Source organism: Desulfonispora thiosulfatigenes DSM 11270 (genome assembly GCF_900176035.1).
Taxonomy (GTDB): domain Bacteria; phylum Bacillota; class Peptococcia; order Peptococcales; family Desulfonisporaceae; genus Desulfonispora; species Desulfonispora thiosulfatigenes.
The window spans coordinates 115,343-173,013 of record NZ_FWWT01000022.1; the positions used below are offsets into that span (position 1 = coordinate 115,343).

A 57,671-nucleotide genomic window follows, 5' to 3' on the forward strand; every position below is an offset into this window, starting at 1 on the left:
AATTCATTAGTATAAATTGAGGTGATTTGAGTGAGTAAAACATTGGTAATTGTAGAATCACCGGCTAAAGCAAAAACTATTGGAAAGTTTTTAGGGAAAAACTACATAGTTAAAGCATCCCTAGGTCATATTCGTGATTTGCCTAAAAGCCAATTTGGGGTTGATGTTGAAAATGACTTTGAGGTGAAATATATAACAATAAGGGGTAAAGGTGAGATATTACAGGAACTGAGAAGTGCTACAAAAAAGGCAAGTAAAATTTTATTAGCTCCTGACCCTGATAGAGAGGGAGAAGCTATTGCCTGGCATTTATTACATAGTTTAAAGTTAGAACAAAATGAAAAGTGTAGGATTCAGTTTAATGAAATTACAAAAGATGCAATTAAAGAGGCGGTAAAAAAACCACGCCAAATTGAGATGAGTAGGGTAGAATCACAGCAAGCCCGTAGAGTCTTAGATCGTCTAGTTGGTTATAATTTAAGTCCTTTGTTATGGAGAAAAGTAAAAAAAGGTTTAAGTGCAGGTCGCGTGCAATCAGTTGCAGTAAGATTAATTTGTGAGCGGGAAGAAGAAATTACTGATTTTGTGCCTGAAGAATATTGGTCCTTAGAAGCATATTTTAACATAACAAAAGATAATACTATAAAAGCTAAGCTTAGTAAAAAACTAGGTAAAAAAATTGAAATAAAAAATGAAGAAGAAATGAATATCATTTTGAAAGAAATAAAAGACTCTAAATATATTGTTGAAGACGTTAAAAAGAAATTAAAAAATAGAAAACCAGTACCTCCTTTTATCACGAGTAATTTACAACAAGAAGCTTATCGTAAACTTAATTTCACAGCTAAAAAGACAATGCGGGTAGCCCAAGAATTATATGAAGGTATTGAAGTAGGAAAAGAAGGGGCTGTAGGTTTAATTACCTATCTTAGATCTGACTCAGTTAGAGTTTCAGAAAGTGCTCAAAAAGAAGCAGCTGAGTATATAGAACAAAAGTACGGACCCAAATATACACCAGAAAAGCCACCTATTTACAAAACTAAAAGTAAAGCTCAAGATGCCCATGAGGCTATTAGGCCTACTTCTGTTTTAAGAGAACCTAGTGAAATAAAAGGCTTTTTAAGTAGAGATCAGTTTAAACTTTATGACTTGATATGGAAGCGTTTTATTGCCAGTCAAATGACGGAGGCTCTAATAGAACAAACTTCAGTAATTATTAATGCTGATCAGTACGAATTCCGGGCTTCAGGATCAGTAATTGTTTTTAAAGGGTTTATGGAAATATATATTGAATCCGAAGATGAAAAACAGGAAAAGGAAGAGCCTTTAGCATCAATTGATACTGGACAACAATTAAAACTACATCAACTTGATCCAAAACAACATTTTACACAACCAGTTGCTAGATTTTCAGAAGCTACATTAATTAAGACTTTAGAGGAAAAAGGAATTGGTAGACCTAGTACTTATGCGCCAATATTAAGCACTATTCTTTCACGGGGGTATGTTGTAAAGGAAGAAAAACAATTTTATCCTACTGAGTTAGGTATAGTTGTAATTAACCTTTTAAAAGAATATTTTAAAGATATAATAAACACAGAATTCACAGCTAATTTAGAGGAAAATTTAGATAAAGTAGAAGAAGGTAATATTTATTGGAAAGATGTATTGAGGGATTTTTACGAACCCTTTAGCAAACGTTTAGAAGTAGCTGAAAATGCAATTAGTAAGATTGAAATCAGAGATGAAGTTTCAGAAGAAGTTTGTGATAAATGTGGTAGTAATTTTGTAATCAAGTTTGGAAGATATGGAAAGTTTTTAGCATGCCCAAGTTTTCCTGATTGTAGAAATACTAAACCTTTACTTGAAGAAATCGGAACTATTTGCCCTCTTTGTAAAAAAGGACAGGTTGTAATTAGGAGAAGTAAAAAAGGAAGAAAGTTTTTTGGGTGTAGTGATTATCCTGAATGTGAATTTATTAGCTGGGACAAACCAACAGAAGATATTTGTCCAAACTGTAACAATTATTTAGTGGAAAGAGAAAATAAACAAGGTAAGAGAAGGCTATGCAGTAATAAAGAGTGCAACTATGAGCATAAAATAAATAAGGAGGAGCAAAATTAATGGACAAAGGCATAAATGTAATCGGGGCAGGCCTTGCTGGATGTGAGGCTGCATGGCAAATTGCACAAAGGGGCATAAAGGTAAATTTATATGAAATGCGTCCTAATAAAACAACAGCCGCTCATAAAACACCATATTTTGCTGAATTGATTTGTAGTAACTCGTTAAGAGGTGCAGGACTAGAAAATGCCGTGGGCTTGTTAAAAGAAGAACTGAGGCAGTGTGATTCTGTTTTTATGCAGTGTGCTGACCTACATCGGATACCTGCAGGAGGAGCATTAGCTGTAGATAGAGAAGGTTTTGCAAAATGTATGACTGAAAAACTCTCTAGTCACCCCTTAGTAACTATAATTCATGAGGAAATAACAAAAATTGATAGTAATAGGGTAAATATCATTGCTACAGGTCCTCTTACAGAGGGTCTTTTAGTAGAAACTATAAAAGAAATTACAGGAGAAGATTATTTTTATTTTTATGATGCAGCTGCACCAATTTTAACCACTGAATCAATAGATACTACTAAAGCATTTTGGGCTTCTAGATATGATAAGGGAGAAGCTGATTATTTAAATTGTCCTATGAATGAAGATGAATATAGAAATTTTTACAAAGCATTAGTTAGTGCAGAAGTTCATCCTATTAAAAAGTTTGAAAAGGAAGTTTTTTTTGAAGGATGTATGCCTGTAGAGGTAATGGCAAAAAGAGGAGAAAAGACACTTTTATTTGGACCTTTAAAACCAGTAGGGCTAACAGATCCAAGGACAGGCAAACAGCCTTATGCTGTGGTGCAATTAAGAAAGGATAACAAAGATGGAAGTCTTCTTAATATAGTAGGTTTTCAAACTCACTTAAAATGGGGAGAACAAAAACAAGTATTAAGTTTGATTCCCGGATTAGAAAATGCAGAAATTGTTCGTTATGGGGTTATGCATCGAAATACTTTTATTAATTCCCCTAAAACTTTAGATGAAACTGGACAAGTTAAAAAAAGCCAAAACATTTATTTTGCAGGTCAAATTACTGGTGTGGAAGGGTATGTTGAATCAGCTACCTCCGGTTTAGTTGCAGGAATAAATGCTTGCAGAATGATGGAAAACAAAGCAAAGTTAATTTTCCCAAAAGATACAGCAATTGGGGGCTTAATGAGTTATATTGTAAATGCAAATAGCAAAAACTTTCAACCTATGAATATTAATTTTGGCCTACTACCTCCTTTAGAGAAAAAAATTAAAAATAAAAAAGAAAAGAATGTATTAATATCAAGTAGAGCATTAGAATCATTACATAATTTTAAAATAGAAGAATTTTAAAATAAGTCGAAAAAATGAAAGCTAACTTGATTAAGGAGGATATTTATGATTCATGCTACAACCATAGTCGCTATTAAAAAAGATGGAAAAGTTGCAATTGCTGGAGATGGACAAGTAACCTTTGGACAAAATACTATTATGAAACATCAAGCCAAAAAGGTTAGAAAATTGTACAATGGTAAAATACTAGCTGGTTTTGCAGGTTCTGTTGCTGATGCATTTACCTTATTCGAAAAGTTTGAGGGAAAACTTCAAGAAAATAGTGGAAAACTTGTAAAAGCATCCGTAGAACTAGCTAAAGAATGGCGTTCTGATAGGGTGCTAAAAAAATTAGAAGCAATGTTAATTGTTGCAGATAACGATAATATGTTAGTATTATCTGGTAATGGTGAAGTAATAGAACCTGATGATGGTGTTATTGCGATAGGGTCAGGTGGATCGTTTGCTTTATCGGCAGCTAAAGCATTAAAAGATAATACAGATCTTTCAGTAGAAGAAATAGCTAAAAAATCCATGGAAATTGCTGCAAATATTTGTGTCTATACTAACCATAATATAACTGTAGAAACTTTATAAGGAGGAATTGACTTGAATAATCTTACTCCTAGACAAATTACAGAAGAATTAGATAAATATATAGTAGGTCAAGGTGAAGCTAAAAAATGTGTTGCTATAGCTTTAAGAAATAGGTATAGACGTATGAATTTACCTGAAGAAATTAAAGATGAAATAAGACCTAAAAATATAATCATGATAGGCCCAACAGGTGTTGGTAAAACAGAGATAGCCAGGAGACTAGCTAAATTAGTAAACGCCCCATTTATTAAGGTAGAGGCGACAAAGTTTACAGAGGTTGGATATGTAGGTCGTGATGTAGAATCCATGGTTAGAGACTTAGTAGAAGAGTCTATGAGAATTGTTAAACAAGAAAAATTTACGAGTGTGGCAGAAGAAGCTAAAAAATTAGCAGAAGAGAGAATAATAGACATATTAGCCCCAAAGGCAAAAAAACAATCTAAAATTACTAATCCACTAGAAGCCTTTTTTGGAAAAGGATTTAATGAAGAGGATACTGAAAAAGAACCAGAAGAAAAGAATTTGCAAGAAGAAAAAAGATTGATAATAAAAGAAAAACTTCGTAGATTTGAATTAGAAGATGATATCATAGAGATAGAAGTAGAAGAAAACAATTCAACGATGTTAGATATGTTTTCAAATCTGGGTATGGAAGAATCAGGAGTTAATTTTGGTGATATGCTTTCAGGAGTATTGCCTACTAAAACGAAAAAAAGAAAGGTTAAGATTAGCCAAGCACGAAATATTTTAGCTCAAGTTGAAGCCCAAAATTTAATTGATATAGAGGAAGTAAAGCAAATTGCAATAGAAAGAGCAGAACAATCAGGAATAATATTTTTAGATGAAATAGATAAAATTGCGACCACTGATAAAAACTCAGGTGCAGATGTATCAAGAGGTGGAGTTCAGAGGGATATTCTTCCGATAGTGGAGGGGAGCACTGTTACCACAAAGAATGGAATTATAAAAACCGACCACATTCTATTTATTGCAGCTGGTGCTTTCCATTTAGTGAAGCCGTCAGATTTAATTCCTGAACTTCAAGGTAGATTTCCAATTAGAGTAGAACTTCAAAGTTTAACTCGTACTGATTTTGAAAGAATACTTAAAGAGCCAAAGCAATCTTTATTAAAACAATATCAAAGATTATTGGAAACAGAAGGACTAAACTTAGAATTTACTGAAAATGCTATTGCTGAAATCGCTGATATTGCTTATACTGTAAACGATAATACTGATAATATCGGAGCAAGAAGGCTTTATACCATACTTGAAAAGATATTAGAAGAAATATCCTTTTTAGCACCTGAAATGGATACAAAAGATTTAATTATTGATAAAGATTATGTACAAGATAAACTAAGAAATATTGTAGAAAATAGAGACTTAAGTCGGTACATACTTTAATAAAACATATTTGAAAGGAGGATCAGGTATGAAAACACTCCTAGAAAAAACCCGTTCCTTAAATAGGTTATTACAGAAAACAGCTACAAACCCAGTTAACTTTAATGAAATATCTAGAGTTTTAAGTAATATGATAGAGTGCAACACATATATCGTAGGAAGAAAAGGTAGAATACTAGGTTATTCATTTGCTGGAGAAGGAGATTTTCAATGTGAAACTGTTGAGGAAATAATCAACGAAAACGAAAGATTTCCTGAAGATTACAATGAAAATTTACTTAAGGTTACGCAAACTGAAGCAAATATAAAAAATGAAAAAAACAATTGTGTCTTTACTGAATCTATGGCTTGTCATTTCGGTGGAAAAATTTCTACTATTGTTCCAATCATGGGTGGAGGAGAAAGACAAGGTACACTTCTTTTGGCTAAATTTAACATTGAATTTAATGAATCTGATTTAATTTTAGCTGAATATGGCGCTACAGTTGTAGGGATGGAAATCTTAAGAGCAAAAACTGAGAAAATTGAAGAAGAAGCAAGAAAAAAAGCAGCGGTTCAAATTGCAATAGGTACACTTTCATATTCAGAACTTGAGGCTATTGAACATATATTTGAAGAATTAGATGGATCAGAAGGTTTATTAGTCGCTAGTAAAATTGCTGATCGAGTAGGAATTACTCGCTCTGTAATAGTTAACGCATTAAGAAAGTTTGAAAGTGCAGGGGTTATTGAATCTAAGTCCTTGGGTATGAAAGGAACTTATATTAGAGTATTAAACGAAAATCTACTAGACGAATTAGAAAAATTAAAAAACTAAAAATTTGTAGAGATAATAAAATATTTTCTTAAAGAAATGAAATATTTTGCTATAAAATGTTGATTAATTTTTATTCATGTGCTAAAATAACAAATGGTGTAATACACACGTCGTTGGACTTGCTTTACGGTGCCTAATGTAGGTGTAAAGTAGGATTGAAAATGACGGAGGAAAATAACCGAAAAGGAAGGAGGTGCTGAATATGCCAGTTGTTTCTATGAAACAATTACTTGAAGCAGGTGTGCATTTTGGGCATCAAACTAGACGTTGGAATCCTAAAATGGCTCCATATATTTTTACGGAGCGTAATGGTATCTACATAATTGATTTACAAAAAACTGTAAAGAAAGTTGTAGAAGCTTATGAATTCGTAAGAGAAGTAGCACTAGAAGGAAAACCAGTTCTTTTTGTTGGTACTAAAAAACAAGCTCAAGAAACTGTAAAAGAAGAGGCAATTAGATGTAATCAATATTTCGTAAATGAAAGATGGTTAGGTGGTATGCTTACTAACTATCAAACAATTAAGAAAAGAATTGATCGTCTTTTTCAACTTGAAAAAATGCAAGAGGATGGCACAATGGCTGTGTTACCTAAAAAAGAGGTATCACAATTATTAGCTGAACAAGATCGTCTTGAAAGATTTTTAGGTGGAATTAAAAATATGCCTGGAGTTCCTGGAGCAATGTTTGTTATTGACCCAAGAAAAGAAAGAATTGCTATACAAGAGGCAAAAAAACTTGGTATACCTGTTGTAGCTATAGTTGATACTAACTGTGATCCTGATGAAGTTGATTATGTTATCCCTGGTAACGATGATGCTATCAGAGCGGTTAAACTATTAACTTCTGTTGTTGCAAACGCAGTTTTAGAAGCTAATCAAGGTGATACTACTTCTGAAGAATAATAATAAATTAACAAATAGGGGGTAGCCAGTTGGGAAGTAGGTTCCCATATTGGTTATCCTTTTTTAATTTAAATGAATTTTAAGTTGATTTTTTGGAATAACTAGACATATAAATATATGGGAGGTTTATTAATGACTATTAGTGCTGCAATGGTTAAAGAATTAAGAGAAAAATCTGGTGCAGGAATGATGGATTGCAAAAAGGCTCTTATAGAAACAAATGGAGATATTGAAAAAGCTGGCGAATATTTAAGAGAAAAAGGATTAGCTGCTGCTGCAAAAAAATCAGGTAGAATTGCTGCAGAAGGAGCAGTTACATCATATATACATATGGGTGGGAAAATTGGAGTTCTTTTAGAAGTAAACTGTGAAACAGATTTTGTTGCTAAAACAGAGAAGTTCCAAGACTTCACTAAGAACATAGCTATGCAAATAGCAGCAACTAAGCCTGAGTATATAGCAAAAGAAGAAGTTCCAGAAGAAGTTATTACAAAAGAAAAAGAAATTTTAAAAGCGCAAGCTATCAATGAAGGTAAAAATGAAAAATTTGTAGAAAAAATCGTTGAAGGTAGAGTAGAAAAAATATATAAAGATCTTTGTTTATTAGAGCAACCATATATTAAAGATACAGATAAAACTATAGCTCAATTCCTATCTACAACTGTTGCTGAAATAGGCGAAAATATTGTTTTACGTCGTTTTGTGCGTTTTGAATTAGGAGAAGGAATTGAAAAGAAACAAGAAGACTTTGCTTCTGAGGTTATGGCTGAAATTAATAAAAATTAATTAAGGAGAACACGGTGTGTTCTCTTTTTTAAAAAGAAATGATACATTATTAAGAGGATTTAATTAAATTTTGTAGAAATTATAAGGATTGGGGGAATAAGTTTTGTCACAACAACCCAAATATAAAAGAGTAATTGTAAAATTAAGCGGTGAGGCTTTAGCTGGAGATTTAGGTTCTGGAATTGACCAAGGAGTATTAAATAGTCTTGCTTCTCAAATTGCTGAAGTTATAAGTATTGGAGTAGAAGTTGCTGTCGTAGTAGGTGGAGGTAATATCTGGAGAGGTGTAGCAGGAAGCTCTAAAGGTATGGACAGAACAACTGCTGACTATATGGGGATGCTTGCAACCGTTATAAATTCATTAGCATTACAAGATGCTTTAGAAGATAAAAACATCGATACTAGAGTGCAAACCGCTATTGAAATGCGTCAAATAGCAGAGCCTTACATACGTAGAAGAGCAGTACGCCATTTAGAAAAAGGTAGAGTTGTTATATTTGCTGCAGGAACGGGTAATCCGTATTTTTCCACTGATACAACTGCTGCTTTAAGGGCTGCTGAAATTGAAGCAGAAGTTATATTAATGGCAAAAAAAGTAGATGGGGTTTATGATGCAGACCCAGTAGTAAATCCAAAAGCTCAACGATACACTGATTTAAGTTATATTGATGTACTGAATAAAAGATTGGGTGTAATGGATTCCACAGCTACTTCTTTGTGTATGGATAACAATATACCATTAATAGTTTTTACTTTAAATGAGCCAAGTAATATTAAAAAGGTAGTTTTAGGTGAAACCATCGGTACTTATGTGGGGAGGAAAAAAGATGATTAATGAATTAATTAAAGATGCCGAGCAAAGAATGGTTAAAACTAATGATGTTTTAAAAAAGGATTATGCAAGTTTGCGTGCAGGTAGAGCTACTCCATCTCTATTAGATAATGTCCAAGTAGAGTATTATGGTTCTATGACTCCATTAAACCAAGTTGCAAATATCCAAACCCCAGAGGCGAGACTTTTAATTATCCAGCCTTGGGATAAAACTATTATTGCTGATATTGAAAAAGCTATTATGAAGTCAGAATTAGGTCTAACTCCTAATAACGATGGTATTGTTATTAGACTACCTATTCCTCAACTTACTCAGGAAAGAAGACTTGAAATAGTAAAACAAGTTAAGAAAAAGGCTGAAGAAGCTAAAGTTGGTATAAGAAATATTAGAAGAGATGTTAATGATCAAATTAAAGCTTTAGAAAAAGATAAAGAAGTATCTGAAGATGAAGCAAAAAAATCACAAGATAATGTTCAAAAAATTACAGATAAATTTATTAAAGATATAGATGAAATAGCAAGTATTAAAGAAAAAGAAATAGTAGAATTATAAAATATGATTGAGACAGCTGTTTTAGCTTTAACATTTAAAGAAGCGCAGGAAATAATTAATCATAATGGGTATAAAATAGGAAAAATATCTTATTTAAACGAACCTTCTGAAGTAATGAGAGTTATTAGAGTGAAAAAGGTAGATGCAAAAATTCTGGATATCCTTATTGCATATCATTAAATGAGTAAAATTATGAACATAAACCCCCACTACACATTAGGGGGTTTTCTTACTACATGAAGGCATGGAGGTAGTTATGAGATTTTTTGGATTCGGTAGTGATACAAAAAAGGAACAAATATTGGAAAAGGAAATACCACAGCATATAGCTATTATTATGGATGGGAATGGCAGATGGGCTAGAAATAAAGGATTACCGAGATCTGCAGGCCATAGAGCAGGAGTAGAGGCATTAAAAGGTATTGTGAGATTCTGTTTAGATATAAATGTTAAATATTTAACTGTATATGCTTTTTCGACAGAAAATTGGAAAAGACCACAAGACGAAATAAAAGCATTAATGAATTTAATTATTGAGTATATTAAAAATGAAATCAAAACCTTGAAAAAAAATGGTGTTAAAATAAATCCCATAGGAGATATTAGTGGATTAGAGTCGAAAATTCAAGAAAGCATCCAATACGCATTTGATGAGACTAAAGAAAATGATAAGTTAATTCTAAATGTAGCATTAAATTACGGTGGTAGAGCAGAAATAACGAAAGTAATTAAAGAAATAGCGCTTGATGTTAAAAATGATGATTTATTAGTAAATGATATAGATGAAAAGTTAATAGAGCAATATTTATATACTAAAAATCAACCAGATCCTGACCTTATTATCAGACCTTCTGGTGAAATGAGAATAAGTAACTTTTTACTATGGCAATTAGCTTATTCTGAAATATGGGTTACAAATATTATGTGGCCTGATTTTAAACCTAAGGATTTAACGCAGGCAATTAATGATTATCAAAATAGAACTAGACGATATGGAGCAGTAAAATAAAAAAGTGTGGTGTAAAATTTGCTAATAAGAATAGGTAGCGCATTAATAGGTATTCCTGTTTTTATCATGTTTTTATATTTGGGTAATATTTATCTTGCAGGTTTCATTTTTGCTTTAATTATTTTAGGATCTTTTGAATTTAAACGTTTAATAGGGAATAGTTGTAATACTCTAGATATTTCGTCAGTACTTATAGGTGAGCTGATTTTTATACTTGGGATTTTATACAATTGGCAAAATTGGTTATCCTTAGGTATAGGGGTAACCTTTTTAAGCAGCTTATTAATAATGCTTAAGAATTATCCTAAGGTTAAAATTAATGTTATTTCATTAAACTTGTTAAACTTATTATATGTTGGTTGGACTTTAGTACATATTTTACTGATAAGAAATTTACATCAAGGTTTTTTATTATTACTTCTATTATTTATAATAATCTGGGCTACAGACACCGGGGCTTATTTTACAGGTCGTTTTTTAGGCAAAAACAAGTTAGCTCCTCAAATAAGTCCTAAGAAAACTATTGAAGGCGCTATAGGTGGTTTAATTTCAAGTGTTATTTGTGCTATTATATTTGTGAGTTTTTATAAAATTATTCCGGTACCATTTGTTATTTTAATAGCAATAATTATCTCTACTATGGGACAAATAGGAGACTTAATTGAAAGTTCCTTTAAACGGTTTGTAGGTATAAAGGACTCAGGAAACATAATACCGGGTCATGGTGGTATATTAGATAGATTTGATAGTACTATTACTACTGCACCTATATTATATTATATATTAATATTACTACATAATTGGGGTGGGTATTTTGGATAATGACATTACAAGATATCTAAAGATACTCTTGCCAATTACAATTGGTGTCATTGGACTATTAGGATTTTACTTAATTATTTATTATATATTTCCAGTAGCTGTTGATATTGTTTATGTAATTTTGGGAGCTCTAAGCCCTTTTATTTTGGCTGTTATTTTAGCTATATTAGTCGATCCTATTGTGAAGTTTTTTGTGCTTAAAATTAAATTGCCTAGAAGTTTGTCAGTGATTATATCATTAATGCTGATCTTTGGAATAATAATATTGTTATTAATCATGCTTTCATCACATTTAATAATTGAATTGAAAGAGTTATCTGATGTACTATCCAATTTAAGTAATGATTTCATGAATTTAGGATGGAAAATTGTTCAAGATGTAAGAGCTTTTATATCCAATAATCCCTTACCTGTTGATGTCAGAAAGGCAATTGAAGAAAATATTTCTGGGATTATTGAATCTGTAAAGAGCTTTTTAGGGGCAAGCTCTGAATGGTTGATTAGTTTTTTAGCTAAATTACCGATAATTATTACTATTGCACTAGTTTCATTTGTAGCAACTTATTTTATTAGTAAGGATAAAGATAATATATATAATTTTTTTATCAAAATGATACCCATAGAATGGATTAAACCTTTAAATAAAATTATAGGAACAATGACTTCAGCTTTATTTGGTTTTCTACGTGCACAGGCCATTTTAATTTCGGTTACTACTATTTTGACAATAATAGGATTATCCATTCTAGGTTTAGATTATTCATTTAGTGTGGGAGTGCTTACAGGTATTTTTGATTTAATTCCAATTTTAGGACCAGGAGCTATTTTTATACCGTGGGCGATTTGGAATCTTATCGTAGGTAAGACTAAATTTGCGATAGCATTAATAATTTTGTATGCCATCATAGTTATCATAAGGCAAATGATTGAACCTAAAGTTTTATCTCATAGTATAGGATTACACCCTCTTGCTACTTTAATGGCAATTTTTATTGGTTTAAGACTATTAGGGGTAATCGGCCTCTTTGTTGGACCTATTATCTTACTATTAATAAAGACATTTATAGAGATTAATCAAAAAGGAGAAATATAAGTGGTTAAAAATATTGCTTTATTAGGGAGTACTGGTTCTATTGGAGTTCAAACTTTAGAAGTAATAGATGAACATAAAGATGACTTTATAGTTAAAATTATTTCAGGTCATAAAAATGTGCAAAGACTATTAGAACAAGCCCTTAAATATAAGCCGGAATACGTAATAGTAACGCATGAAAAAAGTTATGAAATCTTAAAAAAAGAATTATCTACCTTTCCTATAAAGGTTATATTAGGAGAAAAGGAAATCGCAAAAGTTTATCAAGAAGTTAATTTAGATTTAGTAATAGGAGCAATTTCTGGTGCAGCAGGAATTCCTTCAGTGTTGGCTGCACTTGAACTAGGTATAGATGTTGCGTTAGCTAATAAAGAAACAATTGTCGTAGCTGGAAATATTGTTAAAAGGATACAAAAGAAAACCGGAGCTAAAATTATCCCTGTTGATAGTGAACATTCTGCTATTTTTCAATGTTTGACAGGGCATGAGAAGGCTGTTAGTGGCTTATTAATTACTGCTTCTGGAGGTCCATTTAGGAATTTATCTCCAGATGAATTACATAAAGTAACTCCAGAAATGGCTTTAAATCATCCTACGTGGAGTATGGGAAACAAGATAACCATTGATTCTGCTACTTTAATGAATAAAGGATTAGAAATAATTGAAGCGCATTTTTTATTTAATGTAGCATATGAAAATATTAATGCTATAATTCACCCACAAAGCATAGTTCATTCTATGGTTCTATATGGTGATGGATCGGTATTGGCTCATTTGGGTCTACCAGATATGAGGGTTCCTATTCAATATGCGTTAACCTATCCAGAACGTAAGAATAATTCTTTTCCAAAATTAGATTTATTAAAGATAAAAGAATTAGAATTTCTAAAACCAGATACAGAAAAATTTCCTTGTTTAAATTTAGCATATAGAGCAGGTAAAATAGGCTATACTATGCCTGCAGTGTTAAATGCAGCAAATGAAATAGCCGTAGAATTATTTATGCAAAAAGATATTGGATTTATGGATATTCCAAAGTTGGTAGAAGAAGTAATGCAAAAACATGAAATAGTCAAAGAATTTGATTTTAAAGATTTATTAGAAGTTGATAAATGGGCTAGAATAGAATGCAAAAAAATTAAAGATAGGATGTGATATTTTGCAAACAGCGATTTATGCTATTTTGATTTTTAGTTTACTTATCTTTATTCATGAGTTTGGTCATTTCTTTGTAGCTAAACTTGTTGGAGTAAGGGTAGAAGAATTTAGTATAGGAATGGGACCTAAAGCTCTTGCTTTTAAAAAAGGTGATACACAGTATTCTGTACGTCTACTTCCAATAGGTGGATATGTGAAAATGACTGGTGAAACAGGTGAAGATGAGGAGAGCGATTTAAGTCCTGAAGATCCCAGAAGATTTAATAATAAAACTGTATTACAAAGAGCAGCGGTAATTATTGCTGGGCCACTAATGAATTTCTTGTTGGCTATTTTGATATTTACATTTATTTTTAGCTCGATAGGGATGCCTTTTTATAGTTCACAAGTAGATGATGTTGTAGCAAATAGTCCAGCAGCAAAAGCAGGATTATTAAAAGGTGATAAAATTATTTCTGTTGATGGAAAAGAAGTAAATGAATTAAATGAAGTTATTCAATTAATTCATGGAAGATCAGGAGAAAATATTAACTTTAAAATTGAGAGAGATGGTAAGCAACATAATATTGTCATAGCACCACAGTATGATCCTGAACAAAAAGCAGATTTGATTGGAATTATGGCTACAGACCCTGAGTGGAAAACTTATAGCTTTTCACAAAGTATAGGTAAAAGTGCTGAACAAACATATCAAGTAATTAGCTTAACTCTTTCCGAAATTTCTAAAATGATCACTGGTAAAGTAGGAACTGAAGGGGTAACAGGTCCAGTTGGAATTGTAAAAATCATTGGTGATTCTGCAAAAGTAGGAATACTTCCGATATTAAACCTAACTGCTTTAATATCTATTAGTTTAGGCCTTATGAATTTATTACCAATTCCTGCTTTAGATGGTAGTAGATTAATATTCTTACTTATCGAAGGTTTACGAGGTAAGCCAATTGACGCAAAAAAAGAAAATTTAGTTCATTTTGTGGGCTTTGCATTATTAATGATGCTTATGATTTTTATTACTTATAAAGATATTATGGGATTAGGCAATATAGGATAAGGTGATTAATATGATTAAAAGAAGAGACACATTAAATTTTAAAATAGGTTCAGTTGGTATAGGATCAAAGTATCCTATATCAATTCAATCTATGACTAATACGGATACAAGAAATGCTGAAAAAACACTAGCACAAATAAAAGAACTTTCATCTAATGGGTGCGAAATCATAAGAGTAGCTGTTCCAGATGATATAGCAGCCACTAGTCTTAAAAAAATATGCATGGAAAGCCCAATACCTGTAATAGCTGATATTCATTTTGATTATAAATTAGCGCTAAAAGCTATGGAAAATGGTGTTCACGCTCTTAGAATAAATCCAGGAAATATTGGTAGTGAGCTAAAGGTAAAAGAAGTAGTAGAGTCTGCCAAGTATTATGATATACCTATTAGAATTGGTGTAAACGCTGGGTCTTTAGAAAAAGGTTTATTAGAAAAGTATGGAGTTACGCCTGAAGCTATGATTGAAAGTGCGTTATATCATATAAATTTATTAGAAAGACAAAACTTTAATAAGATAAAAATTTCATTGAAGTCTTCTAATGTTCCTTTAATGATAGATACTTATAAAAAAATAGCAAATCAAATACCTTATCCTTTACATATTGGAGTAACAGAGGCAGGAACTATGAAAGGTGGCACAATAAAGTCTTCTATCGGAATTGGAGCTTTATTATCAGATGGTATAGGAGATACTATAAGAGTATCATTAACTGGAAACCCTCTTTTAGAGTTACCTGTAGCAAAACAAATACTAGTTTCATTAGGTCTTAAAAAACAAGGTGTAGAAATTATATCCTGTCCTACTTGTGGGCGAACTGAAATAGATCTTGAGTATTTAGCAAATGAAGTAGAAAAATACACTGCTAATATGAAGGAAAACCTAAAGATTGCTGTCATGGGCTGTGTCGTGAATGGACCTGGAGAAGCTAAAGAAGCTGATTTAGGAATAGCAGGGGGAAAAGGACAAGGTTTAATTTTTAAAAAAGGCGAAATAATTGCTAAAGTAAAAGAAGATGAACTTTTAAGTACATTATATAAAGAGATTGAAGATATGAGGAGATGTTTTAAAAATGAGAATGAGTAATGCTTTAATACCAACTCTAAGATCAACACCAGCTGAAGCTGAAATAATTAGTCATCAATTACTTTTAAAAGCTGGTTTTATAAGAAGAGGAGCAGCAGGTATTTATACATATATGCCTTTAGCATATCGAGTGCTTAAAAAGATAGAAGGTATAATTAGGGGGGAAATGGATAATGCAGGAGGTCAAGAAGTTTTACTACCAATTATTCAGCCTGCAGAGCTTTGGATAGAATCAGGAAGATGGCAAGTATATGGAGACGAAATGTTTAGGGTAAAGGATAGACACAATCGCGACTTTTGTCTGGGACCTACGCATGAAGAGATAATTACAGACTTAGTGCGTGGAGAAGTTAGTTCTTATCGTCAATTACCACTATATTTATATCAAATCCAAAATAAATATAGAGATGAAAGAAGACCTCGTTTTGGCTTAATGCGTGGAAGAGAATTTATCATGAAAGACTTATATTCTTTTGATCTTAATGATGAAAATTTAGATAAAAGTTATAAAATAATGTATAAAGCCTATGAAAATATATTTACAAAATGTGGTTTAAATTTTAGACCAGTTGAAGCTGATTCAGGTGCTATTGGTGGAAGTACAACGCATGAATTTATGGTTTTAGCTGATAGTGGTGAAGCAGAGATAGTTTATTGTAGTAGCTGTGATTATGCTGCTAATACAGAAATCGCAGCTTGTACCCCTGAAAAACCTAAAGATAGTGAAGAATTAAAAGAAATTCAAAAAGTAGAAACTCCAGATCAAAAAACAATTAATGAAATTTCTGATTTTCTTCAAATATCGCCTTCAAAATGTATTAAAACATTATTCTTTACAGCTGATGAAGAAGTAATTGCAATTTTAATACGTGGAGATCGTACTATTAACGAAATCAAGGTGCAAAAGATTCATCCATGCAATAACTTAGGACTAGCCTCTGAGGAAGAAGTACAATCTATTACTAACAGTTCACCTGGATTTGTGGGTCCAGTGGGGCTAAAAAATGTAAAAATATATGCTGACTTAGAAGTAGAGCATATTATAAATGGCGTATGTGGTGCAAATGAAGACGGCTATCATTTAATCAATGTAAACTTAAATAAAGATTATAAAGTTGAATGCTTTGCTGACCTACGCTTAATAGAAGAGGGAGAATTATGCCCAAAATGTCAGGAAAGTTTAAACTTCGCTCGTGGTATTGAAGTTGGACAAGTATTTAAACTTGGAACTAGATACAGTGAAGCTTTAAATGCTACGTATTTAGACTCAAACGGAAAAAAACAAATAATTCATATGGGTTGTTACGGAATTGGGGTTTCTAGAACTTTAGCAGCTACTGTAGAACAAAATAATGATGAAAATGGAATCATTTGGCCGAAAACAATTGCACCTTACCAAGTAATTATAATACCTGTTTCAGTAAAGGACGAGGAACAAGTAAGATTAGCTGAAGAGTTATATAAACAGTTACAAGAAAAAGGTGTGGAAGTTATTTTAGATGATCGTAATGAAAGAGCAGGAGTTAAATTTAAAGATGCAGATTTAATAGGAATTCCTGTAAAAATAACTATTGGTAAAAAAACTGCAGAAAATAATATGATAGAATATAAATTACGAACTGAACCAGAATTTATAGAAGTGAATTATGAAGAAGTGGTACAAAAAACCTTAGCATATCTAAACGATTGATTTGGAGGCCTATTATGAAAGTTAGTATAATAATTCCTGCTTATAATGAAGAAAAAAATATAGACAAGGTTTTAAGCGTAGTGACAAAGGTTGTTGAACCACAAAAGATAATTGTAGTTAATGATGGGTCAACAGATAATACGCTAAAAGTTGCTCAGTCTTACCCGGTGAAAGTTATTAATTTAACAAATAACCAAGGTAAAGGCGGAGCAATGATGGCCGGAGTTAATTATACTAATGATGATTATGTGCTTTTTTTAGATGCGGACTTAATAGGTTTAACTAATGAACATATAGAATTATTAATAAAAACAGTACAAGATGAATATATTGATATGGTAGTAGGTATATTTGAAAGCGGAAGAAAAAGCACTGATTTAGCACAAGTAGTAGCACCTTTTTTATCAGGGCAAAGGTTAATTAAAAAAGAACATCTATATAATATAGAAAACTTAAATACAGCAAGGTTTGGCGTAGAAGTTGCTTTAACTAAATATGCCCATAAAAATAATTTAAAAGTTAAGGAAATTGTGTTAAAAAATTTAACACATGTCATGAAAGAAGAAAAATTAGGATTTACACGAGGATTTGCATATCGACTAAAAATGTATTGGGAAATAGCTAAAAAGGTAACTCACTAGGAGTGATTTAATGACCTGGGAACTTGAGATAACAATTAGATTATTATTAGCTGCCTTATTAGGTGGGTTAATTGGGATAGAAAGAGAAACACTTAATAAATCTGCAGGTTTTAGAACTCACACACTTGTATCAGTAGGGTCTTGCTTAATAATGATTGTCTCAATTTCTATGTATTTAAATTACCCTCCTGACATTAACTCCCCAAGGGGAAGCGACCCTGCGAGAATGGCTGCTCAAGTAGTAAGTGGAATTGGTTTTCTAGGTGCAGGAACTATTTTGCGCTCGGGAACTGGTGTTAAAGGACTTACTACTGCAGCTACACTTTGGGTAGTATCAGGACTAGGTCTTGCGGTTGGATCAGGACTTTATTTTCCGGCTATTATTACCACCATAATTGTCTTTATTTCTTTAGTTTATTTTGCTAAACTAGAAGATATTGTTGCTGAGAAAAAGAGACTATTTTATGTTACAATTGACATTGATGATAGTCCAGGACAAATTGGATTATTAACGACTATTTTGGGTAATTTAAATATTAAAATAAAAAAGATTGAGTTAAAACAAAATTTTAGTTCGGGTGTTGCTGAGTTAGAATTATTAGTCATACTACCTGCTACTATGTCTACTAAGCAAGTTAGTACTATTTTAGAAAACATGGATGGAATTCATAAAATTTCATTTCAATAGTGAGTATGAATTATATGATTAGTGGTGATGGTAATGCATGTTTGTAGTTTTCCACAGGAGTTTTATAAAGTACCGAAAATACCAGAAGAAGTACAAACTTTTCTGGCAAACATGAAAATATGTAAAGTCTCTGTTTCCCAAGTAAAAAGTACTTGGGAAATAACTTTTTTATGTAGCAAAATTCCAAATATATATATTTTAAATGAGTGTAAAAAATGTTTAAGATATATATTTCCTGGAGTTATGAATTTTATTTTAAGTCCTAAACTTGAAAAGAACTTAAGTGCAAGAGAATTTATTATTAGTAATTGGGATAGTTTGCTAGAAATATTAGGTGATAAATTCCCAAGCACTAAAGGCTGGCTTGGAACTAGTAATTATGATTTAAAAGCAGAGAATACAATTGATATAAGATTTAATTCGTTATTAGCTATTAAATATTTGCAAAAGAATGGATGCAAAGTATATTTGGAAAATTTTTTAGCTAATTTAATTGAAGAAAAATTCACAATTAATTTTAAATACGATCCTAGTTTAAAAAATGAACAAAGTGAAACTCAAAATATTGATGAATTAGTTGCAAAATCAGTAGAAGTAAATCATATAGAAATAAAACCCAATATTTCAACTAGACAAGGAAAAATAAACAATACAACAAAACCAACATCTAAAGCAGTAATTATGGGTAAAGAGATAAGACAATTAGAACGTAATATCCAAGAAGTAACTGAAGAAGAACCTAATATCGTAATTGCTGGGAGACCATTTGCGATAGAAGTAAAGGAATTAAAAACAGGTAGAGCCATTTTAAGTTTTAGTGTTACTGACTTATCTGATTCATTAACATGTAAGGTAATCCAAGATGGTAAACTAATAGCTGAAATTCAGGAAAAATTAGCTAACTCTAAAAAGGTGAAAGTTAAAGGAACAGCGCAAATTGATCGTTATTCCCAGGAGTTAGTGATAATGGCCAGGGATATTAATACTCTAAAGCTAGATGAAAGGGAAGATTTAGCTAGTGAAAAGAGAATAGAATTACATCTTCACACAAAATTCAGTTCAATGGATGGAATTTCTTCGGCTAAGGATTTAATTAAGCAAGCTGCCAAATGGGGGCATGAGGCAATTGCCATCACAGACCATGGCGTAGTACAAGCCTTTCCAGAAGCCCATGATGTAGGAAAAGCTAATAATATTAAAGTAATATATGGTATGGAAGGATATATATTTGATGATATTAATCCCAATAACGCTAATAATCAGAAGAAGCAAAATTATCATTGTATTATTTTAGTTAAAACAATGGAAGGCTTGAAAAATTTATATAAATTAGTAACAGAGTCTCATTTAAATTATTTTAAAAGAGTACCTAGAATTCCTAAAAGTTTGCTAAATGAGATGCGTACGGGTTTGATTATTGGTAGCGCGTGTGAGGCTGGAGAATTAATTCAAAGTTATTTAAAAGATGACGATCCAGAAAGGCTCATAAATATTGCTCAGTTTTATGACTTTATCGAAATTCAACCTAGAGGAAATAATTACTTTCTTCTTAGAAATGGACAATTAGAAGATAAAGAGCAATTAACAAAATTAAATACTGATTTATATAATTTAGGTAAAAAACTTGATATACCTGTTGTGGCAACAGGTGATGTACACTTTTTGCATCCTGAAGATGAAACATTTAGAAAAATTATCATGACCGGCAAAGGTTTCTCTGATGCTGATGATCAGCCACCTTTGTATCTTAAAACTACTGAAGAAATGTTGGCAGAATTTTCATATCTTGGAGAAACTGAATCAAAAGAAGTAGTAATAGATAATCCTAAAAATATTTCAGATCAAATTGAAGAGATCATCCCAATTCCAGATGAATTCTATCCCCCAGAAATTGAGGGAGCTGAAGATGATATTTATGAAATGGTTTATAAAAAAGCACATGAATGGTACGGAGAAGAATTGCCCTCTATTGTAGAGGCAAGAATAAAAAAAGAAGCCACAGCAATTATTGATAATGGTTTTGCTGTACTTTATTTAACCGCTCACAAACTTGTTAAAAAGTCAAATGAAGATGGATATCTAGTAGGATCAAGGGGCTCAGTAGGGTCATCCTTTGTAGCAACACTATGTGGCATAACTGAAGTTAATCCACTAGAACCACATTATAGATGTCCTGAATGTAAATATACAGAATTTATTACAGATGGCTCAGTTGATTCTGGGGCAGATTTGCCTGAAAACAAATGTCCAAAATGTAGTAGTGACTTTATAAAGGATGGTCATAACATACCATTTGAAGTCTTTATGGGTTTTAAAGGAGATAAAGTACCAGATATTGATTTAAACTTTTCAGGAGAATATCAAGCAAGAGCACAAAAGTATACAGAAGAGCTATTTGGAAAGGATAATGTATTCAGGGCGGGAACAATATCTACGATTGCAAGTCGTACAGCATTTGGATTTGTGAAAAACTATTTGGACGATAAAAATATAGTATCGCGTACTGCTGAAATCGGTAGGTTAGTAGATGGTTGTACGGGTATTAAAAGAACCACTGGCCAACATCCAGGGGGATTAATGGTTATTCCTAAAAGTGTAGATGTTCATATGTTTACACCACTTCAACGACCTGCAGACGATGTTAAATCTGATATTATTACTACACATTTTGATTATCATTCTATTAGTAGTCGTTTAGTAAAGTTAGATAATCTAGGACATGATGATCCGACAGTTATAAAAATATTGGAGGACTTAACTGGAGTAAATGCAAAAACCATTTCTTTAAGTGAGCCTAAAACAATGAGTTTATTTTGTTCTACAAAAGCCTTAGGGATAACCGAGGAAGAACTAGGATCCCCTGTAGGTACTTATGGGATACCTGAATTTGGTACAAAGTTTGTCAGACAAATGTTGGTTGATACAAAACCTACTACATTTTCTGAACTTGTACGGATAAGTGGATTTTCTCATGGAACAGATGTATGGATAAATAATGCTCAAGATTTAATTAAAAGTGGTACGGCACAGTTATCTGAAGCAATTTCAGCTCGTGATGACATCATGATTTATTTAATTCAAAGAGGAGTAGAATCCAGTACAGCATTTAAAATAATGGAGGATGTCCGTAAAGGAAGAGGAGTATCACCAGAATTTGAGCAAGTATTATTAGAAAATAACATACCTAAGTGGTATATAGAATCTTGTAAAAGGATAAAGTATATGTTCCCAAAAGCCCATGCAGTGGCATATGTCATGATGGCCTTTCGTATTGCATATTTTAAAGTGTATTATCCATTAGCCTTTTATACCGCCTTTTTCACAGTACGTGCAGATGAATTTGATGCAGAGCTAATTTGTAAAGGTGTTAATAGTATAAGAAATGAAATAAAAAACTTAACTGATAAGGGACACTCGGTCTCTCAAAAAGAAAGTAAACTTCTAACTATAATGGAGATAGCTCTCGAAATGTATTTAAGAGGTTTTGATTTTCAAATAGTATCACTTAAAAAGTCAGATTCTAAAAATTTTCAGATTGAAGGAAATACTATAATTCCACCTTTTGCAGGATTACAGGGGGTCGGAGTACAAGCATCTTTAAATATTGCTAATGCACGAGCAGAAAAATACTTCACTTCAATTGAAGATTTAAGAATAAGAGCTAAACTAAGTAAGACTGTTATTGATAATTTAAGGGAACATGGATGTTTAAATGAATTGCCGGAAACAGACCAATTGTCATTATTTAGTTGATGTTGCCAATGTTTGAGCAGTATGATATAATACAGTAAGATTATTTGATATTTAATGGAAGAATGGTTTTTGAGAAAGAGTGGGTGTTTTTGCCCACTCTTTATATTTTATATTAATTTTTTTGGAAGGAGTGGTTTTTTTGGCAAAGGTTGAGGAAATAATATATGATATGGCTGATCCAGTTATAAGTGAACTAGGTTTAGAATTAGTAGCTGTCGAGTATCTTAAAGAAGGATCCGAGTGGTTCTTAAGAATATATATCGACAAAGAAGAAGGTATAGAATTAGATGACTGCGAAAAAGTAAGCCATTTAATAAGTGATAAATTAGATAACTATGACCCTATTACTCAGGCATATCATTTGGAGGTATCTTCTCCTGGCATAGAACGTCCTCTCAAAAAGACTAAAGACTTTTTAAGGTTTTTAGATCATCTAGTGCAAATAAAAACGTACGCAGCAATAGAAAACAAGAAAACATTTACAGGAATACTTAATTTTGCAGATGAAGATCAAATAATATTAATAGAAAATGATGTTAAAATAACTATTCCTCGAGAAAAAATAGCTAAGGCTAATTTAGTTTGGGAAGGATGAGTTAATTGAGCAGGAGGTTTATAAAGTGAATTTAGAGTTTATAGATGCTTTAAGTGAGTTAGGAAAAGAAAAAGGGATAGAAAGCGACATAATTATTGAAGCTATAGAAGCAGCATTAATTTCTGCTTATAAGAAAAACTTTGGGTCACTACAAAATGTAAGGGTACATATAGATAGACTTAGTGGAGAAATTAAAGTTTTCGCTAGAAAAAACATAGTAGAAGAAGTTTTTGATGATAGAGCAGAGATTTCATTAGAAGATGCACTGAAAATAAAGCCTAATTATGAATTAGACGATATAGTAGAAGAAGAAGTAACCCCTAGGGATTTTGGAAGAATAGCAGCTCAAACTGCAAAACAAGTCGTAATACAACGAATAAGAGAAGCTGAAAGAAATATCATTTATGATGAATTTTGTAATCGTGAAACCGATATTTTAAATGGAACTGTTCAAAGAGTAGAGCAAAAGAATGTATTCATTGATTTGGGAAAAATTGAAGCAGTGCTGTCACCAACAGAACAAATGCCGGGAGAAGCTTATAAAATCAATGATCGCCTAAAAACGTACATAGTGGAAGTAAAAAAGACACCTAAAGGACCCCAAGTTTTAGTGTCAAGAACACACCCAGGATTATTAAGAAGATTATTTGAATTGGAAGTTCCAGAGATTCACGATGGAATAGTAGAAATAAAGTCTATTTCAAGAGAAGCTGGTTCGCGTTCAAAGCTTGCTGTACACTCTCATAATGAAGAGGTTGATTCTGTCGGTGCTTGTGTGGGACCTAAAGGAATGAGAGTACAAACCATAGTTACAGAACTAAAAGGTGAAAAAATTGATATAGTTAAGTGGAGTCCAGATATAGCTGTATTTATTTCTAATTCACTTAGTCCTGCAAAAGTTGTTAGCGTAAATGTAAATGAAGAGGAAAAAAAAGCATTAGTTATAGTTCCTGATTATCAATTATCTTTGGCAATCGGTAAGGAAGGACAAAATGCGCGTTTAGCAGCCAAGCTAACAGGCTGGAAAGTTGATATAAAAAGTGAAACACAAGCAGAAGAATTAGGATTAACTATTGCTAATAATAGTGAAAATCTGGAGGGATAATCTTGCAAAAAAAAATTCCTCAACGTATGTGTATTGGTTGTCAAACCATGTTCGAAAAAAAACAGTTGCTACGAATTGTAAAAACTCCTGAAGGAGATATAATCATAGATCCTACAGGTAAAAAATCAGGACGTGGTGCATATATCTGTTCTAAAAAAGAATGTTTAAATACATCCTTAAAGTCTAAAAGACTAGAAAAAGCATTTAAATCTAAAATTCCTGAAGATTTATATAATACACTAGAGGAGTATTTTAATGAACGTTAAAAATAGCATTTTAACCTTACTAGGATTTGCTCAAAAATCTAATAATATTATTTCAGGAGAAGCGGCAGTAAAAGCAGTTATTGTTCAGGGTAAAATTAATTTATTAATTTTAGCTGAAGATTTATCTGAAAACAGAAAAAAACATTGGAGATATTTAGCGGAAGATTCTAATGTTCCCTGTATTGATGTTGGAACAAAACTACAACTAGGAATTGCAATGGGTGTTTCACCACGTTCAGTCGTTGGAGTAACGGATGAAAAGATGGCAAAGGCAATTAAGGCTAAGATGTAGTTATATCTTGGAGGTGGTTTAATGAGCAAAATAAGAGTTCATGAATTAGCTAAAGAACTAGAAGTAAGCAGTAAAGATCTTCTTGCAAAAATAGAAGATATCGGTATAAATGTGAAAAATCATATGAGTACTTTACCTGCAAATGAAGCAGAGAGGATAAAAGAGTCTATGAAAAAAACTGAAAATAATGATATAACTAAATCTGTAAAACCAGAGACGGATAATGAGGCTATACCTAAGGTAAAAAGTGAGCCCCAAGGCTTTAAAGAAAATAAAGGTAACTTTAATAAAAACAATAAAAATAATAACAATAACAGAAATAATAAAAATAAATTTATGGGTAAAGGCAAAAATAAAGGGAAACATAAACATATATCTCAACCAAAAGAAGTAATGCCTGAAGTGAAAAGACACGTAGTAATTGAAGAGTCTATAAGCGTTCAAGATTTGGCTCATCAACTAGGTAAAAAGGCAACTGAAGTAATTAAGAAGTTAATGGTTTTAGGATATATGGCAACAATTAACCAGGAACTAGATATTGAAACGGTTATGATAATAGCAGAAGAATTTGGCGCAACTGTTGAAGTAAAAACAAGCAAAGAAGATGAGTTATTTGCTGAAATAGAAGAAAGCCCAGAAAACTTACAAAATAGGCCACCAGTAGTAACTATAATGGGTCATGTTGACCATGGAAAAACATCATTATTAGATAAAATAAGAGAAGCAAATGTTACGGCGACAGAAGCAGGTGGAATAACTCAACATATAGGTGCATATCAAGTTGAGTCTAATGGTCAAAAAATAACCTTTTTAGATACACCAGGTCACGAAGCCTTTACAGCAATGCGTGCGAGGGGTGCAGAAGTTACTGATATCGCAATTTTAGTTGTTGCGGCTGATGATGGAGTTATGCCTCAAACAGTTGAAGCTATTCACCATGCAAAAGCAGCAGAAGTACCTATTATAATTGCAATAAACAAAATGGATAAACCAGATTCAAATGCTGACAGAATTAAACAAGAGTTGACTGAATATAATCTTATCTCCGAGGAATGGGGAGGAGATACTATTATGGTTCCAGTTTCAGCTTTAACTGGAGATGGGATAGGTACATTATTAGAAATGATTCTTTTAGTTTCTGAAGTTCAAGAGCTAAAAGCTAACCCTGACAGAAATGCACGTGGAATTGTAATAGAAGCTGAATTAGACAAAGGCAGAGGACCAGTCGCTACTTTACTAGTTCAAAGTGGAACAATGAAAATTGGAGATTTTCTAGTTGTTGGAACTACTCAAGGTAGAATTAGAGCTATGCTTGATTATAAGGGCAGAAATATTAAAACAGCTGGACCATCAGCTCCTGTAGAAATATTAGGATTATCAGATGTTCCAAGTGCTGGAGATGACTTCATAGTAGCAGATAATGAAAAATTAGCTAAACAAGTAGCTGAGAGAAGACAAAATGAAAGACATCATAAAGAAATTACTAGTCGTAACAAAATTTCATTAGATGATATATTTGCACGAATTAAAGATGGAGAAATTAAAGACCTTAATATAGTCCTTAAGGCAGATGTTCAAGGAACTATTGAAGCCTTAAAACAGTCTTTAGATAAATTAAGTAATGATGAGGTTAGGGTTAATATTATTCATGCTGGAGTTGGAGGCATAAAAGAAACGGATGTTATGTTATCAAGTGCTTCACATGCAATTATCTTAGGATTTAATGTTAGACCAGATAATAATGCTAAAAAAGTAGCTGAAAAAGAGGATGTAGATATTCGTACCTATAGGGTTATTTATGATGCGATTGAAGATGTGAAAGCAGCATTATCAGGATTATTATCTCCAGAGATAAAAGAAGTTGATTTAGGGCAAGCTGAAGTTAGGCAGACTTTTAAGGTACCAAAAGTAGGTACTGTAGCTGGATGCTATGTAATTGAAGGTAAAATACTTCGTTCTGCGAAGGTTCGAGTTGTAAGAGATGGCGTTGTTATGCATGATGGTAATTTAGATTCATTAAGAAGATTTAAAGAAGATGCTAAAGAAGTAGCAACAGGATATGAATGTGGAATTGGAATAGAAAGATATAATGATTTAAAAGAAGGCGATATCATCGAAGCTTACACATTCAAGGAAATAAAAAGAGAACTTTAATATGAGGTGTTTAGATGAAAAAAGTTCGTACAGATCGCATAAGTGAAGAAATTAAAAGAGAATTAGCTCAAATTGTACCTGGGAGAATTAAGGATCCACGAGTTACTGGATTAGTTAGTATCACAGCAGTAGAGGTAACAAATGATTTAAGCTATGCAAAAGTCTATGTAACACGCTATGGTAATCAGACACAAGAAGAAAAAGATAGTTTGCTAAAAGGGTTAGAAAAAGCTAGCGGTTTCATTAGAGGTGAATTGGGAAAAAACATTAAAATTAGACATGTACCTCAACTACTATTTACCTTAGATACTTCTTTAGAATATGGGGCAAAGATAGATTCTTTAATTAATAAAGTAAAAGAACCAAAGGATGAAAGTAATAATGGACATTCAGAAGATAATTGATAAATTAGCTAATAGCAAAGAAGTGGGAATCATCTCTCATCTAAGTCCCGATGGAGATGCTTTAGGTTCCCAACTTGCTTTAGCTTTAGGATTAGAAAAAATGGGCATTAAAACTATATTGATTAATAAAGATTTTGTCCCGGAAAATTTATCCTTTTTACCGAGTTCCCAAAGCATTAAACCTTTAGAAAGTTTCACCAATATTCCTGAAGTTTTAGTATTTGTAGACTGTGCTACTATGGAAAGAACAGGTTATGATACCGATGATATAAATACTAATAAAATCTTCACTATAAATATTGATCATCATATTAGTAACTCTAATTTTGCCAGATATAATCTTGTGAAAAATCAAGCAGCTGCAACCGCAGAAATAATATATGATCTTTTAAGCCTCTTGCAAATAAAAATGGATAAAAATATAGCTACTTCATTATATACAGGCCTTAGTACAGATACAGGCTCTTTTATGTATGATAATGTAACTCCTACAACGCATAAAGTAGCTGCAGACTTGATTAAATATGGTGCAGATACTAGTAAAGTAAGAGTTAACTTTTATGAGAATATGAGCCGTAATAAAGTGGAATTATTAAAACAAGGTTTAAGTAATTTAAACTTTTCTGTAGATGGAAGGATTGCATGGATTGCTTATGATTTAAAGTCATTTGAAGAATTAAATCTTTCTAGTACCGATGCAGATGGAATGATAAGTTATGTAAAAAATATATCAGAAGTTGAAGTTGCCATGGTTTTTAAAGAGGTACAAACAAATTTATATAAAGTTAGCATGCGCTCAAAAAGTTGGTTTGATGTAAATGAATTAGCTTCATTATTTGATGGTGGCGGACATGTTAGAGCAGCGGGATGTACCATTAAAGGTGAAATCAATGAAAATATAAAAAAAATAGTTGAATCATGTCAACAAATCATGATGAGGGGAGGTTTCTAAAATTAGTTATTGTGGAATAATTAATGTGTTGAAACCCCCGGGTCTTTCATCTCATAGTGTGGTAAACAGAATTAGAAAAATCTTAAATATAAAAAAGGTGGGCCATACGGGAACGCTTGATCCAGATGCAGTGGGTGTGTTACCTATTTGCGTAGGAAAAGCTACAAGGCTTGCAGAATATTTGACAGCAGATAATAAAACTTATAGAGCTGTGATAGGTTTTGGGAGCGAAACTGATACTCAAGATGCTACTGGTAATGTTACCTATGAGGCAAATCTTCCTAATTTAAGTTATGGAGAATTTAATGAAATATTACAAAAGTTTAAAGGAAATATTGAACAATTGCCTCCAATGTATTCGGCAATAAAAAAAGACGGTCAACCACTATATAAACTTGCACGCGAAGGAATAGTTGTTGAAAGAGAAATAAGAAAAGTAGAAATATATAATATAGATTTATTTAGTTACAATAATAAACAAGCCTTGATAAATGTTAGCTGTAGTAAAGGAACATATATTAGAACCCTATGCCAAGATATTGGAAGAGCAGCTCAATCTGCTGCTCATATGGTTTTTTTACTTAGAACAAAATCAGGAATTTTCAACATAGAAAAATCTTTTACTTTAGATGAAATTTCTTTGCTAGATCCAAATGAATTTTTAATTAATCCCATTAATTGTTTAGATGATTTTCAAGAAATTGTTGTAGAGGGAAAAACTCGAATTGATGTACTGCATGGTAACAAAATTTCTATTGATAATTTAGATATTCCTAGTATAAGTAATAATAAATATAAAATTATTGATAAAGAAAATAATTTATTAGCAATAGCTAATAAAAAGAATAATTTTATTCAACCAGAAAAGGTTTTTGGTGATGTGTAATGAAAGTATTTAAATCATTAGAATCGGTTGAAAAAGAAAATAAACCTTTAGTGATTACGTTAGGAAATTTTGATGGTGTACATTTAGGTCATCAAAATCTTATTAGTTCAGCTATGGAAATAGCTAATGATATAGATGGAGAAGTAATGGTTTTTACTTTTTCACATCATCCTCAAATGATTTTAGGGAAAAAATTGAATTTAATTAATACCTTTAATCACAAGACTAAATTAATTGAAGATTTAGGGGTTCATAAATTATTAGCACCTCCTTTTACTAAAGAAATAGCGAGGTTAGCACCAAAACAATTTGTTAAGGATGTTTTGCATGATTTATTAGATGCAAAACATATAATAGTAGGATTTAATTATTCTTTTGGTTATCGTGGAGAAGGTAAAGCTGATGATTTAGTTAATCTAAACAATAAATATGGAATAAAAACAACTATTATAAGTCCATTTTATGTTGAAAATGAGGTAGTAAGTAGTACAAGAATAAGAGAATATTTACTACAAGGCGATATAGATAAGGCAAGTCAGTTATTGTCATATAAACCTAGACTAAGTGGCAAGGTAGTTCATGGTAACAAATTAGGTCGGTCCATAGGCTTTCCTACGGCAAATTTAGCTTGGGAAAAAGGACTTATAATACCAGCTTGTGGAGTATATGCTGTAGAAATAGATATCGGAGGCATTAGATATCAAGGTGTTTTAAATATAGGCTATAAACCTACAGTAACAAGAGATAAAAGATTAAGTATAGAAGTAAATCTGCTTGATTTTTCTAAAGATATATACAATCAAGATTTAGAAATTATTTTTAATAAGAGATTAAGGGGAGAAAAAAAATTCAATAATCTTGATGAACTAAAGACTCAAATCAGTGAAGATGTCTTAAAAACACGAAGTATTTTTAAAACTAATATTTAATAAATTATTGAACGTTATTTGATATTATTTGATCAGATTTAAAGAGGTATGTGTTATTTGTTTTTTATAGACAAATAACTTGCAAATAGTACTTTTATTTAATATAATTACAAGGTCTTAACCATGAGCTAGGATTAGTGAAACTCCAACTCTTTTCGTGGCTAATGGGGTTATATTTAATTGGGAGGTGAAACACAATGGCTTTAAACAATGAAAAGAAACAAGAATTAATCAAAAAGTTTCAAGTACATGAAAATGATACTGGTTCTCCAGAAGTTCAAATTGCAATGTTATCTGAAAGAATTAATTACTTGACAGGGCATTTAAAGGAGCACAAAAAAGACTTCCATTCACGTAGAGGTTTATTACAGATGGTTGGTAAAAGAAGAGGTCTTTTAAACTATTTAATTAAAAATGATATTGAGAGATATCGTAAAATTATTTCTGAACTTGGAATTCGTAGATAATTTCTTTAAAGAGCGGTTTTTACCGCTCTTTAAGTATTTCTAGACATAAAAGAAGGACATACTAGCAATAATAACGAAATAGATAGATATTTAATAATAACATTTAGGAGGTAGTTAAATTTTTATGGAAGTACTTGAGCCTATACGTAAAAGTATAAATATTGGTGGTAGAGAGCTCACTATGGAAACCGGAAGGTTTGCAAAGCAAGCAGGTGGATCAGTTTATATAACTTATGGAGACACTGCAGTAATGGCTACTGCAACAGCTTCTAAAGAACCTAGGGACGGAATTGACTTTTTCCCTTTAACTGTGGATTATGAAGAAAGATTCTATGCAGTAGGTAAGATTCCTGGAGGTTTTATAAAAAGAGAAGGTAGACCAAGTGAGAAGGCCATTTTATCCAGTCGATTAATTGATAGACCTATACGTCCTCTATTTCCTAAAGGATATAGAAATGATGTACATCTTGTTCCTACTGTAATGTCTGTCGATCAAGATAATCCCCCAGATATTTTAAGTATGGTTGGTGTATCTGCAGCATTACATATTTCTAGCATTCCATTTTTAGGACCTATTGCTGCTGTAAGTGTTGGTTTGATTAATAATGAAATAATTATTAATCCTTCTGTAGAACAAACTAATGAAAGTAAATTACACCTGGTAGTAGCAGGTACAAAAGATGCTGTTATGATGGTTGAAGCAGGAGCTAATGAAATTTCTGAAGAAACAATATTAGAAGCTATTATGACAGGTCATGAAGAAATTAAAAAGCTTGTTCAGTTTATTGAAGAATTTAGGGAAGAAGCATTAAGTAAAGGTCTTGCTAAAGAAAAAGAAGAACCTGTACTTTCAGGATTTCCTCAAGAAATAGATGAACAAATACGAGAATATGCCCAAGAAAAATTAACAGAAGCTATTAAGACTTTAGAAAAACAAGAAAGAGAAAAAAATATTAAAGCGGTAAAAGAAGAAACAGTTGCACATTTTGAAGAAATCTTCCCTGAAGATATTAAAGTTATAAAAGGTGTTCTAGATGTAATGACTAAAGAAATTGTGCGTAAGTTAATTACCGTTGATAAATTACGTCCAGATGGAAGAGCCTTAGATGAAATTAGACCGATAACATGTGAAATTGGAGTTCTCCCTAGAGCACATGGAAGTGGATTATTTACAAGAGGTCAAACTCAAATTTTATCAGTAGTTACCCTGGGTGCTATTGGTGAAGAACAAATAATAGATGGTTTAGGAACTGAAGAATCAAAAAGATATATTCACCATTATAACTTTCCACCTTATAGTGTAGGCGAAGCAAGACCTATGCGTGGACCAGGTCGTAGGGAAATAGGTCATGGTGTATTAGCTGAAAGAGCATTAGTTCCGATGATTCCAACTGAAGAAGATTTTCCATATACAATTAGAGTAGTATCAGAAGCATTAGAATCTAATGGTTCTACATCTCAAGCAAGTATTTGTGGTAGTACTCTTTCTCTTTTAGATGCCGGTGTACCTTTAATAAAACCAGTAGCAGGAATTGCCATGGGATTAGTTAAACACGAAGATTACTTTTCAATTTTAACTGATATTCAAGGTATGGAAGATGCTTTAGGTGATATGGACTTTAAAGTAGCAGGTACAAGAGAAGGCGTAACAGCTATTCAAATGGATATTAAGATTAGTGGTATATCAAAAGAAATATTAAAAGATGCATTAGAACAAGCTAGAAAAGGACGCTTATTTATTTTAGATAAAATGGAGAAACTAATTAATAAACCACGCGAAGAATTATCTCCTTATGCTCCTAGAATCATAACAATGAATGTGCATCCTGATAAAATTAGAACAGTTATTGGTCCTGGTGGCAAAACTATTAAAAAGATTATTGATGAAACAGGAGTAAAAATTGATATAGAAGATGATGGAAAAATATTTATTTCTTCAACTGATCTAAAGGCTGCTGAAAATGCTATAAAAGTAATAGAAAACTTAACAAAGGATTTAGAAGTAGAACAAATTTATTTAGGTAAAGTAACACGTATTACTAAATTTGGTGCTTTTGTAGAAGTGTTACCAGGTAAAGAAGGATTAGTTCATATTTCTCAATTATCCGCTGAAAGAGTTGAAAAGGTAGAAGATGTTGTAGCAGTAGGAGACGAGATCTTAGTAAAAGTAGTTGAAATTGATAGACAAGGAAGAGTAAATTTATCTAGAAAAGTGCTATTAGCAGAACAGAATAAAGAAGACCAAAAATAAACCGATAATTAGTTCGGTTTATTTTTTTTGTGTATTCTATTACTATTATTCGCACTATAGACATATTAATAAGATAAAGAAAAAAGGAGGGAAAATAAAATGAAATTTATTTTATTATCTAAAAAAAGGTTAGTATATGGTGCGGTAGTAGTTTTAATATCAATTATAGCATTAGCAGGTATGTTTATAATGCTCTCAAAAGATGCAGTACCCACATTACAAATGGATCCATACTATCAGGGTAATATAAATGATCCTAACGTAGCTTTAACCATTAATGTAGATTGGGGCGAAGAAATTATACCTGGTATGTTAGATGTATTAAAAGAAAAAAATGTTAAAGCAACCTTTTTTATTACAGGGCGTTTTGCAGATAAGTTTCCTGATATTATAAAAACTATTGTTAAAGAAGGCCATGAAATTGGTAATCATGGATATTCTCATCCTCATCCTGATCAAATATCAGTAGAAGAAAATAAAAATGAAATTTTAAAAACACATAATATTCTAAAGAATTTTACAGATGATGATATTAATTTATTTGCTCCTCCTTATGGTGAAAGAGGTCAAAATTGTTTAAATGCATGTAAAGAATTAGGATATAAAACAATATTATGGACTGCAGATACTGTTGATTGGCAAGTACCAGCCCCTTCAGTTAGTACCCTGGTAGAAAGAGTAACGGGAAAAAAATTAACTAATGGTGCAATAATTTTAATGCATCCAAAAGCACATACTTTAGAAGCTTTACCTCAGATAATTGAAACAATTGAAAAAAAGGGGTATGTATTAAAAAAGGTTTCTGAAATATTATAATTGTACATAAGGAGAGTCAATATTTTATGAAAACTTCTAGAAAATTATTTATTTTCTTATTATTAATTATAGTATTATTTTCACAAACTAGAGTCAGTTTTGCAGCTAATTTAACCGTTACTGCTGAATCTGCAGTTTTAATAGATGCTGATACAGGAAAAATCATCTTTAGTAAAAATCATCTTGAATCAAGACCTCCTGCAAGTACGACAAAAATTTTAACTGCTATATTAGCAATTGAAAAGGCTAAATTAAATGATGTAGTAGAAATTTCAAAAAGAGCAGCGTTAACTGGCGAGTCAAGAATAAACTTAGTAGAGGGAGAAAAAATAACATTAGATAATCTTTTGTATGGGGCTTTGCTTAAATCTGGTAATGATGCGTGTGTAGCTATAGCAGAACATGTTTCACCCTCGGTAGAAGATTTTGTTTATCTTATGAATCTAAAAGCAAAACTATTAGGTTGTTACAAATCTAATTTTGAAAATACTAATGGATTACCTAATGAAAACCATTATAGTTCAGCATTAGATTTAGCTTATATTACACGTTTAGCACTCAGGAATGAAACTTTTGAAGAATATGTCAAGACTCCTTATAAAACTATTGAATGGACTGATAGTGGTAGGAAAAGGCAAGTTAAAAACACAAATAGATTATTAAATAGTTATATGGGAGCAAATGGAGTTAAAACGGGAACTACTAATAAAGCTGGGCAATGTTTAGTAGCTGCAGCAAAAAGAGATAATAGACAATTAATAGCTGTAGTACTTAAGAGTCAAAATAGATTTTTAGATGCCAGTAATATGCTTGATTTAGGATTTAATCACTATAAAAATTCTCAAATAGCCAAAAAAGATTATATAGTAAGCACGACTATAAATGGTAAAAAGGTTCCCTTTAAGTTAAACGATAATTTGTTTTTAACACTTGAAAATAATGAAGAAGTAGATGTAACTAGTCAGATTATTTTAGATAAAAAAGAAACAATACAAAAAGGAGAAAAGGCAGGAATAATTAAATATTTTAATAATGAAAACTATGTAGGAAGCGTATCTCTCATATCCCTTGATAACATAGATATAAGTAAGGATAAAAAAATGTTTAAAATTAAGGATATTTTGAAGGGAAAACTTTAATACTAGAGAATAGGTAATACTATAAGTTGACCTTAGTTGGTGTTTATACTTACTAAGGTTAACTTGTATTTATATCGGATAATATTAAGGAGGACATACTAATTAAATATGACTATATATAAAAAGAGTAAATTAACTAATGGAATACGAGTAGTAACAGAAAAAATACCTTATGTTAAATCCGTCTCTGTTGGGATATGGGTTGGAGCAGGTTCACGTTTTGAAGATGCTAAAAATAGTGGGATATCACATTTTATTGAACATTTATTATTTAAAGGCACTGAAAAAAGAAGTGCTAAAGAAATAGCTGAAGCATTGGATACTGTTGGTGGACAACTCAATGCCTTTACTTCAAAAGAATATACTTGTTTTTACGCTAGGGTTTTAGATGAACATTTAGATATCGCTTTAGATGTATTATCAGATATGTTTTTTAATAGTAAATTAAAAGAGGAAGATATAGATAAAGAGAGACAAGTTATAATAGAAGAAATAAATATGTATGAAGATACACCTGATGAAATTATTCATGATATTTTCACTAAGACTGTTTGGCCAGAACATCCATTAGGACGAGCTATTTTAGGAACGGAAGAAAGTTTAAATTCTATCACAAGACAAGATATAATTGAGTATATGAATAAATTATATAAACCAGACAATATTGTTTTGGCTTTAGCTGGTAATGTAGAACATAATGAAGTTTTAGAACAATTAGAAGTTCTTTTTGGCTTTTTAGAGAATGAAAAAAGTAAAAAAACGATTATAGTTCCTGATTATAAAGCGACACTTTTAAATACGTATAAAGATATAAATCAAGTACATATATGTTTAGGAACACCAGGCCTTGCTCAAGATGATCCAAAACTCTATGAACTAGCTATTTTTAATAGTGTATTAGGTGGGAGCTTAAGCTCTCGTTTAGTGCAGGAAATCAGAGAGGAAAGGGGACTTGCATACTCTGTTTTTTCATATCATTCGGCTTTTATTGATACAGGTCTCTTAAACTTTTATGCAGGTACAAGACCTAGTAATTACGAAAAAGTAATTAAATTAATTTTTGAAGAAAGTCAGAAAATAGTAAAAGAAGGTATCACCGACAAGGAATTATATAAAACAAAAGAGCAATTAAAAGGGAGTTTATATTTAGGTCTAGAAAGTGTTTCAAGTAGAATGACTAGAATTGGACGCTCTTTATTATGTTTAGATGAAATTTTAACTCCAGAAGAAACTGTAGAAAAGGTCGAAAAAGTTAAGCTTGATGATATAAGAGAATTAGCAAAAACATTATTAGCACCGGAAAATTTTTCTATTACCACAATTGGACCTATCAAAGATATGAAAGACAAGGATTATTATTTAAATTAAAATATAATATACTCCCAGGATGTGTATTTTTTCTTGAAATATAGAAAAGATAAGATATAAACATATCCTAGGGAGTATTTTTATTGATGAAAAAGAAAAAACTATACCTCGTTTTTTTTATTTTATTTATCTTTTTGTCATATGGAAGTAATTATGGTCATGCACAAGAGCAAAATAAACAAATAATTATTACAATTGATGGTTTAACAGTAGAAGAGTTTTTCAATTTATCTAGTTTGAATTTAAATAAAGAAATCGCATATGGTTTAGTAAGTCCTTATACAAAAGGAAGGTTAGGTGATCTTAATCAATATATTACCCTAGGTCTAGGTAGAAGAGTTGATATTGGAGGTAATAAGAGTACAGAAGCTTTTAATGCTGATGAAATTATCAATGAAAAAAGAACTAGTGATATTTATTTTGAGCAGACTGGATTAAAGTCTAGCTTAGAAAACCTATGCTTACTAGATTTTCCTGATAGGTTCAATAAGATAAGAGAACTAAGTAAGGTAGAGCACTTTGGTTATTTAGGAAGTGAGTTAAAGGCTAATAATATTTCGCGCTTAATTATTGGCGATACTGATTTATATGATATAAATAATAGGTATACTCCCTATCTAATATGCGATCAAAATGGGTTAGTTGATAAAGGGATAATGGGTGACAAAATCCAAAGAACTGAATCTATTGGTTTAGCTTTTTATCCCCACAATTATACTGTTATTAAACAAAAATTTCTTGAAAATAAAGATAAATCAGAGTTATTAATTCTAGAATTTGGCGATATTTTGAAATTAGAAAAAACTAAAAATAGCTTTAGTGAACAAAGATTATTAGATTTAAGAAAAAGTCTTATAAATCAAATCGATTTAAGTGTTAAGGATATTTTTGAAAATGTTAATTTTGCCAATACTAGAATTATAATTTTAGTTCCTAATCTAAGTAATACTAGTAAAAATCCTAAAGGCTTGTTTCCAATAGCGATTAGTGGTAAAGGAATAGAAAATTCAATTTTAGTTTCAGCAACAACTCAAAGAACGGGTATTATTTCAAATGTTGATCTTGCTCCAAGCATTTTAAATTATTATGATATTAAAATACCTTCATGGATGGAAGGAGATAATATCTTAACGGTTAATAAAAATAATCCTAAAACATATTTAGAAAAACTAAATAATAAAACTAATTTTATCTATGAAGCAAGACCTATTATCCTAAAAATGTATATATTTATTCAGATATTTATAATTAGTATTTTTTCAGTATTATTGATAAAAAAGGTAGTATATTCTTCACTATTTTTAAAATTATTTGTTTTTAGCCTAATCATACCAATTTCATTATTATGGATAGCAATTTTCCCAGTTTTAAATTATTTTAGTTTCATTATAAATTTTATTATAATTTCCTCCATTATTATGCTTATTTGTTTTGTATCAGCTAAGTTATCGAGAATAAATATATTAACCTTTATTTGTCTTTTTTCTTCTTTTAGTATTTTGCTAGATGTTTTTTTAGGATCGAAGTTAATGAAATTATCCGTACTAGGATATTGTCCCATTAGGGGAGCGAGATTTTATGGGTTAGGAAATGAATATATGGGTATTTTAATTGGTTCATTAATAATGGGATTATCTTTATATCTAGAAAAGAAAAAGATTACAAAGACAAAGCTTTTAGTTACCGGTGTCATCTTTTTAATATGTTTACTTTTTATTGCTTTACCTAGTTTAGGAACAAATGTCGGTGGTACTATGGCTGCTTTCGTAGGTTTTAGCATAGTGTTACTTAGGTTAGCTAACTTTCCTTTAAATTATAAATTGTTATTAAGTGTAGGAGGGTCAATGGTTATAGTTTTAATATTACTCTTTGTTTATGATATTTATTTAAGTCCAGGGCAAACATCTCATATAGGTAAATTTGCTGACTTAGTTAGAAATGGAGACTTTATTTCAGTTATAGATATATTTATAAGAAAAATTGCGATAAATATAAAACTAATTAGATATAGTAACTGGAGTATTTTATTTTTTGTTTCTATCTTAAGTTTAATTTTTGCTCTTTATAAACCCTTTGGTTTTATTAGTAAGATATATGATAGTTACCCTATATTATCTAAAGGATTTATAGGGGTGATAACAGCTAGTTTAATAGCATTAATATTTAATGACTCTGGTATCGTTGCTGCAGCTACGATGATGCTTTTTCCGATTAATATTTTACTTTATGTTGCTCAAAAGAAAATCTAAATTTACTCGTTGACATCATTCTATAATATGTTAAAATCGAACTTGATTGCTATATATACTAAAGGATAAATGTAGGGTAAAGGATAATGTCAGCCTTGCAACTAGCACAAAGAGTTGTAAGGCTGTTTTTTATTATTAATTTATATAAAGATAAATTAAACAAAAAAAATGAAGGATTTTGTCATATTTTAAAGAATTATTACATGTTAAAATAATATATGAAATATTTTGATTTCGTTAAAGTGTACATTAAACTTTATCTATTAAGGGGGGTGATCCTGATAGAAAATAAAGTAGATTTTGAATTTGAAACAGGTTTAATAGTTGATAGAGTTAAAAACGAATTAAAATTAAAAAATGGATTTATAAGAGATATTTTAGATAAAGATTTTACAGATAAAGAGTTAACCTTCTATATTCAATTAATCTTAAGAAGTGGTTATAATCGAGAGGGATATACTAATAAAATAAAAATTTTAGCTGTTGTTACCCAAATAATATATTTAGCTACTAAAATTCACAGTACGGCCTTTGACGTTAAAGAAGGAAAACAAGAATTTAAAAAGGAAGTTCAGATACCTATTTTAATAGGTGATTTACTATATAGCAAGATATATGATATCCTATGTAAAGAAGACTGTTTAGAGTTTTTAGATGATATATTAGAATATATAAGCGCTTTAAATTTAGGCTGGATTAATTATTTTGAAAAAATGATTACAAAAAAAGAACTTTGTAGTATATGGTATGGTAATCTGAGTTTTATGGCTCTGAACCACGTTATGCAAATTAATAGTAAAGAAACTATTTTTAATATAAAAGAGATAGGTTTATTATTTGGAGACCTATTTGGTGCAAAAACTCTTAAATTGCCAAAAGACTTAATAAATGAGTATTTTGAGGATTTAAAAAATGCTTTAGATTTAGCTCCTAATTGTGAAAAAAAGAATTTCTTAGAACAATATCTTAATGAGATATATTTTTTTTATATGCTTTAAATCGTAAATAGTTATTGAAGTCAAGGAAATAATAGTGGGTGAGTTTTTGTGAATAAATTTTTCTTAACAAGTAAGATAAAAAATGACATAGAAGAGGTTGAAGCATTTCTTATAAATTATCTAGACTTTCCACATCAAAATTTAAAGGAAAGTTCTTTACACACACTTAAAGCTGGTGGCAAAAGAATACGACCAGCTTTTGTTTTGCTAGCTGGTAGTTTATTTAAGTATGAAGATAAAGAAAAATTAATATCTCTTGCTGCAGCTGTGGAATTAATTCATATGGCTTCTTTAATACATGATGATATTATTGATAATTCAGTAACTAGAAGAGGTAGACCCACGGTAAGGGCTTTATGGGGAAATGATTTTTCCTTGTATGCGGGTGGATATCTATTTGCAAAAGCGATACAATTAATTAATCCTAAAGAAAATCCACGAATAGCTGAAATACTTGCAAATACTAGTGTGGAAATGGCTAAAGGCGAATTAGCACAAATCCAGTCGTTTTTTGATATTGATCAAACAGTTAGAGATTATTTTTATCGGATAAAAAGAAAAACTGCTTTGTTAATAGCTGCAAGTTGTGAAATTGGCGCCCTTGCCTGTAACGCATCTAAAAATGAAATAAAAGCAATAAAAAAATACGGATATAATTTGGGCATGGCTTTTCAAATTCAAGATGATATATTAGATATAGAATCAACAAGTATGGAATTAGGTAAGCCAGCAGGAAATGATTTAGCACAAGGTATAATTACCTTACCTACAATTTATGCATTGCAGAAAAAAAACACCGATTCTTTAGAACTAAAAAAATCAATAGTTAATAGATTTACAAGTGGAAGTTATGACATAAATAAGGCACTTGAAATTATCAGTAATAGTACGGCTATGGATGATGCAAGAAGAATTTCTTTCAAATATATGCAAAAAGCTAAGGATCAATTAGAGTATTTACCAAAAGGCATGATAAGAAAAAATATGGATCAGTTAGCAAATTATATTGTTGAAAGGAATTATTGATATGGAGTTGTATCCGATTTCACTCAATGTGAAAAATAAAAAATGCGTAGTAGTAGGAGGCGGTAATGTAGCTGAAAGGAAAGTTAAATCACTTTTGGCTTGTTCTGCTAATATTTATGTAATCAGCCCTCAAATAACAAAAAATATAGAAGATCTATCTCTTTACAAAAAAATTTCTTGGCTAAAAGAAGAGTTTGCTCCAAACTTGATTCATGATAGTTTTTTAGTAATCGCAGCTACAAATAATCGAATAATTAATGAAGAAATTAGTAAATATTGTGAAAAAAATAACATTTTAGTTAATGTCATTGATAGTATGGAAAATAGCAATTTTATAGTTAATGCAACGATGAAACAAAATGATTTAGTTATCTCAGTATCAACATCTGGAAAAAGCCCTGCATTAGCACGGAAAATTAAAGAAGAATTAAAATTAAAATATGGAAAAGAATATGGAATTCTTTTAGAAATATTAGGTGAAACTAGAGAATTAGTAAAAGCAAATATTAGTGATGAAAACTTACGAAAAGAATTTTTCACTAAAGTAATAGATACTGAAATACTTGATTTAATAAAGCAAGAAAAAGTTATCGAAGCTAAAAGGAGGGTGAAATCATGGTTGTTATCTCATTAGGCTTAAACCATAAGACTGCCCCAGTGGAAATTAGAGAAAAACTAGCTATGTCTAAAACTCAGATTATGAATAATACCAACAAATTAAAATCTATTGAAGGCATTAAAGGTATTATAATTCTTTCTACCTGTAACAGAACTGAACTTTATATTACTTCAAAACTTTTAGATGATGGTAAACAAGCACTTTTAGAATTTGTTAGTGATTATAGTAATTGTTCACTAGAACAGTTACTGCCATATATCTATTTAAAGCATGACAAAGAAGCAGTACATCATTTATTTAGGGTATCGTCAGGACTTGATTCAATGATTTTAGGTGAAAGCCAAATTTTAGGGCAAGTTCAAGATGCATATGATTATGCAAGGGAATTTAAAATATCTAATAATATATTAAATACTCTTTTTCAACACGCCATTACACTTGGAAAAAGAGTTAGAACAGAAACATTAATTGATCGTCAATCAGTATCAATTAGTTCGACAGCTGTGGATTTAGCAAAACAATTATTTGGTGATTTAGAAGGAAAATCCGTTTTAGTATTAGGTGCAGGTGACACAAGTGAGTTAACAGTAAGACATTTAGTAGCTAATGGTATTTCTTCAGTTATAGTAGCAAATAGAACCTATGACAAAGCCTGTAATCTTGCAAATGAATTTGGGGGAAAGGCTATACATTTAGATGATTTCCCACATCACTTAGTTAATGCTGATATAGTTATTAGTTGCACTGCTGCCCCAAAGTATATATTAAATTATGAAGATGTACTTCCTATTGCAAAGCAAAGAAAAAATGATCCTATTCTATTTATAGACATAGCAGTTCCTAGAGACATTAATCCTAAAATAGCAACCTTAGAAAACATTTCTTTATATGATGTGGATGATTTACATTTAGTTATTCAACAACATCTATCTGAGCGAAAAAAGGAAGCTATAAAAGCCGAATTTATTATAAAAGAAGAATACACAAAGTTTTTCAAATGGTTAGATAGTTTGACAGTAGTTCCAACGATAGTAGCTTTAAAAAATAAGGCAGATGCGATAAAAGATAAGGAATTAAAAAGAGCTTTAAGAAAACTTGGTAATATATCTGAAAAAGAAAAAAAAGCCGTTCATTCTTTAGCAAATTCAATAGTAAATCAATTATTACATCAGCCTATAGAAGAACTTAAAGAATGTGCCCAAGATATTAAAAAAAGAAATTTGTATAAAGAGACATTAACCAGTATGTTTAAATTAGATGAAACAGAAAAAAATATATTAATACCAAGTAATATAGGGGAGGCTTCAGGATATGAAAAAATGTATAAGAGTAGGTTCCCGTAAAAGTCAATTAGCCCTTTGGCAAAGTGAATTTGTAATTAGCTTATTAAAAGAAAGAAATCCAGAGTATACGTTTGAACTGATTCCTATTTCAACCAAAGGAGATAAATTATTAGATGTAGCTTTGTCTAAAATTGGAGATAAAGGACTTTTTACTAAGGAATTAGAAAATGCTCTTTTAGAAAATAGGATTGATTTTGCTGTTCATAGTATGAAGGATATTCCAACAGTACTTCCAGAAGGGTTAATAATTTCAGCAATAACAGAAAGACATGACTCTAGGGATGTTTTAATTTCGAAAAATATGGTGCTTTTTGATGATTTGCCAAAGGGTGCAAAAGTAGGAACGAGTAGTTTGCGTAGAAGGTCACAAATTTTAAATAAAAGACCTGATTTATCCATAGAAGATATAAGAGGAAACTTAAATACGCGTCTTAAAAAAATGGAGACTGAAAATTTTGATGCTATAGTTATTGCAGCTGCTGGTGTAGAAAGATTAGGCTGGCATGATAAGATAACCCAAAAACTTGATTTTTCATTATCTTTACCAGCTGTAGGTCAAGGTGCACTAGGAATTGAAACGAGAGAAAATGATGAAGAAATTTTAAAAGTTATAGATACAATTAATCACCCGGAGACAAATTCTTGTGTAACTGCAGAAAGATCTTTACTTCGCTATTTAGAAGGTGGATGTCAAATCCCAATTGGTGCTCATGCCCTGATAAAAGACGGTAAAATGTTTATTGAGGCTATGGTAGCTAGTTTAGATGGTAAAATCTTGATACGTGATAATTTAGAAGGTAATATTGAAGATGCTAAAGAGCTAGGTATTACTCTTGCAGAAAAGCTTAAAGCTCAAGGCGCTGTAAAAATTCTAGAAGAAATTAGATAGGGGCTGGAATGATGAGTGTAGGAAAGGTATATTTGATAGGGGCAGGTCCTGGAGATATTAAATTAATAACTGTAAAGGGCTTAGAATGTATTCAAAATGCCGATACTATTGTTTATGATAGATTAGCTAATCCACGTTTATTATCATATCGCAAACCAGATGCTGAGTTAATATATGTAGGAAAGTTACCAGATAGACATACCCTGCAGCAGCATGAAATAAATCAAGTATTAGTAGATGAAGCAAAAAAAGGAAAAGTTGTTACACGTTTAAAAGGTGGAGATCCTTTTGTTTTTGGTAGAGGTGGCGAAGAAGCAGAAGTACTAAAAGAAGAAAATATCGAATTTGAAATTGTACCCGGGATAACATCAGCAATAGCAGTTCCTGCTTATGCTGGTATACCAGTAACACATAGGGACTGTACATCAACCTTTACGATCATTACAGGTCATGAGGATCCTACTAAAGAGCAATCTAATATTAACTGGCAAAGATTAGCCTCAGATCCTGGAACTTTGATCTTTTTAATGGGAGTATCGAATCTACCGAAAATCGTAAAAAGATTAGTAGATAATGGCAAAGATAAAGAAACTCCTATTGCTCTTATTCGCTGGGGAACTAGACCAGAGCAAGAGGTAGTTACTGGTAGATTAGATAATATTGTCGAAGAAGTAGAAAAGGCAGGTTTAACTTCTCCAGCTATTATTATTATCGGTGAAGTTGTTAACCTAAGAGATACTTTAAAATGGTTTGAAACTAAACCTCTTTTTGGCAAAAGAGTTTTAGTTACTCGTTCACGTGAACAAGCTAGTGATTTATCACAAAAAATTGAAGATTTCGGTGGAGAGTCTTGGGAATATCCTACGATAAACATTAAACCACCAGAAGATTTTACTAAGTTTGATCTTGCTATTGAAAAAATTAATGATTTCAATTGGATAGTATTTACTAGTGTAAATGGAGTTAAATCATTCTTTGCGAGATTAAAATCTTTAAATAAAGACATTCGAGTTTTAGGTAATATTAAGCTTTGTGCAATTGGACCAAAAACTAGAGAAGAAATTGAAAATAAAGGCTTAATTGTTGATTATATGCCTGAAAAATTTGTAGCAGAATCTATTATAGAAGGTTTTAAAACGATATTGAATCCTAATGAAAAAATACTATTACCAAGGGCAGATATTGCAAGACCTATTTTAATTGATAGTCTGTTAGAATTAGGAATGGACGTTACAGAAGTAATGGCTTATCGTACGGTGATCGGTTCAAGAGATAATGAAGAGTTATTAACAAAATTGAAAAACAAGGAAATTCATGTAATAACATTCACTAGTTCTTCAACTGTAAAAAACTTCATTTCTTTAATTGAAAATGAAGATTTAGAAACGATTTTAAATGGTATAACCATTGCTAGCATAGGTCCAATTACATCTGAAACTGCAAGATCTTTAGGTATAAAGGTAGATGTTGAGGCTAAGGAATATACAATTGATGGATTAGTACAAGCATTAGTTGATTATACAAATTAAAGAAGGTGGAGAATTTGGCTTTTCCTGAAACACGATTACGTAGGTTAAGAAAAAATCAAAACTTAAGAGATATGCTTACAAGTACAATTATTACCGTAAATGATTTTGTATACCCCATGTTTGTGATCTATGGAAAGAATAAAGAAATAGAGATTAGTTCAATGCCTGGGGTATATCAATATTCTTTAGATAAACTTGTAGGTGCTGTAGAAAATGTAGTTAAATTAGGGATTAGATCTGTTCTTTTATTTGGTATACCCGAACAAAAAGATAGTGTTGGTACAGGAGCATATATAGAAACTGGTATTGTACAACAAGCTGTAAGACTATTAAAAAAAGAGTTTCCTGATTTAATAATAGTAACTGATGTTTGCTTGTGTGAATATACAAGCCATGGACATTGTGGATTAATCGAAAATGGTAACGTTCTTAATGATCAAACATTAGATTTATTAGCAAAAACTGCCCTATCCCATGCTGAAGCAGGTGCTGATATTGTTGCTCCTTCAGATATGATGGATGGAAGAGTTGGTGCAATTAGAAAAGAACTAGATTTAAAAGGATATGAAAATACTATTTTAATGGCTTATTCTGCCAAATATGCATCTAGTTTTTATGGTCCATTTAGAGAAGCAGCAGACTCAACCCCTCAGTTTGGTGATAGAAAAACCTATCAAATGGATCCGCGAGGAAGTATAAATGAAGCAGTTTTAGAAACTAAACTAGATATTTTAGAAGGCGCTGACATAGTAATGGTAAAACCTGCTATGGCTTATATGGATATAATTCGTAAAATGAAAGATGAATTTTTAACTCCTATTGCTAGTTATAATGTAAGTGGAGAATATTCCATGATAAAAGCTGCAAGTCAAAATGGCTGGATTGATGAAAAAAGCGTAGTATTAGAACTTATGACTGGGTTAAAAAGAGCTGGTAGTGATATTATTTTAACCTATCATGCTGCCAGTATAGCTAAGTGGCTTCAGGAGGTTTAAAAAATGATTATATCTTGGAATACAACTAATCAATGTAATATGTTTTGTAAGCATTGCTATAGAGAAGCAGGAGCTAAGGATAATGAAGAGTTAAATACTGAAGAAGGCAAAATGCTTATCGATGAAATAGTAAAAGCAGGCTTTAAAATTATGATTTTTAGTGGTGGAGAACCACTAATGAGAAAAGATATTTTTGAACTAGTAGAATATGCTGCTAAAAAAGGGTTAAGACCAGTTTTTGGTACAAACGGAACGTTAATAACACAAGAAGTTGCTAAAAAGCTAAAAGATATTGGTACTATGGGAATGGGAATAAGCTTAGATAGTTTAGACCCTAAAAGACATGATACTTTTAGGGGTTACGAAGATGGTTTTAAACAAGCTGTGGAAGGTATGGAAAACTGTGTCAAGGCAGGATTACCTTTTCAAATACATACTACAGTAATGGATTGGAATAGCTCTGAGTTAGAAGCTATTACTGATTTTGCAGTTGAAAAGGGAGCAGTAGCTCACCATATCTTTTTCCTCGTTCCTACCGGGCGAGCTGTAGATATAGAAGAAGAGACTTTAAGAGCACAGGAATATGAAGATATCATCACTAGAATATTAAAAAAACAAAAAGAAGTTCCAATTGAATTAAAACCTACTTGTGCTCCACAATTTATTAGAATTGCAAAGCAATTAGATATGGATATAAGGTTTAAAAAAGGATGCTTAGCAGGATTATCTTATTGCATTATTAATCCTAAGGGAGAAGTACAGCCTTGTGCATATTTAAATATTCCTTTAGGTAATGTAAGGGATAAACCTTTTAGTCAAATTTGGAAAGAAGATCCTGTTTTAAAAGAATTACGTACGCTTGATTATAAAGGTGGATGCGGGGTTTGCGATTTCAAAACTTCATGTGGTGGATGTAGAGCAAGAGCTTATTTTTATCATGAAAAAGATTACATGGCTGAAGAACCGTGGTGTTTATATCAAGGAAGAAAAGGTTATTAATGTATGGGAGGGAACATAATGAATAAAGGTTATGAATTATCTCAAAAACTATTTGCAGAAGCAAAGGAGTATATTCCAGGTGGAGTTAATAGTCCAGTAAGAGCTTTTACATCCGTCGATACTTCACCTGTATTTATAGACCATGGATTAGGTTCTAAATTTTTTGATGTAGATGGTAATGAGTATATAGACTATGTTTTATCATGGGGACCTTTAATTTTAGGTCATTGCCATCCTAGTGTTGTAAAATCACTTGAAGCTTGTATACTTAAAGGTACTGGTTTTGGCACACCTACAGAAATAGAAACAGAGGTTGCTAAAAAAATAGTTAATGCAATTCCTTCGATTGAGATGGTTAGAATGGTAAACTCTGGTACTGAGGCAACTATGAGTGCTTTAAGATTAGCTAGAGCATATACTAACCGTGATAAAATTGTTAAATTTGAAGGCTGTTACCATGGACATTCAGATCCACTATTAATTAAAGCTGGTTCTGGTGCACTAACGCATGGTGTTCCTTCTAGTCCTGGAGTCCCAGCTAGTATAGCTGGAAATACAATTAATGCAACATATAATGATTTAGAAGGAATTAAAAAGATTTTCAAGGAAATAGGAGAAGAAGTAGCAGCTGTAATTATTGAACCTGTTGCAGGAAACATGGGAACAGTATTACCTGAACCTGGATTTTTAGAAGGAATTAGAGAAGTAACCAAAGAATATGGTGCTTTATTAATTTTTGATGAAGTAATGACTGGGTATAGAGTTGCTTTTGGTGGAGCTCAATGTTTATATAATATTAAACCAGATATTACCTGTTTAGGGAAAATAATTGGTGGCGGCTTACCAGTAGGTGCTTATGGTGGTAGTAAAGAAATCATGAGTAAGATATCTCCAAGTGGATCAGTTTATCAAGCAGGCACACTTTCAGGAAACCCATTAGCAATGAGTGCTGGACTTGCCATATTAAATGAGTTAGAAAAAGAAGGAGTTTATGAAAAATTAAATACTTTAACAACTTCTTTAACTGATGGTTTAAAAAATGCGGCGAATAAAGTGGGTGTACCTGTAACTATTAACAAAGTAGGAGCGATGTTTACCCTGTTTTTCACTGATGAAAAAGTAAATAACTTTACTACTGCAACTAGTTCTAATTTAGAAAAATTTAATGTATTTTTTAAACATATGTTATCTAATGGAATTTATTTTGCACCTTCCCAGTTTGAGTCTGCATTTTTATCTACAGCTCATACGCAAGAGAATATAAATTATACCATTCAGATAAGTGAGGAAGCTTTTAATAAAGTGAAAAATATTTAAAACACTTAGTTTATCTAAGTGTTTTTTTCTTGTAACAAACAAATTAATTTTGAATATTCATGTAAGGAGAGTATTTATTTAATTTTCTTAAATTTATGACTATTAAATATAACTTACCTAAAACTTATTAGGAGGTTAAAACGAGATGAGAATTTTAAAGGAGTATCTAGTTTCGCCTGATAAGCTAAAGAAAAAGGTAGAACTTGTTAATTTAAGTTTTGAAACTACCAAAGAGTTATCTTCAGGAGAAACAATTATTGGTCAGGAAAGAGCAATTAAGTCCATGGATTTCGGATTGCAAATTAAAAAGAGTGGCTACAATATATTTATAACAGGGTTAACTGGAACTGGAAAAACATCATATGCAGAGTTGTCTTTGGGGAAATTTGCAAAACACGAAGAAATCCCAAATGATATTTGTTATGTATATAATTTTACTAAACCTAGTTTACCATTATGCATTGAACTAGAAGCAAGTAAGGGCAAAGAGCTTAAAGAGGATATGAAAAAATTTATTGAAAAACTAAAAGAAGTAATACATACTGTCTTTTTAGCAGAAAACTACGAAGAAAAGAAAAAAGAAATTATAAAGGATTATAAGGAAAAAAGAAATCAAATTATCGAAGAATTAAGAATTTATGCTAAGGATAAAAACTTTCTTTTAAAAAGCACAACTTCTGGATATATTACTTTACCAATGATTGAAAACAAAGAAATTACAAATGATGAATTTGAAACATTAGAGGAAACATTAAAAAGCGAAATTGAAGAAAATTCTGAAAAGGTACAACAAAAAGCCCTTGAAGTTTTAAAAGAAATAGAAAAAATTGAAAAAAATTCTGAAGTAAAGCTCATTAAGTTAAAAGAAAAAACAGGTTTATCCATTGTAAAATACTTTATTTGTTGTTTGCAAACTAAATATCTTACAAATAAAAAATTGTATAATTATTTTATAGAACTTAAAGAAGATATCTTAAAAAACTTAGATATTTTTTTACCAGACGAAGATGACGACGAAGATGAAGATGATGAAGATGATAAAATTAATAGTTTAAAAAGAAAAACTGAAAAGGAGTTATTTTTAAAAAGATATCAAGTTAACCTATTAATTGATAATAGTAATTTAGAAGGGGCACCAGTAATTGTTGAATTAAATCCCAATTTTCAAAACATACTTGGCAAATTAGAATACGATAATGATAAAGGTTCTTTAACTACTAATTTCATGAAAATAAAACCCGGGGCACTTCATAAAGCAAATGGTGGATATTTAGTTTTACAGGCAAAAGATGTATTAACTAACCCTTATGTATGGGAAAGTTTAAAACGCACCTTAAAATCTAATAAAATATATATAGAAGATATCAAAGAACAAGTTGGATATGTCACGATTGCGAGTTTAAAGCCTGAACCAATTGATATGAATATCAAGGTGATTTTACTAGGACCTCCTTATATTTATAGTTTACTATATGACAAGGATGAGGATTTTCGTAAACTATTTAAAATTAAAGTAGCCTTTGATTATGAGATGTCAAGCAATGACAAAAATACAAGCAAAATGGTGTATTTTATTGCGTATCACTGTAACAAAGATAATTTAAAACATTTTAATTATGAAGCAGTAATTAAAGTAATTGAATATAGTAATCGACTAGCAGGAAATCAAGATAAGCTAACTACTAGGTTTAATGAGTTATTAGAGATAATATATGAGGCCGATACTTATGCTAAAATTGATAACTCAGAATATGTTTTAGGTGAGCACGTACAAAAAGCCATCGAAGAAAAAAAATATAGACATAATTTATATGAAGAAAAAGTGTATGAACAAATAGGAAGTGGTAAAGTTTTAATATCAGTAGAGGGTTATAAGGTTGGTGAAATAAATGCATTATCGGTTGTAGATATAGGTGATTATACTGTAGGAAAACCAAATAGAATTACGGCTACAACCTACATGGGAAAAGAAGGAGTAATAAATATAGAAAGAGAGACAAATTTAAGTGGTAATATTCATGATAAAGGTTTATTAATTTTAAAAGGATACTTAGGTGAACAATTTGCTCAAAATTATGCACTAACGCTATCTGCTAAAATCTGTTTTGAACAATTATATGGTGGCATTGATGGAGACAGTGCCTCTAGCACAGAATTATATGTACTACTATCTAGTCTTTCGGACTGTGCTATAAATCAAGGTATAGCTGTTACGGGATCTATTAATCAAAAAGGAGAAATTCAACCGGTGGGTGGAATTACTGAAAAGATAGAAGGGTTTTATGATATTTGTAAAATTAAAGGTTTTACAGGGAGCCAAGGAGTCTTAATACCTAAGAAGAATATTTCAGATTTAGTATTAAAAGACGAAATCATTGAAGCAGTAAAAGAAGGAAAATTTAGTATATACGCAATTGACGATATTAAACAAGGAATAGAAATTCTTACAGGTCAAACTGCAGGGACAAAAGATTCTACAGGCAGATATCCTGAAGGAACGTTGTATCATAAAATAGAATTAAGATTAGAAAAATATAGAAAAGAATTGAATTGTACTAATATAAAACAATAGTAAGTTAAGCTACCTATGAGTTTAGGTAGCTGTTTTTTTGAGCATATTAATTATTATAAACCTTAATTTGTTATTTTTCTTAGGAAATCATATTTGGGAGGATTTAAATATGCAGTATGGATGTATGGTTTGTAATGGAATCGAACAGTTTGCGCCAGAATGCAAAAGATGTCATCAAAAGATGAAGGATTTAGGAAGAATAGAAGATTATTATTCGTCTTATAGCCCTTATGAAGAACAGGATTCAATTGCTATCTTACAAGAAGCTACTAATGCTTGTATCCATTTGATTCATTGTGAAGAATGTAGCTATACCAAAAAGATAAAAATACCTTACACAAAAATATAATTAAAAAAATAAGGTTGTTTACTTAAGAAAATAAAGGACTTAGAAAAGAAATGTAGAAATTTATGTTAACTAATATTTTTTTAAGGTGAAATTATGACGATAAAAGAAAATATCAAAAAAACAAAAAGACGAAAAAAATCGTCAAAAAGCTTAAAACTACCTAAAATAATTTTTATTATGGTTATTTTGTGGTTTTTTGGTAATGCAATTTATAGCTTTGTGATAAGTTCCTTAATTCAAACTGAACTAGCAGCAGAGGGAGTTATTGAAAAAAATTATGAAACACATGGTTTCATAATTAGAGAAGAACATATTATTACTACACCGTCATCAGGAACAATTGAGAATTTATTTCCAGATGGGGAAAAAATAGCAAAAAATAATGAAGTATATGCTATTAAAACTGTTAAAGGCAATGCATTACAAAAAGGACAACAAGTTTCTGTAAAGGCTCCAATATCTGGAATAGTATCTTATAATATAGATGGATTAGAAAGTAATTTTAGTGAGGATGAACTACAAAATATTAATATCAAGAAATTAGCACAACTGCAACCTAAAAATACTAATAATACCAAAAAACAAGTTGTAGAAAAGGGAACAGAAGTTTGTAAAATTATTGATAACTTAAAAGATATAAAATGTTTTATAGAATTTCCTTTAAATACATTTAATAAGCCAATTCAACAAGGTCAAGTCTTACAAATTAGATTGCCTAAATACGATGAAGTTGTATTTGCTCCAGTTATTGATTTAAAAGGAGTTGGAAATAAGGCACAAATCTTGGTGGAGATTCCACGGATGTGTTATAGTTTAATTAATGAAAGGGTTATCGATATTGAAATTATCACTAAAAAGAAAGAAGGAATACTACTTCCTTCCAAAGCAATAGTTTATAATGAAAACAAAGAATCCGGGGTATATTGGAAAAATAGAGGACTAGTTTTATGGCGTCCTATTAAAGTTATTGAAAAAAAAGATAATATAGTTTTGGTTCAAGGGATAGATCCTTTAACAGAGGTAATCACAAATCCTAAATGGGTTAAAAAAGGACAATATTTATACTAGGAGTGAATGATAGTGGATATTATTGAAAACTTTAAAAAAGTTAACAACAATATTGCTAATGCAATAGAAAAGGGAAATAAGGGTAATAAGGTTTCTTTAATAGCTGTAACTAAAAATCATACTATTGAAGAAATTTCAAATATTGTTAATCAAAATCACTTTTTATTAGGTGAAAATAGAGTACAGGAGTTACTAGAAAAGTATGATAGCTTACCAGAAGAAGTACAGTGGCATTTAATTGGTCATTTACAAAAAAACAAAGTCAAATATATAACGGATAAAGTTAAATTAATCCATTCCCTTGATAGCTATGGTTTGGCAAAAGAAATAAATAAGAGAATGAAACCTTTAGAAAAACCAATGGATTGTTTGGTTCAAGTAAATATAGCGGAAGAAGAAAGTAAATTTGGTTTAAAAATAGCTGAAACTATACCTTTCATTGAAGAAGTTAGTCATTTACCTTTTGTTAGAATTAAAGGATTAATGACAATGGCACCATATGTAGAAAATCCAGAAGAAGTTAGACCAGTATTTAAAGAAGCATATAATATTTTTCAGCAAGTAAAAGAAAAAAACATCCCAAATGTTAATATGGATACTTTATCTATGGGTATGACTAATGATTATCAAATAGCAATTGAAGAAGGTGCAACTATAGTAAGAGTTGGAAGTGCAATTTTTGGACCTCGAAGTTATAACTAAAAGGTGTGGGGGGGAATAATAATGGTAATGGATAAATTATTAAACTTAATGGGTTTTGCTGATGAACAAGAAGAAATATATGAAGAAACGAGTGAACCAGAAGAAAAAAGACGAAAAGGACAAATAGTTGCTCTACATAATAGAGAAAGTGTAAAAGTTAAAGTTGTTGAGCCTTTATGTTTTGAAGAAGCACAAAAAATAGCTGATGATTTAAAAAATCGAAAAGCTGTGGTAATTAATTTAGAACAAGCTGAATTAGATTTAGCTATACGTGTTATAGATTTTGTCGGTGGAACTGCATATGCGATTGGTGGCTCAATGCAAAAAATAGGTAAAGGAATAATTTTAGTTGTTCCCCCAAATATAGACATTGATGGAAGTCTAGCAGAAGTTAACCAAATCGAACAAAAAGATAAAGAAGTATTTTCCTGGGTATCTAATTTTCCCAAAAAGGAGAATTCTAGATAATGTCAAAATACAAGTTAGGCATAATAGGAATAGGAGCAATGGCTGAAGCAATTGTAAGAGGTGTAGTAAAAACTAACCTATTTAACCAGCAAGAAATTATTGCTTCGGGGCGTAGAGATGAACGCTTAAATTATATCACCAATCAACTAGGAATTAGCACAACTAAAGACAATAAAGAAATATTTAATAATTCAGAAATTGTGATGATTTGTGTTAAACCACAAAATCTTGAAGAAGCAATAAAAGAAGTAAATTTAGAAAAAAAGAATATCCTGATTATTTCGATAATTGTAGGAATTACAACCACTAGATTAGAAGATCTTTTAGGTAAAAATCCTATTATTAGAGTAATGCCTAATACACCTGCTTTAATAGGAGAAGGTATGACAGCTTTATGTAAAAATAAATATGCTCATGAAGAACATATTGAAGTTGCGCAAAATATTTTTGAGCAAATTGGTAAAACTATTATCACAGAAGAAAATATGATAGATGCTGTAACTGGTTTAAGTGGAAGTGGACCCGCTTATGTATATCAGTTTATTGAAGCTCTAGCTGATGGTGGAGTTTTAGTAGGATTACCTAGACAGGTGGCCTACGAATTAGCAGTACAAACAATTATAGGATCTGCAAAAATGGTAAGAGAAACTGGAATGCATCCAGGAGAGTTAAAAGATAAGGTTACATCCCCAAAAGGAACAACTATTGAAGGTATACGCGTATTGGAGAAAAACGCTTTTAGGGCTACAGTAATAGAGGCAGTAGAAGCCAGCTACCTAAAGGCTAAAAATATTGGATCATAAATAGAGGTGTTTTAATGTTATTGTTTAAGTTGATAGTTACAGCTTTTGATGTAATGAGTTGGTTAATTATAGCTAGGGTATTATTGTCGTGGATACCACATAATCCCCAAAATATGATAATCAATTTCATATATGAATTAACAGAATTGATACTAGGACCTATTAGAAGATTTATGCCTAGTCTTGGAGGCTTAGACTTTTCACCAGTAATTGCTATTATATTTTTAGATTGGTTGTTAAAACCACTTGTTTTATCTTTATTAAGTATAATTCTTTAAATGAAAAAGGTGAATATAATTTTAAACAGTGATACAAAAGAGTTTATAAAAAGACTAGAAGATAAAGTAGAATTAGTTATAAAGAGAAATCAAGTACAGGTAACTGAATTTATAGACCCCTATTTATGTAAAGTCGGCGAAGATCTTTTAAAAAAGAATTCTTACATAAAATATTTAAGTTATGGTGGAACTGATGAATGTGAACGAAAAAGAATAATTATTTCACCCGACTTCGTTGAAATGGACAGAGGCTTGTCTGGGATAAGTGTTATTGAATATAAAGGAAATTTGGAATATCTAAAGGTTAGTCATAGAGACTTTTTAGGTGCCTTACTGTCACTTGGAATTAAAAGAGAAAAAATTGGTGATATTTATCCTAATAATGATGGTTGTATAGTTATGATTAATGAGGAATTATCAGATTATATTATTATAAATGCACCTAAAATTAAAGGCGTTCCTTTGACAGGTGTTAAGTTACCACTAGGTACTTGGCAACGGCCCAAAGAACAAACAAAAGATATTTTTGTGAGTTTAGCTTCGTTACGTTTAGACGCTGTTGTCGCAAATGGTTTTGGAATATCTAGAGCTAAAGCTTCTGAAGAAATCAAAAAAGGGAAAGTAAAAGTTAATTGGAGAGAAGTTCAAAGTTTATCAAATATTTGTGAGGAAAAAGATGTAATCTCTTTTAGAGGAAAAGGTAGAATTATTTTAGAAGAAGTAATTGGACAAACTCACAAAGGACGAATAAAAACTAAAATCATACGTTTTCAGTAGGAGGGATAGGGGTGCTTACTCCATTAGATATACATAATAAAGAATTTAAGAGGTCATTACGTGGTTATGATGTAGACGAAGTAGACGAATTTTTAGATGAAGTGATAAAAGATTATGAAAAAACATATAAAGACAATTTAGATTTAAAAGATAAAATTGAAAAAACTCAAGGTGATATAAATAGATATAAAGATTTAGAGGAAACTTTACATAATACACTTGTTCTAGCCCAAAAGACAGCTGAGGAAGTTAGAATTAATGCTCATAAAGAAGCTGAGTTAATTATACAAAAAGCACAAAAGGATGCAGAAAATATTATATCTGGAGCAAATCAAAAGATTATTGATATTAAGGTAGAGTATAAACAATTTCAAAATAATGTACAACAATTTAAAGCCCAATTTAAATCTTTTTTATTAACTCAACTTGAACTAGTGGAAGAAGAAAAAGCAAAAGAATCTGAAATGTATGGAGAAAATATTGTCCTTTCTAACGCAGAATGAGCAAGGAGTACAAATTAAGGTTAGGCTTCAGCCGAGGGCAAGTAAAAATGAAATAAAAGGAATGCAGGGCGACAGTTTGAAATTAAGACTTACTTCTCCTCCAGTTGATGGGGAAGCAAATAATGCTTGTCAGCTTTTTTTTTCTAAGTTATGTAAAATTCCTAAAACTAATATACTTATAATAAGTGGGCATAAAAGTAGAAATAAAACCATCTTAATTAAAAACTTAACGAAGGAATCAATGACACAAATATTACAAGACTATATATAAAACCTATAAATTAAAAATCCAAAGCAAATTAAGTTAACTTAATCTAGCTTTGGATTTTTTTATTAAAGGAATATATAACCTAATATAGAATACAATAACTATGGTAGTTTTTTACAATAAGTGATGTTTATATAATTCTTTATATTAATATAAAATAATTATTACTACAATTTTAGAAAAAAGGGATGAAAAATATGGATACTATGTTACCAAGTGAGTATGAGCGATATTTATTTCACGAAGGGAGTTTAAATAAAAGTTATAAATTGATGGGATCACAGATTGTAACCGAAAACAAAACTAAAGGCGTTCGTTTTAATGTGTGGGGTCCAAATGCAAAGGAAATTAAAATTGTAGGGGACTTTAACAATTGGAATGGTAAACATCATAATATGCATAAAATTTCTGGTTCTGGAATTTGGACTTTATTTATTCCTAATTTAGCAAAAGGTGATATTTATAAATATGAAATATATACATATTGGGGAGAAGTTTTTCAAAAATCAGACCCTTATGCCTTATATTCGGAATTAAGACCAAAGTCTGCTACGGTCATTTATGATTTAGATAACTATTCTTGGGAAGATTCCAATTGGCAAAAGAAAAAAATATCTTATGAATCTATATATAATAAACCGATAAATATATATGAGGTGCATCTTGGTTCATGGAAAAGAAAAAAAATGGAGACACATATAACTATCGTGAATTAGCAATGCATTTAGTTGAATATGTAAAGGATATGGGATATACCCACATTGAGTTGTTACCAATAATGGAGCATCCTTTTGATGGGTCATGGGGATATCAAATTACAGGTTATTTTTCAGTTACTAGCAGATTTGGGACTCCTGAAGATTTCAAATATTTTATAGATAAGTGTCATCAAAATGACATAGGTGTAATTTTAGATTGGGTACCTGCACATTTTTGTAAGGATGGTCATGGTTTAGCTAGATTTGACGGGACTAATATATATGAAAAAGATGAAAATGAGCAATGGGGCACACTGAATTTTAATTATGGTACCCCAGAAGTAGTAAGTTTTCTTATTTCAAATGCTATTTTTTGGCTAAACGAATATCATATAGATGGATTAAGGGTAGATGCAGTTGCTAGTATGCTTTATTTAGATTATGGAAATCAAAGCAAATGGCAGCCCAATAAATACGGTGGCAGGGAAAATCTAGAGGCTATTGATTTTATGAAAAAATTAAATGAAGCTGTTTTTAAGTATTTTCCAAATGCTTTAATGTTTGCAGAAGAATCAACAGAATGGCCATTAGTTACTAGACCTACACATATTGGCGGATTAGGTTACAACTATAAATGGAACATGGGTTGGATGAATGATATTTTAAAATATATGGAAATGGATCCAATACATCGTAAATGGCATCATAATTTATTAACCTTTTCTTTTATGTATACTTTCTCAGAAAACTTTCTGTTACCTTTATCTCATGATGAAGTAGTGCATGGAAAAAAATCTTTAATTGAAAGAATGCCAGGTGACTATTGGAAAAAGTTTGCAGGACTTAGAACTTTATATGCTTATATGATGAGTCACCCAGGAAAAAAGTTATTATTTATGGGAGGCGAATTTGGTCAGTTTATAGAATGGCGTTTTTATGATGAATTAGATTGGTTTTTATTAGATTATGATATGCATAACAAATGTCAAATTTATGTAAGGGATTTAAATAAATTTTATTTAAAAGAAAAATCACTATATGAACAAGATCACAATTGGTCGGGCTTTGAATGGATTGATGCGAATAATTTTAATCAAAGCATAATAGTATTAATGAGAATGGCAGAAAATAATGATGATTTTTTAATTGTTGTTTGTAATTTTACACCGGTTTTTTATGAAAAATACCGTATTGGAGTACCTGTTTTAGGGGAATATAATGAGGTATTTAATAGTGATAAAGATATATATGGTGGATCAAACCAATTAAATGATGGAGTATTAATAGCAGACAAGG

The 57,671-nt window shown here is 30.9% G+C and carries 55 protein-coding genes and 1 pseudogene (2 of these 56 running past the window's edge); all 56 read left to right on the forward strand.

Features of this window, described 5'->3' with window-relative positions; genetic code table 11:
- Positions 1-20: the 3' end of a DNA-processing protein DprA gene (gene dprA, locus B8965_RS09430; protein WP_159446318.1), read on the forward strand. 1,075 nt of this gene lie to the left of the window's left edge; only the last 20 of its 1,095 coding nucleotides appear in the window; its start codon lies beyond the left edge, outside the window; its stop codon occupies positions 18-20.
- Positions 21-30: 10 nt separating this feature from the next.
- A complete protein-coding gene (gene topA / locus B8965_RS09435) occupies positions 31-2,124 on the forward strand; it encodes a type I DNA topoisomerase (protein ID WP_084053947.1) in 2,094 nt (697 codons plus the stop codon).
- Positions 2,124-3,434 carry a methylenetetrahydrofolate--tRNA-(uracil(54)-C(5))-methyltransferase (FADH(2)-oxidizing) TrmFO gene (gene trmFO, locus B8965_RS09440; RefSeq protein WP_084053948.1) on the forward strand — a complete coding sequence of 437 codons (1,311 nt, stop codon included), beginning with the start codon at positions 2,124-2,126 and terminating at the stop codon, positions 3,432-3,434. Before topA ends, trmFO begins: the two co-directional genes overlap by 1 nt.
- A 45-nt stretch (positions 3,435-3,479) precedes the next feature.
- Complete coding sequence (hslV, locus tag B8965_RS09445) at positions 3,480-4,010, forward strand: ATP-dependent protease subunit HslV (RefSeq protein WP_084053949.1); 531 nt, start codon at positions 3,480-3,482, stop codon at positions 4,008-4,010.
- Between the two features lie 12 nt (positions 4,011-4,022).
- Positions 4,023-5,417 carry an ATP-dependent protease ATPase subunit HslU gene (gene hslU, locus B8965_RS09450; RefSeq protein ID WP_084053950.1) on the forward strand — a complete coding sequence of 465 codons (1,395 nt, stop codon included), beginning with the start codon at positions 4,023-4,025 and terminating at the stop codon, positions 5,415-5,417.
- Positions 5,418-5,445: 28 nt separating this feature from the next.
- Positions 5,446-6,234 (forward strand): GTP-sensing pleiotropic transcriptional regulator CodY, encoded by a 789-nt coding sequence (gene codY, locus B8965_RS09455; protein ID WP_084053951.1) that lies wholly within the window; start codon positions 5,446-5,448, stop codon positions 6,232-6,234.
- A gap of 202 nt (positions 6,235-6,436) precedes the next feature.
- Complete coding sequence (gene rpsB, locus B8965_RS09460; RefSeq protein WP_084053952.1) at positions 6,437-7,138, forward strand: 30S ribosomal protein S2; 702 nt, start codon at positions 6,437-6,439, stop codon at positions 7,136-7,138.
- Positions 7,139-7,270: 132 nt separating this feature from the next.
- On the forward strand, positions 7,271-7,924 hold the full coding sequence (gene tsf / locus B8965_RS09465) for a translation elongation factor Ts (RefSeq protein ID WP_084053953.1): 654 nt from the start codon (positions 7,271-7,273) through the stop codon (positions 7,922-7,924).
- Positions 7,925-8,027: 103 nt separating this feature from the next.
- Positions 8,028-8,759: a UMP kinase gene (pyrH, locus tag B8965_RS09470; RefSeq protein ID WP_084053954.1), complete on the forward strand. Its 732-nt coding sequence runs from the start codon at positions 8,028-8,030 to the stop codon at positions 8,757-8,759.
- Complete coding sequence (gene frr / locus B8965_RS09475; RefSeq protein ID WP_084053955.1) at positions 8,752-9,309, forward strand: ribosome recycling factor; 558 nt, start codon at positions 8,752-8,754, stop codon at positions 9,307-9,309. The genes pyrH and frr overlap by 8 nt, the downstream gene beginning before the upstream one ends.
- Before the next feature lie 3 nt (positions 9,310-9,312).
- Entirely contained in the window at positions 9,313-9,489 is a 177-nt protein-coding gene (locus B8965_RS12480; protein ID WP_159446319.1) for a hypothetical protein, read from the forward strand.
- 76 nt (positions 9,490-9,565) lie between these two features.
- Positions 9,566-10,318 carry an isoprenyl transferase gene (locus tag B8965_RS09480; RefSeq protein ID WP_144015898.1) on the forward strand — a complete coding sequence of 251 codons (753 nt, stop codon included), beginning with the start codon at positions 9,566-9,568 and terminating at the stop codon, positions 10,316-10,318.
- Positions 10,319-10,336: 18 nt separating this feature from the next.
- A complete protein-coding gene (locus tag B8965_RS09485; protein WP_084053957.1) occupies positions 10,337-11,140 on the forward strand; it encodes a phosphatidate cytidylyltransferase in 804 nt (267 codons plus the stop codon).
- Positions 11,133-12,233, forward strand: a complete 1,101-nt coding sequence (ytvI, locus tag B8965_RS09490; RefSeq protein WP_159446320.1) for a sporulation integral membrane protein YtvI — start codon at positions 11,133-11,135, stop codon at positions 12,231-12,233. The genes B8965_RS09485 and ytvI overlap by 8 nt, the downstream gene beginning before the upstream one ends.
- On the forward strand, positions 12,234-13,388 hold the full coding sequence (locus B8965_RS09495) for a 1-deoxy-D-xylulose-5-phosphate reductoisomerase (protein WP_084053959.1): 1,155 nt from the start codon (positions 12,234-12,236) through the stop codon (positions 13,386-13,388).
- 4 nt (positions 13,389-13,392) lie between these two features.
- Positions 13,393-14,442, forward strand: a complete 1,050-nt coding sequence (gene rseP, locus B8965_RS09500; protein ID WP_084053960.1) for an RIP metalloprotease RseP — start codon at positions 13,393-13,395, stop codon at positions 14,440-14,442.
- 13 nt (positions 14,443-14,455) lie between these two features.
- Positions 14,456-15,529, forward strand: a complete 1,074-nt coding sequence (ispG, locus tag B8965_RS09505; RefSeq protein ID WP_084054269.1) for a flavodoxin-dependent (E)-4-hydroxy-3-methylbut-2-enyl-diphosphate synthase — start codon at positions 14,456-14,458, stop codon at positions 15,527-15,529.
- A complete protein-coding gene (locus B8965_RS09510; RefSeq protein ID WP_084053961.1) occupies positions 15,516-17,219 on the forward strand; it encodes a proline--tRNA ligase in 1,704 nt (567 codons plus the stop codon). The genes ispG and B8965_RS09510 overlap by 14 nt, the downstream gene beginning before the upstream one ends.
- Positions 17,220-17,233: 14 nt before the next feature.
- Complete coding sequence (locus tag B8965_RS09515) at positions 17,234-17,860, forward strand: glycosyltransferase family 2 protein (RefSeq protein WP_084053962.1); 627 nt, start codon at positions 17,234-17,236, stop codon at positions 17,858-17,860.
- A 10-nt stretch (positions 17,861-17,870) separates the two neighbouring features.
- Positions 17,871-18,548 (forward strand): MgtC/SapB family protein, encoded by a 678-nt coding sequence (locus B8965_RS09520; protein ID WP_084053963.1) that lies wholly within the window; start codon positions 17,871-17,873, stop codon positions 18,546-18,548.
- Between the two features lie 243 nt (positions 18,549-18,791).
- Positions 18,792-22,301: a PolC-type DNA polymerase III gene (locus tag B8965_RS09525; RefSeq protein WP_242941975.1), complete on the forward strand. Its 3,510-nt coding sequence runs from the start codon at positions 18,792-18,794 to the stop codon at positions 22,299-22,301.
- A 139-nt stretch (positions 22,302-22,440) separates the two neighbouring features.
- Positions 22,441-22,896, forward strand: coding sequence for a ribosome maturation factor RimP (gene rimP / locus B8965_RS09530; RefSeq protein ID WP_084053965.1), 456 nt, complete (start codon positions 22,441-22,443; stop codon positions 22,894-22,896).
- Between the two features lie 25 nt (positions 22,897-22,921).
- Positions 22,922-24,001, forward strand: a complete 1,080-nt coding sequence (nusA, locus tag B8965_RS09535) for a transcription termination factor NusA (protein ID WP_084053966.1) — start codon at positions 22,922-22,924, stop codon at positions 23,999-24,001.
- Between the two features lie 2 nt (positions 24,002-24,003).
- Positions 24,004-24,267 carry an RNase P modulator RnpM gene (gene rnpM / locus B8965_RS09540; RefSeq protein ID WP_341451716.1) on the forward strand — a complete coding sequence of 88 codons (264 nt, stop codon included), beginning with the start codon at positions 24,004-24,006 and terminating at the stop codon, positions 24,265-24,267.
- The gene (locus B8965_RS09545; protein ID WP_084053968.1) at positions 24,257-24,559 is read left to right on the forward strand and encodes a L7Ae/L30e/S12e/Gadd45 family ribosomal protein; all 303 of its coding nucleotides are present in this window, start codon (positions 24,257-24,259) and stop codon (positions 24,557-24,559) included. Before rnpM ends, B8965_RS09545 begins: the two co-directional genes overlap by 11 nt.
- A 21-nt stretch (positions 24,560-24,580) precedes the next feature.
- The gene (gene infB, locus B8965_RS09550) at positions 24,581-26,713 is read left to right on the forward strand and encodes a translation initiation factor IF-2 (protein ID WP_084053969.1); all 2,133 of its coding nucleotides are present in this window, start codon (positions 24,581-24,583) and stop codon (positions 26,711-26,713) included.
- A 14-nt stretch (positions 26,714-26,727) separates the two neighbouring features.
- Entirely contained in the window at positions 26,728-27,117 is a 390-nt protein-coding gene (rbfA, locus tag B8965_RS09555; RefSeq protein ID WP_084053970.1) for a 30S ribosome-binding factor RbfA, read from the forward strand.
- Positions 27,095-28,069: a DHH family phosphoesterase gene (locus tag B8965_RS09560; protein WP_159446321.1), complete on the forward strand. Its 975-nt coding sequence runs from the start codon at positions 27,095-27,097 to the stop codon at positions 28,067-28,069. Before rbfA ends, B8965_RS09560 begins: the two co-directional genes overlap by 23 nt.
- 25 nt (positions 28,070-28,094) lie before the next feature.
- Complete coding sequence (truB, locus tag B8965_RS09565) at positions 28,095-28,955, forward strand: tRNA pseudouridine(55) synthase TruB (protein WP_159446322.1); 861 nt, start codon at positions 28,095-28,097, stop codon at positions 28,953-28,955.
- Positions 28,955-29,884: a bifunctional riboflavin kinase/FAD synthetase gene (locus B8965_RS09570; protein ID WP_084053973.1), complete on the forward strand. Its 930-nt coding sequence runs from the start codon at positions 28,955-28,957 to the stop codon at positions 29,882-29,884. The genes truB and B8965_RS09570 overlap by 1 nt, the downstream gene beginning before the upstream one ends.
- Positions 29,885-30,081: 197 nt before the next feature.
- Complete coding sequence (gene rpsO, locus B8965_RS09575) at positions 30,082-30,351, forward strand: 30S ribosomal protein S15 (RefSeq protein ID WP_084053974.1); 270 nt, start codon at positions 30,082-30,084, stop codon at positions 30,349-30,351.
- A gap of 124 nt (positions 30,352-30,475) precedes the next feature.
- Positions 30,476-32,602: a polyribonucleotide nucleotidyltransferase gene (locus B8965_RS09580; protein WP_084053975.1), complete on the forward strand. Its 2,127-nt coding sequence runs from the start codon at positions 30,476-30,478 to the stop codon at positions 32,600-32,602.
- 99 nt (positions 32,603-32,701) lie between these two features.
- Positions 32,702-33,418, forward strand: a complete 717-nt coding sequence (locus tag B8965_RS09585; RefSeq protein ID WP_084053976.1) for a polysaccharide deacetylase family protein — start codon at positions 32,702-32,704, stop codon at positions 33,416-33,418.
- Positions 33,419-33,444: 26 nt separating this feature from the next.
- Positions 33,445-34,557, forward strand: a complete 1,113-nt coding sequence (locus B8965_RS09590) for a D-alanyl-D-alanine carboxypeptidase family protein (RefSeq protein ID WP_084053977.1) — start codon at positions 33,445-33,447, stop codon at positions 34,555-34,557.
- Positions 34,558-34,665: 108 nt separating this feature from the next.
- Positions 34,666-35,925, forward strand: a complete 1,260-nt coding sequence (locus tag B8965_RS09595; protein ID WP_242941976.1) for a M16 family metallopeptidase — start codon at positions 34,666-34,668, stop codon at positions 35,923-35,925.
- A gap of 86 nt (positions 35,926-36,011) precedes the next feature.
- The gene (locus B8965_RS09600) at positions 36,012-38,174 is read left to right on the forward strand and encodes a hypothetical protein (protein ID WP_084053978.1); all 2,163 of its coding nucleotides are present in this window, start codon (positions 36,012-36,014) and stop codon (positions 38,172-38,174) included.
- A gap of 272 nt (positions 38,175-38,446) precedes the next feature.
- Positions 38,447-39,172: a hypothetical protein gene (locus B8965_RS09605; RefSeq protein WP_084053979.1), complete on the forward strand. Its 726-nt coding sequence runs from the start codon at positions 38,447-38,449 to the stop codon at positions 39,170-39,172.
- A 48-nt stretch (positions 39,173-39,220) separates the two neighbouring features.
- Positions 39,221-40,198, forward strand: coding sequence for a polyprenyl synthetase family protein (locus tag B8965_RS09610; RefSeq protein WP_084053980.1), 978 nt, complete (start codon positions 39,221-39,223; stop codon positions 40,196-40,198).
- Between the two features lie 28 nt (positions 40,199-40,226).
- Complete coding sequence (locus tag B8965_RS09615; RefSeq protein WP_159446323.1) at positions 40,227-40,832, forward strand: precorrin-2 dehydrogenase/sirohydrochlorin ferrochelatase family protein; 606 nt, start codon at positions 40,227-40,229, stop codon at positions 40,830-40,832.
- A complete protein-coding gene (hemA, locus tag B8965_RS09620) occupies positions 40,814-42,160 on the forward strand; it encodes a glutamyl-tRNA reductase (protein ID WP_084053982.1) in 1,347 nt (448 codons plus the stop codon). Before B8965_RS09615 ends, hemA begins: the two co-directional genes overlap by 19 nt.
- Entirely contained in the window at positions 42,129-43,049 is a 921-nt protein-coding gene (gene hemC, locus B8965_RS09625) for a hydroxymethylbilane synthase (protein ID WP_084053983.1), read from the forward strand. The genes hemA and hemC overlap by 32 nt, the downstream gene beginning before the upstream one ends.
- An 11-nt stretch (positions 43,050-43,060) precedes the next feature.
- The gene (gene cobA, locus B8965_RS09630) at positions 43,061-44,578 is read left to right on the forward strand and encodes a uroporphyrinogen-III C-methyltransferase (RefSeq protein ID WP_084053984.1); all 1,518 of its coding nucleotides are present in this window, start codon (positions 43,061-43,063) and stop codon (positions 44,576-44,578) included.
- Positions 44,579-44,592: 14 nt separating this feature from the next.
- The gene (gene hemB, locus B8965_RS09635; protein WP_084053985.1) at positions 44,593-45,573 is read left to right on the forward strand and encodes a porphobilinogen synthase; all 981 of its coding nucleotides are present in this window, start codon (positions 44,593-44,595) and stop codon (positions 45,571-45,573) included.
- A 3-nt stretch (positions 45,574-45,576) separates the two neighbouring features.
- Entirely contained in the window at positions 45,577-46,572 is a 996-nt protein-coding gene (nirJ2, locus tag B8965_RS09640; RefSeq protein WP_084053986.1) for a putative heme d1 biosynthesis radical SAM protein NirJ2, read from the forward strand.
- A gap of 18 nt (positions 46,573-46,590) precedes the next feature.
- A complete protein-coding gene (gene hemL, locus B8965_RS09645; RefSeq protein WP_084053987.1) occupies positions 46,591-47,889 on the forward strand; it encodes a glutamate-1-semialdehyde 2,1-aminomutase in 1,299 nt (432 codons plus the stop codon).
- Between the two features lie 145 nt (positions 47,890-48,034).
- Positions 48,035-50,461 carry an AAA family ATPase gene (locus tag B8965_RS09650; RefSeq protein ID WP_084053988.1) on the forward strand — a complete coding sequence of 809 codons (2,427 nt, stop codon included), beginning with the start codon at positions 48,035-48,037 and terminating at the stop codon, positions 50,459-50,461.
- A 109-nt stretch (positions 50,462-50,570) separates the two neighbouring features.
- A complete protein-coding gene (locus B8965_RS09655) occupies positions 50,571-50,810 on the forward strand; it encodes a hypothetical protein (RefSeq protein WP_084053989.1) in 240 nt (79 codons plus the stop codon).
- A gap of 93 nt (positions 50,811-50,903) precedes the next feature.
- Entirely contained in the window at positions 50,904-51,878 is a 975-nt protein-coding gene (locus tag B8965_RS09660) for a biotin/lipoyl attachment domain-containing protein (RefSeq protein ID WP_084053990.1), read from the forward strand.
- Positions 51,879-51,884: 6 nt separating this feature from the next.
- Positions 51,885-52,580, forward strand: a complete 696-nt coding sequence (locus tag B8965_RS09665) for a YggS family pyridoxal phosphate-dependent enzyme (RefSeq protein ID WP_084053991.1) — start codon at positions 51,885-51,887, stop codon at positions 52,578-52,580.
- A gap of 21 nt (positions 52,581-52,601) precedes the next feature.
- Positions 52,602-53,048, forward strand: a complete 447-nt coding sequence (locus B8965_RS09670; RefSeq protein WP_084053992.1) for a cell division protein SepF — start codon at positions 52,602-52,604, stop codon at positions 53,046-53,048.
- Entirely contained in the window at positions 53,048-53,851 is an 804-nt protein-coding gene (gene proC, locus B8965_RS09675) for a pyrroline-5-carboxylate reductase (protein ID WP_084053993.1), read from the forward strand. Before B8965_RS09670 ends, proC begins: the two co-directional genes overlap by 1 nt.
- Positions 53,852-53,865: 14 nt before the next feature.
- Positions 53,866-54,129 carry a YggT family protein gene (locus B8965_RS09680; protein WP_084053994.1) on the forward strand — a complete coding sequence of 88 codons (264 nt, stop codon included), beginning with the start codon at positions 53,866-53,868 and terminating at the stop codon, positions 54,127-54,129.
- Positions 54,130-54,906 carry a YlmH family RNA-binding protein gene (locus B8965_RS09685; RefSeq protein ID WP_084053995.1) on the forward strand — a complete coding sequence of 259 codons (777 nt, stop codon included), beginning with the start codon at positions 54,130-54,132 and terminating at the stop codon, positions 54,904-54,906.
- A gap of 11 nt (positions 54,907-54,917) precedes the next feature.
- Complete coding sequence (locus B8965_RS09690; RefSeq protein WP_084053996.1) at positions 54,918-55,409, forward strand: DivIVA domain-containing protein; 492 nt, start codon at positions 54,918-54,920, stop codon at positions 55,407-55,409.
- Positions 55,375-55,680 (forward strand): DUF167 domain-containing protein, encoded by a 306-nt coding sequence (locus tag B8965_RS09695; protein ID WP_084053997.1) that lies wholly within the window; start codon positions 55,375-55,377, stop codon positions 55,678-55,680. Before B8965_RS09690 ends, B8965_RS09695 begins: the two co-directional genes overlap by 35 nt.
- A gap of 194 nt (positions 55,681-55,874) precedes the next feature.
- A pseudogene (glgB, locus tag B8965_RS09700) lies at positions 55,875-57,671 on the forward strand (1,4-alpha-glucan branching protein GlgB); it runs 125 nt beyond the window's last position.

Coding starts and splice junctions, on each gene's coding strand:
- trmFO (WP_084053948.1), top strand. CDS start 2,124: ATGGACAAAGGCATAAATGTAATCGGGGCAGGCCTTGCTGGATGTGAG.
- hslV (WP_084053949.1), top strand. CDS start 3,480: ATGATTCATGCTACAACCATAGTCGCTATTAAAAAAGATGGAAAAGTT.
- codY (WP_084053951.1), top strand. CDS start 5,446: ATGAAAACACTCCTAGAAAAAACCCGTTCCTTAAATAGGTTATTACAG.
- rpsB (WP_084053952.1), top strand. CDS start 6,437: ATGCCAGTTGTTTCTATGAAACAATTACTTGAAGCAGGTGTGCATTTT.
- tsf (WP_084053953.1), top strand. CDS start 7,271: ATGACTATTAGTGCTGCAATGGTTAAAGAATTAAGAGAAAAATCTGGT.
- frr (WP_084053955.1), top strand. CDS start 8,752: ATGATTAATGAATTAATTAAAGATGCCGAGCAAAGAATGGTTAAAACT.
- B8965_RS12480 (WP_159446319.1), top strand. CDS start 9,313: ATGATTGAGACAGCTGTTTTAGCTTTAACATTTAAAGAAGCGCAGGAA.
- B8965_RS09480 (WP_144015898.1), top strand. CDS start 9,566: ATGAGATTTTTTGGATTCGGTAGTGATACAAAAAAGGAACAAATATTG.
- B8965_RS09510 (WP_084053961.1), top strand. CDS start 15,516: ATGAGAATGAGTAATGCTTTAATACCAACTCTAAGATCAACACCAGCT.
- B8965_RS09515 (WP_084053962.1), top strand. CDS start 17,234: ATGAAAGTTAGTATAATAATTCCTGCTTATAATGAAGAAAAAAATATA.
- B8965_RS09520 (WP_084053963.1), top strand. CDS start 17,871: ATGACCTGGGAACTTGAGATAACAATTAGATTATTATTAGCTGCCTTA.
- B8965_RS09525 (WP_242941975.1), top strand. CDS start 18,792: ATGAATTTTATTTTAAGTCCTAAACTTGAAAAGAACTTAAGTGCAAGA.
- B8965_RS09545 (WP_084053968.1), top strand. CDS start 24,257: ATGAACGTTAAAAATAGCATTTTAACCTTACTAGGATTTGCTCAAAAA.
- infB (WP_084053969.1), top strand. CDS start 24,581: ATGAGCAAAATAAGAGTTCATGAATTAGCTAAAGAACTAGAAGTAAGC.
- rbfA (WP_084053970.1), top strand. CDS start 26,728: ATGAAAAAAGTTCGTACAGATCGCATAAGTGAAGAAATTAAAAGAGAA.
- B8965_RS09560 (WP_159446321.1), top strand. CDS start 27,095: ATGGACATTCAGAAGATAATTGATAAATTAGCTAATAGCAAAGAAGTG.
- B8965_RS09570 (WP_084053973.1), top strand. CDS start 28,955: ATGAAAGTATTTAAATCATTAGAATCGGTTGAAAAAGAAAATAAACCT.
- rpsO (WP_084053974.1), top strand. CDS start 30,082: ATGGCTTTAAACAATGAAAAGAAACAAGAATTAATCAAAAAGTTTCAA.
- B8965_RS09580 (WP_084053975.1), top strand. CDS start 30,476: ATGGAAGTACTTGAGCCTATACGTAAAAGTATAAATATTGGTGGTAGA.
- B8965_RS09585 (WP_084053976.1), top strand. CDS start 32,702: ATGAAATTTATTTTATTATCTAAAAAAAGGTTAGTATATGGTGCGGTA.
- B8965_RS09590 (WP_084053977.1), top strand. CDS start 33,445: ATGAAAACTTCTAGAAAATTATTTATTTTCTTATTATTAATTATAGTA.
- B8965_RS09595 (WP_242941976.1), top strand. CDS start 34,666: ATGACTATATATAAAAAGAGTAAATTAACTAATGGAATACGAGTAGTA.
- B8965_RS09600 (WP_084053978.1), top strand. CDS start 36,012: ATGAAAAAGAAAAAACTATACCTCGTTTTTTTTATTTTATTTATCTTT.
- hemA (WP_084053982.1), top strand. CDS start 40,814: ATGGTTGTTATCTCATTAGGCTTAAACCATAAGACTGCCCCAGTGGAA.
- hemC (WP_084053983.1), top strand. CDS start 42,129: ATGAAAAAATGTATAAGAGTAGGTTCCCGTAAAAGTCAATTAGCCCTT.
- cobA (WP_084053984.1), top strand. CDS start 43,061: ATGAGTGTAGGAAAGGTATATTTGATAGGGGCAGGTCCTGGAGATATT.
- nirJ2 (WP_084053986.1), top strand. CDS start 45,577: ATGATTATATCTTGGAATACAACTAATCAATGTAATATGTTTTGTAAG.
- hemL (WP_084053987.1), top strand. CDS start 46,591: ATGAATAAAGGTTATGAATTATCTCAAAAACTATTTGCAGAAGCAAAG.
- B8965_RS09650 (WP_084053988.1), top strand. CDS start 48,035: ATGAGAATTTTAAAGGAGTATCTAGTTTCGCCTGATAAGCTAAAGAAA.
- B8965_RS09655 (WP_084053989.1), top strand. CDS start 50,571: ATGCAGTATGGATGTATGGTTTGTAATGGAATCGAACAGTTTGCGCCA.
- B8965_RS09660 (WP_084053990.1), top strand. CDS start 50,904: ATGACGATAAAAGAAAATATCAAAAAAACAAAAAGACGAAAAAAATCG.
- B8965_RS09665 (WP_084053991.1), top strand. CDS start 51,885: ATGATAGTGGATATTATTGAAAACTTTAAAAAAGTTAACAACAATATT.
- B8965_RS09670 (WP_084053992.1), top strand. CDS start 52,602: ATGGTAATGGATAAATTATTAAACTTAATGGGTTTTGCTGATGAACAA.
- proC (WP_084053993.1), top strand. CDS start 53,048: ATGTCAAAATACAAGTTAGGCATAATAGGAATAGGAGCAATGGCTGAA.
- B8965_RS09680 (WP_084053994.1), top strand. CDS start 53,866: ATGTTATTGTTTAAGTTGATAGTTACAGCTTTTGATGTAATGAGTTGG.
- B8965_RS09685 (WP_084053995.1), top strand. CDS start 54,130: ATGAAAAAGGTGAATATAATTTTAAACAGTGATACAAAAGAGTTTATA.
- B8965_RS09695 (WP_084053997.1), top strand. CDS start 55,375: ATGGAGAAAATATTGTCCTTTCTAACGCAGAATGAGCAAGGAGTACAA.